General features: G+C 66.4%; 55 protein-coding genes, 1 tRNA gene and 1 pseudogene (1 of these 57 cut by a window edge). 24 read left to right on the top strand and 33 right to left on the bottom strand.

Going from position 1 to position 56,047, the window contains the following annotated elements:
• The 3 genes from ACE3TH_RS12110 to ACE3TH_RS12120 form a co-directional block, all read right to left on the bottom strand.
• A protein-coding gene (locus ACE3TH_RS12110) for a hemerythrin domain-containing protein (RefSeq protein ID WP_374599984.1) crosses the window boundary here: on the bottom strand, positions 1-236 show its 5' portion. The gene continues 205 nt to the left of window position 1, outside the view; the window shows 236 of its 441 coding nt (coding positions 1-236); it begins with the start codon at positions 234-236; the stop codon falls past the left edge of the window.
• A gap of 59 nt (positions 237-295) precedes the next feature.
• On the bottom strand, positions 296-910 hold the full coding sequence (locus ACE3TH_RS12115) for a glutathione S-transferase family protein (RefSeq protein WP_374599986.1): 615 nt from the start codon (positions 908-910) through the stop codon (positions 296-298).
• A 74-nt stretch (positions 911-984) separates the two neighbouring features.
• Positions 985-1,701 carry a TVP38/TMEM64 family protein gene (locus ACE3TH_RS12120; protein ID WP_374599988.1) on the bottom strand — a complete coding sequence of 239 codons (717 nt, stop codon included), beginning with the start codon at positions 1,699-1,701 and terminating at the stop codon, positions 985-987.
• Positions 1,702-1,809: 108 nt separating this feature from the next.
• On the opposite strand from ACE3TH_RS12120, the gene ACE3TH_RS12125 reads away from it, so the two are divergent.
• Positions 1,810-3,015, top strand: coding sequence for a pyridoxal phosphate-dependent aminotransferase (locus ACE3TH_RS12125; RefSeq protein ID WP_374599990.1), 1,206 nt, complete (start codon positions 1,810-1,812; stop codon positions 3,013-3,015).
• A gap of 3 nt (positions 3,016-3,018) precedes the next feature.
• Here ACE3TH_RS12125 and ACE3TH_RS12130 read toward each other — a convergent pair whose 3' ends face one another.
• Entirely contained in the window at positions 3,019-3,579 is a 561-nt protein-coding gene (locus ACE3TH_RS12130; RefSeq protein WP_374599992.1) for a GGDEF domain-containing protein, read from the bottom strand.
• Between the two features lie 125 nt (positions 3,580-3,704).
• Here ACE3TH_RS12130 and purE point away from each other — a divergent pair, with 125 nt between their 5' ends.
• Together purE and ACE3TH_RS12140 are read left to right on the top strand one after the other, a co-directional pair.
• Positions 3,705-4,196, top strand: coding sequence for a 5-(carboxyamino)imidazole ribonucleotide mutase (purE, locus tag ACE3TH_RS12135; protein ID WP_374599994.1), 492 nt, complete (start codon positions 3,705-3,707; stop codon positions 4,194-4,196).
• A 17-nt stretch (positions 4,197-4,213) separates the two neighbouring features.
• Entirely contained in the window at positions 4,214-5,296 is a 1,083-nt protein-coding gene (locus ACE3TH_RS12140; RefSeq protein WP_374600076.1) for a 5-(carboxyamino)imidazole ribonucleotide synthase, read from the top strand.
• Between the two features lie 491 nt (positions 5,297-5,787).
• Here the strand turns inward: ACE3TH_RS12140 and ACE3TH_RS12145 are convergent, their stop codons facing one another.
• Positions 5,788-6,462, bottom strand: a complete 675-nt coding sequence (locus ACE3TH_RS12145) for a COQ9 family protein (RefSeq protein ID WP_374599996.1) — start codon at positions 6,460-6,462, stop codon at positions 5,788-5,790.
• A gap of 188 nt (positions 6,463-6,650) precedes the next feature.
• On the opposite strand from ACE3TH_RS12145, the gene rpsU reads away from it, so the two are divergent.
• Positions 6,651-6,905 (top strand): 30S ribosomal protein S21, encoded by a 255-nt coding sequence (gene rpsU, locus ACE3TH_RS12150; protein WP_292172768.1) that lies wholly within the window; start codon positions 6,651-6,653, stop codon positions 6,903-6,905.
• 267 nt (positions 6,906-7,172) lie between these two features.
• Here the strand turns inward: rpsU and ACE3TH_RS12155 are convergent, their stop codons facing one another.
• Both ACE3TH_RS12155 and ACE3TH_RS12160 read right to left on the bottom strand, forming a co-directional pair.
• The gene (locus ACE3TH_RS12155; protein ID WP_374599998.1) at positions 7,173-8,561 is read right to left on the bottom strand and encodes an ABC transporter permease; all 1,389 of its coding nucleotides are present in this window, start codon (positions 8,559-8,561) and stop codon (positions 7,173-7,175) included.
• Entirely contained in the window at positions 8,558-9,520 is a 963-nt protein-coding gene (locus tag ACE3TH_RS12160; RefSeq protein ID WP_374600000.1) for an ABC transporter ATP-binding protein, read from the bottom strand. The genes ACE3TH_RS12155 and ACE3TH_RS12160 overlap by 4 nt, the downstream gene beginning before the upstream one ends.
• A 134-nt stretch (positions 9,521-9,654) precedes the next feature.
• On the opposite strand from ACE3TH_RS12160, the gene ACE3TH_RS12165 reads away from it, so the two are divergent.
• The 6 genes from ACE3TH_RS12165 to phoB all read left to right on the top strand — a co-directional run bounded on the left by ACE3TH_RS12165 (position 9,655) and on the right by phoB (position 16,268).
• Complete coding sequence (locus ACE3TH_RS12165; RefSeq protein ID WP_374600002.1) at positions 9,655-11,088, top strand: sensor histidine kinase; 1,434 nt, start codon at positions 9,655-9,657, stop codon at positions 11,086-11,088.
• 158 nt (positions 11,089-11,246) lie between these two features.
• Complete coding sequence (gene pstC, locus ACE3TH_RS12170) at positions 11,247-12,677, top strand: phosphate ABC transporter permease subunit PstC (protein WP_374600004.1); 1,431 nt, start codon at positions 11,247-11,249, stop codon at positions 12,675-12,677.
• Positions 12,670-13,965, top strand: coding sequence for a phosphate ABC transporter permease PstA (gene pstA / locus ACE3TH_RS12175; protein ID WP_374600006.1), 1,296 nt, complete (start codon positions 12,670-12,672; stop codon positions 13,963-13,965). The genes pstC and pstA overlap by 8 nt, the downstream gene beginning before the upstream one ends.
• A 70-nt stretch (positions 13,966-14,035) precedes the next feature.
• Positions 14,036-14,833, top strand: coding sequence for a phosphate ABC transporter ATP-binding protein PstB (pstB, locus tag ACE3TH_RS12180; RefSeq protein WP_374600078.1), 798 nt, complete (start codon positions 14,036-14,038; stop codon positions 14,831-14,833).
• A complete protein-coding gene (phoU, locus tag ACE3TH_RS12185; protein WP_374600008.1) occupies positions 14,833-15,549 on the top strand; it encodes a phosphate signaling complex protein PhoU in 717 nt (238 codons plus the stop codon). The genes pstB and phoU overlap by 1 nt, the downstream gene beginning before the upstream one ends.
• Before the next feature lie 29 nt (positions 15,550-15,578).
• A complete protein-coding gene (gene phoB, locus ACE3TH_RS12190; protein WP_296169296.1) occupies positions 15,579-16,268 on the top strand; it encodes a phosphate regulon transcriptional regulator PhoB in 690 nt (229 codons plus the stop codon).
• 6 nt (positions 16,269-16,274) lie between these two features.
• Here the strand turns inward: phoB and ACE3TH_RS12195 are convergent, their stop codons facing one another.
• Positions 16,275-17,684, bottom strand: a complete 1,410-nt coding sequence (locus ACE3TH_RS12195) for an SLC13 family permease (RefSeq protein ID WP_374600010.1) — start codon at positions 17,682-17,684, stop codon at positions 16,275-16,277.
• A gap of 88 nt (positions 17,685-17,772) precedes the next feature.
• Here ACE3TH_RS12195 and ACE3TH_RS12200 point away from each other — a divergent pair, with 88 nt between their 5' ends.
• A complete protein-coding gene (locus tag ACE3TH_RS12200; protein ID WP_374600012.1) occupies positions 17,773-18,612 on the top strand; it encodes a hypothetical protein in 840 nt (279 codons plus the stop codon).
• Between the two features lie 83 nt (positions 18,613-18,695).
• Positions 18,696-20,534: a gamma-glutamyltransferase family protein gene (locus ACE3TH_RS12205; RefSeq protein WP_374600014.1), complete on the top strand. Its 1,839-nt coding sequence runs from the start codon at positions 18,696-18,698 to the stop codon at positions 20,532-20,534.
• Here the strand turns inward: ACE3TH_RS12205 and ACE3TH_RS12210 are convergent.
• Positions 20,528-21,511 carry a hypothetical protein gene (locus tag ACE3TH_RS12210; protein WP_374600015.1) on the bottom strand — a complete coding sequence of 328 codons (984 nt, stop codon included), beginning with the start codon at positions 21,509-21,511 and terminating at the stop codon, positions 20,528-20,530. The two genes, ACE3TH_RS12205 and ACE3TH_RS12210, sit on opposite strands and share 7 nt — an antisense overlap.
• A gap of 208 nt (positions 21,512-21,719) precedes the next feature.
• Here ACE3TH_RS12210 and ACE3TH_RS12215 point away from each other — a divergent pair, with 208 nt between their 5' ends.
• Complete coding sequence (locus ACE3TH_RS12215) at positions 21,720-22,421, top strand: hypothetical protein (protein ID WP_374600017.1); 702 nt, start codon at positions 21,720-21,722, stop codon at positions 22,419-22,421.
• A 25-nt stretch (positions 22,422-22,446) separates the two neighbouring features.
• Here the strand turns inward: ACE3TH_RS12215 and ACE3TH_RS12220 are convergent, their stop codons facing one another.
• A complete protein-coding gene (locus ACE3TH_RS12220) occupies positions 22,447-23,373 on the bottom strand; it encodes an Hsp33 family molecular chaperone (RefSeq protein WP_374600018.1) in 927 nt (308 codons plus the stop codon).
• Positions 23,374-23,594: 221 nt separating this feature from the next.
• On the opposite strand from ACE3TH_RS12220, the gene ACE3TH_RS12225 reads away from it, so the two are divergent.
• The 6 genes and pseudogenes from ACE3TH_RS12225 to ACE3TH_RS12250 all read left to right on the top strand — a co-directional run bounded on the left by ACE3TH_RS12225 (position 23,595) and on the right by ACE3TH_RS12250 (position 31,128).
• Positions 23,595-24,101 carry a hypothetical protein gene (locus ACE3TH_RS12225; protein WP_374600020.1) on the top strand — a complete coding sequence of 169 codons (507 nt, stop codon included), beginning with the start codon at positions 23,595-23,597 and terminating at the stop codon, positions 24,099-24,101.
• Positions 24,102-24,156: 55 nt separating this feature from the next.
• Positions 24,157-24,684, top strand: a pseudogene (locus ACE3TH_RS12230) (HAD-IB family phosphatase); the annotation flags it as partial.
• A gap of 108 nt (positions 24,685-24,792) precedes the next feature.
• Positions 24,793-26,049 carry a phosphoglycerate dehydrogenase gene (gene serA, locus ACE3TH_RS12235; RefSeq protein WP_374600080.1) on the top strand — a complete coding sequence of 419 codons (1,257 nt, stop codon included), beginning with the start codon at positions 24,793-24,795 and terminating at the stop codon, positions 26,047-26,049.
• Positions 26,050-26,139: 90 nt separating this feature from the next.
• Positions 26,140-27,951, top strand: a complete 1,812-nt coding sequence (locus ACE3TH_RS12240) for an autotransporter domain-containing protein (protein WP_374600022.1) — start codon at positions 26,140-26,142, stop codon at positions 27,949-27,951.
• A gap of 218 nt (positions 27,952-28,169) precedes the next feature.
• Entirely contained in the window at positions 28,170-28,796 is a 627-nt protein-coding gene (locus ACE3TH_RS12245; RefSeq protein ID WP_374600024.1) for a M23 family metallopeptidase, read from the top strand.
• 52 nt (positions 28,797-28,848) lie between these two features.
• Positions 28,849-31,128: a response regulator gene (locus tag ACE3TH_RS12250; RefSeq protein ID WP_374600025.1), complete on the top strand. Its 2,280-nt coding sequence runs from the start codon at positions 28,849-28,851 to the stop codon at positions 31,126-31,128.
• Between the two features lie 28 nt (positions 31,129-31,156).
• Here ACE3TH_RS12250 and ACE3TH_RS12255 read toward each other — a convergent pair whose 3' ends face one another.
• The gene (locus ACE3TH_RS12255; RefSeq protein ID WP_374600027.1) at positions 31,157-31,366 is read right to left on the bottom strand and encodes a hypothetical protein; all 210 of its coding nucleotides are present in this window, start codon (positions 31,364-31,366) and stop codon (positions 31,157-31,159) included.
• 15 nt (positions 31,367-31,381) lie between these two features.
• A complete protein-coding gene (gene aceA / locus ACE3TH_RS12260) occupies positions 31,382-32,662 on the bottom strand; it encodes an isocitrate lyase (RefSeq protein WP_374600029.1) in 1,281 nt (426 codons plus the stop codon).
• A 159-nt stretch (positions 32,663-32,821) separates the two neighbouring features.
• On the opposite strand from aceA, the gene ACE3TH_RS12265 reads away from it, so the two are divergent.
• Positions 32,822-34,234: a short-chain fatty acyl-CoA regulator family protein gene (locus tag ACE3TH_RS12265; protein WP_374600030.1), complete on the top strand. Its 1,413-nt coding sequence runs from the start codon at positions 32,822-32,824 to the stop codon at positions 34,232-34,234.
• Here ACE3TH_RS12265 and ACE3TH_RS12270 read toward each other — a convergent pair.
• Positions 34,231-35,667 carry a hypothetical protein gene (locus ACE3TH_RS12270; protein ID WP_374600032.1) on the bottom strand — a complete coding sequence of 479 codons (1,437 nt, stop codon included), beginning with the start codon at positions 35,665-35,667 and terminating at the stop codon, positions 34,231-34,233. The genes ACE3TH_RS12265 and ACE3TH_RS12270 overlap by 4 nt on opposite strands.
• A gap of 68 nt (positions 35,668-35,735) precedes the next feature.
• The gene (locus tag ACE3TH_RS12275) at positions 35,736-36,725 is read right to left on the bottom strand and encodes a helix-turn-helix transcriptional regulator (protein WP_374600034.1); all 990 of its coding nucleotides are present in this window, start codon (positions 36,723-36,725) and stop codon (positions 35,736-35,738) included.
• Between the two features lie 87 nt (positions 36,726-36,812).
• Here ACE3TH_RS12275 and ACE3TH_RS12280 point away from each other — a divergent pair, with 87 nt between their 5' ends.
• Together ACE3TH_RS12280 and ACE3TH_RS12285 are read left to right on the top strand one after the other, a co-directional pair.
• Complete coding sequence (locus ACE3TH_RS12280; protein WP_292175443.1) at positions 36,813-37,052, top strand: hypothetical protein; 240 nt, start codon at positions 36,813-36,815, stop codon at positions 37,050-37,052.
• Positions 37,052-37,264, top strand: a complete 213-nt coding sequence (locus ACE3TH_RS12285; protein WP_374600036.1) for a hypothetical protein — start codon at positions 37,052-37,054, stop codon at positions 37,262-37,264. Before ACE3TH_RS12280 ends, ACE3TH_RS12285 begins: the two co-directional genes overlap by 1 nt.
• On the opposite strand, the gene ACE3TH_RS12290 is transcribed toward ACE3TH_RS12285, so the two are convergent.
• The 7 genes from ACE3TH_RS12290 to ACE3TH_RS12320 form a co-directional block, all read right to left on the bottom strand.
• Positions 37,253-38,365 carry an acyltransferase family protein gene (locus ACE3TH_RS12290; RefSeq protein ID WP_374600038.1) on the bottom strand — a complete coding sequence of 371 codons (1,113 nt, stop codon included), beginning with the start codon at positions 38,363-38,365 and terminating at the stop codon, positions 37,253-37,255. The genes ACE3TH_RS12285 and ACE3TH_RS12290 overlap by 12 nt on opposite strands.
• Before the next feature lie 96 nt (positions 38,366-38,461).
• Positions 38,462-38,833, bottom strand: a complete 372-nt coding sequence (locus ACE3TH_RS12295) for a hypothetical protein (RefSeq protein WP_374600040.1) — start codon at positions 38,831-38,833, stop codon at positions 38,462-38,464.
• Positions 38,834-38,864: 31 nt separating this feature from the next.
• Positions 38,865-39,299 (bottom strand): hypothetical protein, encoded by a 435-nt coding sequence (locus ACE3TH_RS12300; RefSeq protein ID WP_374600042.1) that lies wholly within the window; start codon positions 39,297-39,299, stop codon positions 38,865-38,867.
• Between the two features lie 10 nt (positions 39,300-39,309).
• Positions 39,310-40,725, bottom strand: coding sequence for an NAD(P)(+) transhydrogenase (Re/Si-specific) subunit beta (locus tag ACE3TH_RS12305; protein WP_374600043.1), 1,416 nt, complete (start codon positions 40,723-40,725; stop codon positions 39,310-39,312).
• A gap of 24 nt (positions 40,726-40,749) precedes the next feature.
• Positions 40,750-41,037, bottom strand: coding sequence for a hypothetical protein (locus tag ACE3TH_RS12310; protein ID WP_373255571.1), 288 nt, complete (start codon positions 41,035-41,037; stop codon positions 40,750-40,752).
• Positions 41,034-41,369: an NAD(P) transhydrogenase subunit alpha gene (locus ACE3TH_RS12315; RefSeq protein WP_374600045.1), complete on the bottom strand. Its 336-nt coding sequence runs from the start codon at positions 41,367-41,369 to the stop codon at positions 41,034-41,036. The genes ACE3TH_RS12310 and ACE3TH_RS12315 overlap by 4 nt, the downstream gene beginning before the upstream one ends.
• Positions 41,369-42,502, bottom strand: a complete 1,134-nt coding sequence (locus tag ACE3TH_RS12320) for a Re/Si-specific NAD(P)(+) transhydrogenase subunit alpha (protein WP_374600047.1) — start codon at positions 42,500-42,502, stop codon at positions 41,369-41,371. Before ACE3TH_RS12320 ends, ACE3TH_RS12315 begins: the two co-directional genes overlap by 1 nt.
• 108 nt (positions 42,503-42,610) lie before the next feature.
• Between ACE3TH_RS12320 and ACE3TH_RS12325 the strand changes: the two genes are divergently transcribed.
• Together ACE3TH_RS12325 and mdoH are read left to right on the top strand one after the other, a co-directional pair.
• Positions 42,611-44,398, top strand: coding sequence for an acyltransferase family protein (locus tag ACE3TH_RS12325; RefSeq protein WP_374600049.1), 1,788 nt, complete (start codon positions 42,611-42,613; stop codon positions 44,396-44,398).
• A gap of 143 nt (positions 44,399-44,541) precedes the next feature.
• On the top strand, positions 44,542-46,449 hold the full coding sequence (gene mdoH / locus ACE3TH_RS12330) for a glucans biosynthesis glucosyltransferase MdoH (RefSeq protein WP_374600051.1): 1,908 nt from the start codon (positions 44,542-44,544) through the stop codon (positions 46,447-46,449).
• A gap of 263 nt (positions 46,450-46,712) precedes the next feature.
• Here mdoH and ACE3TH_RS12335 read toward each other — a convergent pair whose 3' ends face one another.
• The 12 genes from ACE3TH_RS12335 to ACE3TH_RS12390 all read right to left on the bottom strand — a co-directional run bounded on the left by ACE3TH_RS12335 (position 46,713) and on the right by ACE3TH_RS12390 (position 55,922).
• Positions 46,713-46,976: an aa3-type cytochrome c oxidase subunit IV gene (locus tag ACE3TH_RS12335; protein WP_296167083.1), complete on the bottom strand. Its 264-nt coding sequence runs from the start codon at positions 46,974-46,976 to the stop codon at positions 46,713-46,715.
• Positions 46,977-47,036: 60 nt separating this feature from the next.
• Complete coding sequence (locus ACE3TH_RS12340) at positions 47,037-48,842, bottom strand: M3 family oligoendopeptidase (RefSeq protein ID WP_374600053.1); 1,806 nt, start codon at positions 48,840-48,842, stop codon at positions 47,037-47,039.
• A 62-nt stretch (positions 48,843-48,904) separates the two neighbouring features.
• Positions 48,905-49,510 (bottom strand): DUF2059 domain-containing protein, encoded by a 606-nt coding sequence (locus ACE3TH_RS12345; RefSeq protein WP_374600055.1) that lies wholly within the window; start codon positions 49,508-49,510, stop codon positions 48,905-48,907.
• A gap of 55 nt (positions 49,511-49,565) precedes the next feature.
• Complete coding sequence (locus tag ACE3TH_RS12350; protein WP_292172355.1) at positions 49,566-50,000, bottom strand: NUDIX hydrolase; 435 nt, start codon at positions 49,998-50,000, stop codon at positions 49,566-49,568.
• 57 nt (positions 50,001-50,057) lie between these two features.
• Positions 50,058-50,591 (bottom strand): DUF2059 domain-containing protein, encoded by a 534-nt coding sequence (locus tag ACE3TH_RS12355; protein ID WP_292172352.1) that lies wholly within the window; start codon positions 50,589-50,591, stop codon positions 50,058-50,060.
• 69 nt (positions 50,592-50,660) lie between these two features.
• A complete protein-coding gene (gene chrA, locus ACE3TH_RS12360; RefSeq protein WP_374600058.1) occupies positions 50,661-51,893 on the bottom strand; it encodes a chromate efflux transporter in 1,233 nt (410 codons plus the stop codon).
• A gap of 220 nt (positions 51,894-52,113) precedes the next feature.
• Positions 52,114-52,800, bottom strand: a complete 687-nt coding sequence (gene rplA, locus ACE3TH_RS12365; protein ID WP_374600060.1) for a 50S ribosomal protein L1 — start codon at positions 52,798-52,800, stop codon at positions 52,114-52,116.
• 4 nt (positions 52,801-52,804) lie between these two features.
• On the bottom strand, positions 52,805-53,236 hold the full coding sequence (gene rplK, locus ACE3TH_RS12370) for a 50S ribosomal protein L11 (RefSeq protein ID WP_292172344.1): 432 nt from the start codon (positions 53,234-53,236) through the stop codon (positions 52,805-52,807).
• Between the two features lie 198 nt (positions 53,237-53,434).
• On the bottom strand, positions 53,435-54,010 hold the full coding sequence (gene nusG, locus ACE3TH_RS12375; RefSeq protein ID WP_374600062.1) for a transcription termination/antitermination protein NusG: 576 nt from the start codon (positions 54,008-54,010) through the stop codon (positions 53,435-53,437).
• A gap of 12 nt (positions 54,011-54,022) precedes the next feature.
• Positions 54,023-54,322: a preprotein translocase subunit SecE gene (gene secE, locus ACE3TH_RS12380; protein WP_374600064.1), complete on the bottom strand. Its 300-nt coding sequence runs from the start codon at positions 54,320-54,322 to the stop codon at positions 54,023-54,025.
• Between the two features lie 70 nt (positions 54,323-54,392).
• Positions 54,393-54,468, bottom strand: a tRNA-Trp gene (locus tag ACE3TH_RS12385).
• Positions 54,469-54,587: 119 nt separating this feature from the next.
• Positions 54,588-55,922: a hemolysin family protein gene (locus ACE3TH_RS12390; protein WP_374600066.1), complete on the bottom strand. Its 1,335-nt coding sequence runs from the start codon at positions 55,920-55,922 to the stop codon at positions 54,588-54,590.
• Positions 55,923-56,047: the final 125 nt, after the last annotated feature.

Below are 56,047 nucleotides of genomic sequence, written 5' to 3' on the forward strand. Positions count from 1 at the left end.
GCGAACGCCTCACGGGCCATGTTGCGCAGCGACCAGTCGTCCGATGCCATCATCATAGGATACAGGTCGTTGTCCTCCTTGCTCAGATGATCGACCAGCAAGGCATTCATGCCATTGATGAGCTCCCTGACGCTGACGGCATCGGCCCGTGTCTGCAGCGTCGCCGCGAGACCGGCGAGACGACTGGCCGACCGCAACAAGACGGCGTGTTCCTGACGAAAGACCCCTGTGTCCATGGCCGCAACCTCCACATGAACCAGAGGTTGCGCGCCAATGGTTGCAAGACCCCTAAGGATCATATCACGTCGAGACCTTCTGCTTTCAAAACAGCCTGCACCGCAGGCCGCGCCTGAATGCGATCCAGATGGGCATTCAGGCGAGGGAAACGCGCCGGATCCAGCAAGCCAGCCTGACGCGCCCAGCGCTCAAACACCACCAGATAGCCGTCCGCCAGGCTGAAGCTGTCGCCCAGGACATAGTCGCCCTTCAGATAGTGGTCCTCGACCAACTGATATTTGGACAGCGCCATCTCGACGGCCTGATCCTTCGCTTGGCCCTCCAGTGGCGGGCGGCTGAACAGTACCTTGCCGATGGTCGGGTGCAGCGATGAAGCCAGAAAGCCATTGAAGGCGTTGAAGGCGGCCAGAGCATAGGGCTCGGTCGGCGCGAGGTCGCGGTCCGGATGGGTCTGGGCAACCAAGGCCAGAATGGCCGCATTCTGGGTGATCACGCCATGATCGGTTTCCAGCGCCGGGGTCACGCCCGCCGGATTGACCGCCAGATATTCCGGCGTCTTTTGCTGGCCGGTCTTCAGGTCGATGACCTGTGTTTGATAGTCGGCCCCCGCCTCTTCCAGAGCGATATGCGAAGCGGTGGCACAGGCACCGGGCGAGATATAGAGCTTGAGCATGGCGACCTCCTGAGGTGTGTCGATAGACAACGCAGATAGAGGCACGCCCTATCCGTAACAATAGCGGTGCCTGATTATTCTTGCGCCCTCGCCCGTTCCCGCCGGCGGACCAGCTCACGGACACCCAGCATCAAACCCAGCCAGACCACCGCCACGCCGGCTAGGATCAGGGACGTCCAGATGCCGTCCCCGCTGACGGCCGAGACCACCGCCCCGCCGAAGAAGGCGACCAGCACCGTCTTGGGCAGAACGCCGAGGGCGCAGCCGGTAAGAAAACTCCAGAAGTTCGCCCGCGTCGCCCCGAACGCCATGTTGACGACGATAAACGGCGCCGAGGGCACATTGCGGATCATGAAGCTGGCATAGAAGGCATTGTCGCCGACGAACCTTTTGAGGCGGTCGGTCGTGCGCCCCCCGAATCGCTCCAGCGCCCGCGCCGTCGGCCCGCGGCCCAACCAGTAGGTCGCGCCCGCCGAAACGACGGTGGCGATCCAGCTGTAGAGGAACCCGAACCACGGCCCGAAGGCGACCACGCAGGCGGCGATCAGCAGAAACTGCGGCACCCCCAGGAAGGCCGACAGAGTAAAGACCGCAATGGCGACGAACACACCCCAGGGCCCGGTGCGGAACCCGCTCATCCACGCCTCGAGCTGGTGCTCCGCCCCCAAGTCCAGCTGATGCTTGCCGAACAAGAACAGGCCGGTAACGGCCGCCAGCAGCACTGCGGTGGCCAGCAGGGCCCGCCAGCGCGCAGCTTCCATATTCAGAATGAAGTCGATCAGGCGGCGCATGCAGATCCAAGTCGTATCAAGCCTGGTGGCTTCACCATTTGCACCGGCCCGACCCTGCCCGTAAACAGGCGATGCCCTCCCCGGCTCCCGACATCTCCGAGATTCGCCATGTCCAGCCTGCAGTCGTCCGCCCTTGCCCGCGTCAAGCCGTCCGCCACCCTGGCGGTGACCGCCCAGGCACGCGCGCTGAAGGCGGAAGGACGCGACGTGATCGGCCTAGGGGCCGGAGAGCCGGACTTCGACACCCCGGAAAACATCAAGGCCGCCGCCATCGCCGCCATCCAGCGTGGCGAGACCAAATACACTGACGTCGACGGCATGCCGGAGATGAAGGCCGCCGTAGTGGCCAAGTTCGCGCGCGAGAACGGCCTGAGCTACACGCCCGCCCAGATCCATGTGGCACCGGGCGGCAAGGCGGTGCTGTACAACGCCCTGGTGGCCACCCTGTCGCCGGGCGATGAAGTGATCGTGCCTGCGCCCTACTGGGTCAGCTATCCCGACATGGTGCTGCTGGCCGGGGGTGAGCCGGTGACCGTGGTGGGTCATGAGGCCGACGGCTTCAAACTGAGGCCCGAGGCGCTGGAAGCGGCGATCACGCCGCGCACCAAGTGGCTGATCCTGAACAGTCCGTCCAACCCGACGGGCGCGGCCTACACGCGGGCCGAACTGGAGGCCCTGGCCGAGGTGCTGCGTCGTCACCCGCAGGTCTGGGTCATGACCGACGACATGTACGAACATCTGATCTATGGCGACTTCGACTACACCACGATCGCCCAGGTCGCGCCGGAGCTGTACGACCGGACCCTGACCATCAACGGCGTGTCCAAGGCCTATGCCATGACGGGCTGGCGCATCGGCTACGCGGGCGGGCCCAAGCCGCTGATCGACCTGATGCGCAAGGTGGCGGGGCAAACGACATCCAACCCCTCTTCCATCAGCCAGTGGGCGGCGGTCGAGGCGCTGAACGGGCCCCAGGACTTCATCACCGAGCGGGGCAAGGCTTTTCAGGGGCGGCGCGATCTGGTGGTGTCGATGCTGAACCAGGCGACGGGCATCCGCTGTCCCAATCCTGAAGGGGCCTTCTATGTCTATCCGTCGATCGAGGGGCTGATCGGCAAGACGACCGAGGCAGGCGTGGTCATCGACGGGGACGAGACCTTCACGACCGAACTGCTGAACGCCGAGGGCGTGGCGGTGGTGCAAGGCACGGCGTTCGGCCTGAGCCCCTATTTCCGTATCAGCTATGCGACGTCGGAGAGCGTGCTGGAGGAGGCCTGCGGGCGGATCCAGCGGTTCTGCGCCAGCCTGAAATAGGCACTAGCGCCCGCGTTTCCTGACCCACATGGCGGCGTCGGCCTCGGCCAGCCAGACCTCGGCGTCCTCATGATCGACCCAGGCGCGAACGCCGAAGGACCCGCCCATTGAGGCATGGGTACCGTTCCAGTCGAAGCCCTCGGCCAAGGCGGCGTTGAGTTTGGCGGCCTTGTCGCGGCCTTCGTCCAGACCGGCGTTCAGCATCAGCAGGGCGAACTCGTCGCCGCCCATCCGTCCGACGGCATCGGCGGCACGGCTATTGGCCAGCAGCAGGTTGGCGACATGAATGAGGGCGGCATCGCCGGCGGCATGGCCCAGGCTGTCGTTGACCCCCTTGAACCCGTCCAGATCCAGATACAGCAGCACCGCCGTCGCCTCATAGCGCTTGCAATAGGCCATGGTGCGCTCCAGCACGGCCACGAAGCCTCGCCGGTTCAGGGCGGGGGTCAGGACGTCGTGATCGGCGGCGGCTTCGGCCGCCTCGGCGCGCAGGCGCAGGGCCTCGACCTCGGCGCGCAGGCGCTCGATCTCGGCGTGGGGGTCGATGACGGCCGCGTCGGTCAAGGGTGAATTCCAGCTCCCCGGTCCGCGCGACTCACCCCGCCCGGCCCGCATGCAGCCTAACGCCGTCGGTTGCGGGCGCAACGTGTGTGCTGTATCGCGCCGCTTTCCGCGAAAGGTCCGACGGCATGGCGAACCAGATAGCTCCTGTGGCGATCATCATGGGCAGCCGCTCGGACTGGCCGACCATGAAACATGCCGCCGACATGCTGGACCGTCTGGGCGTCGCCTGGCAGGCCCGCGTCGTCAGCGCCCATCGCACGCCGCAGCGGCTCTATGATTTCGCGACGGGAGCGAAGGCAGCGGGCCACAAGGTCATCATCGCGGGCGCAGGCGGGGCAGCCCATCTGCCGGGCATGGCGGCGTCGATGACCGACCTGCCGGTGCTGGGCGTGCCGGTCGAATCCAAGGCGCTGAAGGGCATGGATAGCCTGTTGTCGATCGTCCAGATGCCCGGCGGCGTGCCGGTTGCCACCCTGGCCATCGGCGAGGCGGGGGCCAAGAATGCCGGCATTCTGGCGGCGCAGATCCTGGCGCTCTCGGACGAGGCCCTGGCCGGACGGCTGACGGCCTTCCGCGCGGCCCAGACCGAGAGCGTTCACGAGACGGTCGAGGACTGAGCTTGAGCGCCACGCCTGTGTCATCGAAACCCCTCCCGCCCGGATCGACCCTGGGCATCCTGGGCGGCGGCCAGCTGGGCCGGATGCTCAGCCAGGCGGCGTCGCGGCTGGGCTTCAACGTCGTCATTCTGGATCCGGAGGAGAATAGCCCGGCGGGCCGGGTGTCCCAGGGCCAGATCGTCGCCGCCTATGACGATCCCACGGCCCTGAGGGTGCTGGGCCAGACCAGTCAGGCCGTGACCTTCGAGTTCGAGAACGTCCCCGCCGCCTCGGTCGCGCAACTGGCTCAGGGCGGAGCCCTGGTCGCGCCCGGCCCGCGCGCCCTCGCCGTGGCCCAGGACCGGGTCGAGGAAAAGACCTTCCTGAACAGCGTTGGGGCGACCACCGTCGACTTCGCCGTGGTCGACAGCGTTGAGGACCTGATCGCCGGACTGGAGCGGCTTGGGACCCCTGCCCTGCTGAAGACGCGGCGCGAAGGTTATGACGGCAAGGGCCAGATCTGGGTCACCTCCGCCGCCATGGCCGCCGATGCCTGGCATTCGGTCGGCGAGCGACCATCGGTGCTGGAGGCGAAGGCGGCCTTCGTGCGCGAGCTGTCGGTCATCGCCGCGCGGGGCCGCGACGGTCAGATCGCCGTCTATCCTCTAGGCGAAAACATTCATTCAGGCGGGGTGCTGAAAACGACCCTGGCCCCGGCTGTGGTCGATGCGGCGACGCAAGGGCGGGCCGAAGCCATTGCGCGGGCGGTGCTGGAGGGGCTGGATTACGTCGGCGTGCTGGGCGTCGAGCTGTTCGATCTGGGCAACGGCGACCTGCGGGTCAACGAGATCGCGCCGCGTGTGCACAACACCGGCCACTGGACCCAGGACGGCTGTGTCTGCGACCAGTTCGAACAGCATATCCGCGCCATCGCCGGCTGGCCCCTGGGTCCGACGAAGGCCCATGCGCAGGTTGAGATGACCAATCTGCTGGGCGACGAGGTGGAGCAATGGCGGGCACTGGCCGGCGAGCCCGACGCCCGCCTACACCTCTACGGCAAGGCTGAGGCCCGGCCGGGCCGCAAGATGGCGCATGTGAACCGTGTGAAGGGGCTGGGCTGATCAGTTCCACGGACTCGTCGGATGACTTGTCCGGGTATCTTCGATGAAGCTTGCCACAGTTTTGGCTCCTCCCTCAAAATGTGCGCCATTGATGCTCAGCGGTTTGTCTCGACCGTACAAGAATACCCGCACGGCTTGATTAAAGCCTGACTTCGGACCGACTTCGACATGCGCAACGTCGCGGACGTGAAATCGCATCACCAACGGATCGAGGTACCAGATTTCACCTCGGTCCTCGGAGAGACAGACCCTCTTGCGACTGAACATGCAACGGAGCCAGGCCATCAACGCCCTACAGTAGCGTACGCCTGACCAAGAGGCTGCGACTGCAAGCAGTCCGAGAAGAACGAGCGTGGGCGAAGACGGGTTCGGCGTCACAATGCCCCGAGCAACGAGCAGCCACACACTGACCAAGATCGAAAAAACGACAATTCCAGGCAGAAGCCAGACAAGTGACGACCACCTCATTTTCAGAGCCCGACCCATTTGCCTTAGCCCTTAGCCCCATATCGCAACCGGCTGAGCACCTCGGTCACCTTCCGCAGCGGGGCGTCGAAGTCCTTGCCGGCCTTCCATTTTTCGAAAGCCATGACGTTGTCGATGCGGCGCGAGACGAAGGCGTCTGCGGCCTCGCGGCCGTCGAACCAGCGCATTGTCATGGCGGGGATCAGGATGCCGGACAGGATGGTCCGCTTGGAATAGTGGTTCCAGTCGGTGGCCGTGTCCCCGGCCCAGTGCCAGAGATGATCGGCGCTCTCCCACGCCAGTTTCAGCCCCAGGTCGGCATTCGTCGGCAGGGCCAGAAAGGCGGCGCAGCGGCGGGTGGCCTCAAGGTCCTGCGCGCCCGCCTCCAGCCGGGCGGAGACGGCGCGGGCGATTCGCTCGCGGATCTTCAGCGAGGCGACATCGAGTTCCGCCAGGGTCGCGAGCGCCCGGTCGTCGTGGCGGCGCGACAGCAGGGCCGCCAGATCACGCGCGCCATTGGGCAGCAGCAGTTCCTCGTCACCCAGCGACAGGCCATTGTCCTCACAGGCCGAACGGACCATGCGGCTGTTCCAGCCCATGACGGGCGCCCGCAGAATGGCGGCATCCAGTACGGCCTGCTCCATGCGGTCGCCCCAGTCCTGTTCCGGAGCCTCGTTCGAGAGGTGTGGCGCTTCGGTCATTCGGGCACCATAAGCCCGTAATCGGTGGGTTTCGAGCCTTCAGATATAGGCGCGACGATCTGGACAGGGCCGGTCGGCTCGTGTATCAGCCCGCCTTCACTCGCGAGCCCTCAGGTTCGGAGCGCGATTTTTATTTGTCTGCCCGTCTCCCTCACAGGACGCGGCGGGCGGCCAAAGGAGAGTTTCACCTGGTTCAGATTTTCGTCCGCGACAACAACGTCGATCAAGCGCTGAAGGCCCTCAAGAAGAAGATGCAGCGCGAAGGCAGCTTCCGTGAAATGAAGCGCCACGTGCATTTCGAGAAGCCCTCGGAAAAGCGCGCCCGCCAGAAGGCCGAAGCCGTTCGTCGCGCCCGCAAGCTGGCCCGCAAGCGCATGCAACGCGAAGGCCTGCTGCCCGCGCCCAAGCCCCGCGTGCCCGGCCAGGGTGCTCCGCGCGGTTAAGCTCTAATCGCGTAGAAAGATCTGAAAGGCCGCCTCGGGAAACCGAGGCGGCCTTTTTCTTTGTTCCTTCTCCCGATGGGAGAAGGTGGCGGGGCGAAGCCCCGTCGGACGAGGGTCGGCTGTATCCGTCAGCGCAAGCCGCTGCGCGGGTCCGTGATGCGGCTTACGCCGAAAGCCGACAATCGATCCTCACCCTTTCGCGCAAGGACGACGGCTGCGCCGCCGTGCGCTCAAGCCCTCTCCCATCGGGAGAGGGCAGCCTTTCCCCTACCGCCCCCCACCCCGGATCGCGCCGGCGAAACTCTTGAAGCTGAGTTTCACGTCGGACAGGGCACCGGCCCGGAAGGCACGACCGGCGACCCAGATCATCAGGGCGGCGAAGGCGAACATGCCGATCATGGTGCCGATGATCTCCAGCAGGGGCGGCTCGGACGGGGCCCGCGCGCTCATCAGGAAGGGCGTGAAGAACGGCACCCAAGACGCGATCTGCACGATGGGATTTTCGGGCGTGCGGATCGCCAGCTGCATGATCAGGATCGGCACGACCAGCACCATCATGATCGGCCCCATCAGCGTCTGGGCGTCGCGCGGCGTCTCGCAGAAGGCCCCGATGGCGGCGAACAGCACCGCATACATCAGGTAGCCGCCGACCATGTAGATCAGGAAGTAGAAGACCAGCCCTCCATCCATGAGGGCCGACCCCACGTCGGCCGCCAGCTGCGGATTGGCCACGACGAGACCCGTGCCGCCCAGAATGCCCCAGAAGGCCAGGACGGTCAGCGTCAGAAGCGCGACGCCCAGCACCTTGCCGGCCATGATTTCGGTCGCCGATGCGGACGACAGAAGCACCTCCAGGATCTTGTTCGACTTCTCCTCCATCACGCTGTTCAGCAGGATGGAGGCCCCCGTGATCACCAGCGACCACAGCAGGAACCCGGCAGCCAAGCCGATCAGAACGGGGATCCGGTCGCGCATCGAGACCTCACCACCGCTGGCGGATTTCGGCGAAAAGCTGGTGACCGTCGGCTGGAAATCGTCCGTCGCGGTAACGACCGAGGGGTCGATCCCGGCGGCGGCGAAGGCCTCGCGGCGATTGACGGATTTCAGTGCGTCCCCGATGGCTTCGGCTACGGTGTCGTTGGTGGCCGAAGCGCTCCAGACACGGGCCGTCGGCTTTCCGTCGTCGCGGGTCAGAAAAACAATCGCGTCCAGATGCGGAGACTTGTCCGACTCATCATCCAGATACTGACGCACTAGAGCCTCCTGGGCCGCGCCGGGGACGGCCCCGGCCAGATCTGCGGGAGTAGCGACCAGATCCAGGCTACTTCGGCTGACCGAGGCGACCGCATTCTCTGCGGCTCCGGGGGGCAAGGGCTGGCCCTTCGTGGCCTCGGCAATGGCGGCCTGGGCGCGGGCGGCGCTGCGTTCGGCGTCGCCGGCCAGCGCGTCACGCACGGCGGCGGCCAGTCCGGTCGCCTCGCGTCCGTCCTCGACAAGGGCAACGGATTGGGCGGGCGATTCCGACGCCGCGGTCAGATAGCCGACACCGCCGCCGATGACGCCAAACAGCGGCAGGGCCAGCAGGGACAGCCAGAAGCCGACGGTCTTGGCATAGGCGGCATATTCACGCCGCGCGATCAGAATGATGCGGTTCATCGGGCGGCCTCCACACCGGCGACTTTGACGGACTGGTCCTGATCCGGATGATCCCCGGTCAGGCCGATGAAGGCGTCATGCAGGCTGGGTTCCTTGAGCTCGAAGCGGCGGACGTCCAGCCCGCCCAGGAAGGCCGCCTTCAGCGCCTCCTGCCCCTGTGCATTGCTCCCCAGCGAGGCCTTCAGCACCCGCACCCCATCGGCCTCGGACACGACTTCGACACCGCTGACACCCGGCAGGGTCGCAGCCTGCGCCGCCTCGATTGCCCCTTCCAGTTCAAGGAAACGCGGTGAGGTCGCGCGGGCCTCGGCCACCGTGCCCTCGAAGGCCTTCTGACCGCGCGCCAGCAGCACGACCTTGTCGCACAGCCGCTCGGCATGCTGCATCACGTGGGTGGAGAACAGGACCGTCGCTCCATCCTCGGCCAGACCCCGGATGACCTGTTCCAACCCCTGTTGGTTGACCGGGTCCAGACCGCTGAACGGCTCGTCTAGGATCACGAACTCCGGGCGATGCACGACCGAGGCGATCAGCTGCACCTTCTGCGCCATCCCCTTGGACAGCTCCTTCATCTTCTTTCTGCTCGACGCGCCCAGACCCTGGGCCTCCAGCATCGTCTTCGCCCGCTTGCGGCCCTCGGCCAGGGGCACACCCTTCAGCGAGCCGAAGAAGGCGATGGCGTCGATGGGCGTCATCTTCTTGTAGAGGCCGCGCTCCTCCGGCAGGAAGCCGATCCGGTCGCGCACCTTGCGGCCGTCGTCGGCCCCCAGGATTTCGATGCGGCCCGCGCTGGACGACTGAAGCCCCAGGATCATGCGAATGGTCGAGGTCTTGCCCGCGCCGTTGGGCCCCAGAAAGCCGCAGATCGTGCCCTTGCCGACATGAAAGCTCAGGTCGCGCACCGCCTGGAAATCGCCGTAGCGCTTGCTCACGCCCTCCAGCGTCAATGCTGCCGTCATCATCCAACCCCATTCCTTGCGTCAGGACGATCATAGGGGGTGTAAAGGACAGTTTACAAGTCGATCCACTCTGTCCTGTCATGAATTCCATGTCATGTTCGGTGCATAAGACCGATCGATTGCCGGACGCCTGAATGCCCTACGACGCCGCCCCCTCTCCCGTTGTGCCGCAGACCGGATCGCGCCTATGGACCGTGGGAGCCAGCGCGGGGATTTCCGTCGCCGTCCTGCTGGGGCTGGCGGTCATGCAGCCGCAACTGACCGTCTGGTTGCTGGGCGCGGTTGCGGTGATCGCGCTGGCGACCTGGACCATCCATCGCCGCCCGCCAGTATCATCCGACAACCCTTCGCCGGCGCAACAGGTCGTCGAATCGCTCGACCTGGCCGACCCGACCCTGCTGGATGGGGTGTTCGAGGGACTGGGTGATCCGGTCATGGTGATCGCGGGCGGCGAAGCGGACGACATCGCCGGACGACGCATCGTGCTGGCCAATGCGGCGGCGCGCGAGTTGCTGCGCATTCCGCGCGAGGGGGCGCTGCTGGTCTCGGCCCTGCGCGACCCCGGCGTGCTGGAGGCCGTGGACGAGGCCCTGTTTGGCGGCGTGGCACGCACCACCGACTATGGCGGATCGGGCGCCCAGACCCGGCACTGGCGAGCCATGACCCGGCCCCTGCCCGCCGCCGAGGGCGCCTCGCTGGCCCTGCTGGTCCTTCGCGATGAAACGGACGTGCGTCGCATGGAGTTGATGCGCGTCGACTTCCTGGCCAATGCCAGCCACGAGCTGAAGACCCCCCTCGCCTCCCTGAGCGGCTTCATCGAGACTCTGAAGGGTCACGCCCGCGACGATCCCAAGGCGCGGGACAAGTTCTTGGATATCATGGCCACCCAGGCCGAGCGGATGAGCCGACTGGTCGCCGATCTGCTGTCGTTGAGCCGGATCGAGCTGAACGAGCACATCCCGCCTTCGGGGCGGGTCGATCTGGCCCGCGCGGCAGGTGACGTGGTCGATGCGGTCAGCATCTTGTCGGCCGAGCGGAAGGTGAAGATCCAGCTGGAGGCCGACGACATATCCGCCCCGGTCAGTGGCGACCGGGATGAAATCCTGCAGGTCGTCCAGAACCTGGTCGACAATGCCATCAAATATTCGGCCGAGGGCGACACGGTCCAGATCGTCATTCGCCCCGACATGACCCTGGATCAGGCGTCCGCGCCCTGGTCGGGCGGCAATCGCGGGGCGGGAGCGACACGCCTTCCCCTGGTGACGCCCGACCGGGAGACGGGCGTCCGCTATGCTGCCGTAACGGTGCAGGATCACGGGCCGGGCATGGCCCGCGAGCACCTGCCCCGGCTGACGGAGCGCTTCTATCGCGTTGAGGGTCAGAAGAGCGGCGAGCGGGCGGGCACAGGCCTGGGCCTGGCCATCGTCAAACACATCGTCAACCGCCACCGGGGCGGGCTGACGGTCGAGAGCGAACCGGGTCAGGGCGCGACCTTTACGGCCTATTTCCCGGTGGCGGACAAGCGCGTCGCTTCACCGCCGGACACCGCGCGCGACGCGGCCATCTGACACCGTCCACCGCCTTTGCGACGGACCCGTCACAGCCGAGCGGTACGGCGTAACAGAACTGTCACGCAGCCGTCTTAATCCGCTGACCATTCCGGGGCAGGTTCCGCCGCGGACGAACCGGCGGACCGGCGCGTTCCGATTCCCTGTTCCGGACGTCCATGACCTGGCTTTTCCTGCCCATTCTGATCGTCATCGCGGTCGCGGCCTATCTGGCGGCGCGGCGTCTGGCGCGTAGGCGCGGCGAAGGTCAGAACCCGCATTCCCGGCCCGGCCAGCACGGGGCCTATGCCCTGATCTGGACGGCTGTTCCGGCGCTGGTCGTGCTGCTGGGCGTCGCGGTCTTCTCGGCCCCTATGGAGCGGTCATTGACCTTGGCCGGTGCGCCCGAGGCGGTGCAGCAGCTGGAACCCCTTCGCCGCGAGGCCTTCTTTGCCGATGCCCGCAACGTCGGGGCCGGCCAGCCCACAGCTCAAATCTGGCCCGCGCCCTATGCCGAGCTGCTGCCTGTCGAGGGCCAGCGCGCCAAACGCATCGGCCAGACCATCGGCCTGGGCGGCGGTGTCGGTGCCCTGCTGGCGGCCCTGCTGGGCGGACTGTTCGTCTTCAGCCAGATCCGCCCGGCCATGCGCGCGCGCAACCGTGTGGAGGGCTGGATCATCGGGGCCCTGTTCGTCTGTTCGGCCGTCGCGGTGCTGACCACTATCGGCATCATCGGCTCGCTGCTTTACGATTCGGTGCGATTCTTCTCCGAAATCCCGATCGCCAACTTCCTGTTCGGCACCCAGTGGAGCCCGCAGACGGCCATTCGCGCCGACCAGGTCGGCTCGACCGGCGCGTTCGGGGCCCTGCCGCTGTTCGCCGGCACCTTCCTGATTATGCTGATCGCCATGGCCGTGGCCGCGCCCGTTGGCCTGTTCTCGGCCATATATCTGTCGGAATACGCCGGGCCCCGCTTCCGGGCGATGATCAAGCCGGTGCTGGAGATTCTGGCGGGCGTGCCGACCGTGGTCTACGGCTTCTTCGCCGCCCTGACGGTGGGTCCGGCCTTCCGCGCCTTTTTCAACGATCTGGGAGCCATGCTGGTCGGGGGGGCGCTGGACGGGCTGGGGCAGTATCTGATGCTGGTGCAAAACCAGATGGCGCTTGTCGCGGGCATGGTCATGGGCATCATGCTGATCCCCTTCGTCAGTTCCCTGTCCGACGACATCATCAACGCCGTGCCGCAAAGCCTGCGTGACGGTTCGTATGCGATGGGGGCGACCAAGTCCGAGACCGTCAAGCGCGTGCTTCTGCCCGCCGCCCTGCCGGGTGTTGCGGGTGCCATGCTGCTGGCCATGTCGCGTGCGATCGGCGAGACGATGATCGTGACCATGGCGGCGGGCCTGGCCGCCAATCTAACCCTCAATCCGCTGGATACGGTGACCACCGTGACCGTCCAGATCGTGACCCTGCTGACCGGCGACCAGGAGTTCAACAGCGCCAAGACCCTGTCCGCCTTCGGCCTGGGCCTGACCCTGTTCCTGGTGACCCTGACGCTGAACATCGTCGCCCAGCGCATCGTCCAGAAATACCGGCAGCAGTATGACTGACGCGACCCCCACTTCCGCCGATTCTAACGCCCGCACCGACCGTCTGCGCGCGGGCCTGAAGCGCCGCTATGCCCGCGAGGGTCGGTTCAAGCTTTATGGCCTGCTGGCCATCGCCGTGGCAGTCGGCTTCCTGCTGCTGCTGCTCGGCCGGATCATCGAGCAGGGGCATACCGCCTTCTACGCCCACACCCTGACGACGCCGGTCTATATGGACCCGGCCCGGGTCGACCGCGCTTATCCGCAAGGCACCAACTTCGAACTGCTGGTCGCAGAGCAGCAGCTGGCGCGGTTCGGCATCACCGACGATGCGGCCGGCACCAAGGCCCTGGCCATGCGCAGCCTGTTCTCGTCCGAGCTCAAATTCGTGGCCGCAGAGCGCGTGGCCAGCAATCCCAATGTCATCGGCCAGACCCTGCCCATCGCCGCGCCCCTGTCGGATGACGCGGACCTGTATTTCAAGGGCGAGATCAGCCGCGACACCCCGCAGGATCAGCGTCGCCTGACGAACGAACAGATCGACTGGCTGGACCGGATGCAGGCCTCGGGCAATGTCTCGTCGCACTTCAACACCGGCCTGTTCACCAAGGGCGATTCGACCGAACCGGAGCTGGCCGGGGTGCTGGGGGCCATCGTCGGTTCGGCCCTTATGCTGATGATCACGGCGGTCATCGCCATTCCTTTGGGCGTGGGAGCCGCCGTCTATCTGGAAGAGTTCGCGCCGCGCGGACGGCTGACGGACCTGATCGAGGTCAACATCAACAACTTGGCTGCGGTTCCGTCGATCATCTATGGCCTGCTGGGCCTGACGCTGTTCATCAACTGGATGCACCTGCCGCGCGCCAGTCCCCTGGTCGGCGGTCTGGTCCTGGCCCTGATGGCCCTGCCGACCATCATCATCGCCACCCGATCCTCGCTGAAGGCGGTGCCGCCGTCGATCCGCGAGGCGGCCCTGGCCATGGGCGCGTCCAAGACCCAGACGGTGTTCCAGCACACCCTGCCCCTGGCCATGCCCGGCGTCATGACCGGCTCGATCATCTCCATGGCGCATGCGCTGGGCGAGACGGCCCCCTTGCTGCTGATCGGCATGGTCAGCTTCATCCCGGGTATCCCGACCAGTATCGTCGAGCCGACCGGGGCCCTGCCCTCGCTGGTCTATATCTGGGAGAATGCGTCGGAACGCGCCTTCCACGAACGGACGGCTGCGGCCATCCTGGTCCTCCTCACCTTCATGATCATCATGAATGCCGCCGCAATCATCCTGCGTCGGCGCTTCGAACGCCGGTGGTAGTGCTATGAAGTTCAACATTTTTCGCGCAGCCGACGGCACGGAAAGCGCCTCTGCCGCTACCGCGCCCGCGATGAGCGTCCCGCCGGTCGTCCACGGCAGCGCGCCCGTAGGCCCGACCAAGATCGCCGCCCGCAACGTTTCGGTGTTCTATGGCGAGAAGCAGGCCCTTTACGACGTCTCTCTGGACATTCCGGACAAGACGGTCACGGCCCTGATCGGCCCGTCGGGCTGTGGCAAGTCGACCTTCCTGCGGACCATGAACCGCATGAACGACACCATACCGGGGGCCCGCGTCACCGGCCGTATCGAGATGGACGCCGAGGACATCAACGCCCGCGCCGTGGATCCCGTCCTGCTGCGCGCCCGCGTCGGCATGGTGTTCCAGAAGCCCAACCCCTTTCCCAAGACCATCTACGAGAACGTCGCCTACGGCCCGCGCATCCACGGCCTGGCCTCCACCAAGGGCGAGCTGGACGTCGTGGTCGAGGCCTCGCTGAAGCGTGCGGGACTGTGGGAAGAGGTCGCCGACCGCCTGCATTCACCCGGCACCGGCCTGTCGGGCGGTCAGCAGCAACGCCTGGTCATCGCCCGCGCCATCGCGGTCGAACCCGAAGTGATCCTGATGGACGAGCCCTGCTCGGCCCTGGACCCCATCGCCACGGCCAAGATCGAGGAACTGATCGACGAGCTGCGCGAGCGCTACTGCATCGTGATCGTCACTCACTCCATGGCCCAGGCCGCGCGTGTGTCGCAACGCACCGCCTTCTTCCACATGGGCCGCCTGGTCGAAACGGGCGATACCGAAGAGATCTTCACCAATCCGCGCGAACGGCGCACGCTGGACTACATCACGGGACGCTTCGGCTGATGAACCAGCATACCGTAAAAGCCTATGGCGACGAGCTGAACCAGCTGACCGCAGAAGTCGCCCGCATGGGAGGCCTGGCCGAGGCCCAGGTGGCCGATGCCGTCGACAGCGTAGCCCGCCGCGACATCGCCCTGGCCCGCGCCGTCGTGGAGCGCGACGCCAAGCTGGACGCCATGCACCGCGAGATCGAGAAAAAGGCCATCCGCCTGATCGCCCTGCGTCAGCCGGTGGCTTCGGACCTGCGTCGCGCCCTGTCCTCGATGAAGCTGGCCGTCGATCTGGAACGGACCGGCGACCTGGCCAAGAACATCTCCAAACGCGCCCTGATCCTGGCCGAGGGCGAGCCGATGCAGCCCCTGACCCGCTCCATCGAGCGGATGGGCAAGCTGGTGTCGATGCGTCTGCGTGACGTGCTGGACGCCTATGCCGCGGGCGAGGTGGATCGCGCCGTGGCCGTCTGGAACACCGACGACGAGGTCGACGAGCACTACAACAGCCTGTTCCGCGAACTGCTGACCTACATGATGGGCGATCCGCGCACGATCAGCGCCTGTACCCACCTGTTGTTCATGGCCAAGAACCTGGAACGCATCGGCGACCACGCCACCAACATCGCCGAGACCATCTATTACGAGATCACGGGCCAGGAGTTCACCGGGGAACGCCCCCGCTGGAATCCCGAGGACCAGCCGGGCGCCGACGTCGGCCCCAACTAGACGACCCCCGCTAATCCGGAGAAGACGCCGTGCAGCCTTACGTTCTGGTGATGGAAGACGAGGACGCGCTAGCGACCCTGCTGTCCTACAACCTCGAGAAAGAGGGCTATCACGTCGTGGTCGCCTCCGACGGCGAGGAAGGCATGCTGCAGATCGACGAGCGGCTGCCCGATCTGGTGCTGCTGGACTGGATGCTGCCCAAGCTGTCGGGCATCGAGGTCTGCCGCCGCATCCGGGGCAAGGCCGAGACCCGCAACCTGCCGATCATCATGCTGACCGCCCGGGGCGAGGAAAGCGACCGCATCCGCGGTCTGGACACCGGGGCCGACGACTATCTGACCAAGCCCTTCTCCATGACCGAACTGACGGCGCGCATCCGTGCCGTGCTGCGCCGCATCCGCCCCGGCCTGGCCGACGACCGGATCAACCACGGCGACATCGTCATCGACCGCGTGGCTCACCGCGTCCGCCGCGCGGGCAACGAAATCCATCTGGGCCCGACCGAATTCCGCCTGCTGGACCACTTCATGCAGCACCCGGGCCGGGTGTTTAGCCGCGAGCAACTGCTGGATTCGGTCTGGGGTTCTGACGTCTATGTCGAGGCCCGCACCGTCGACGTCCACGTCGGCCGCCTGCGCAAGGCGCTGAACGTCGAGGGCACGGTGAACCCGATCCGCACGGTCCGCTCGGCAGGCTACTCTTTAGATCTGGGCGGCTGACGCCTATCAGAACTGGAAGAAGATCGGGATCGCCACCATGGCCGCGGCCCAGGTGATCAGGTTCAGCGGCACGCCAATCTTGACGAAATCCATGTAGCTGTAGCCGCCCATGTTGAAGACCAACACATTGGTCTGATAGCCGAACGGCGTGGCGAAGGCCGCCGATGCCGCCATCATCACGCAGACCAGGAACGGCCTGGGATCGACGCCCAGGCTCTCGGCCAGGGCCACCGCGACCGGCGTGATCAACACCGCCACCGTGGCGTTGGACAGAAGTTCGGTCGCAAACAGCGTCACGCCGTAAAGCACGATCAAGGCCCCCAGCGGCCCCAGCGGCCGGATGACATCGATCAGCCGCTCGGCCCCCGCCGAGGCCAGCCCCGTCACCTCGATGGCCATGCCGACGACGACCATGCCCGCGATCAGCAGCAGGATTTCCGGCCGCAGGCCGGCATAGGCCTCTTCCGGCGTGATGACGCGCAACAGGATCAGAGCAACGGCTCCGGCAAAGGCCGCCGCCGCGATGGGGACCCAGCCCACGGCAGCGGAAAAAATGACAAGCACGAAGATCGCCATCGAGATTGCCGCAGGCCGCAACCGGAACGGCCGGTCCGCCGCGCCGTACAGGTCCACGTCGCCCAGGTGAGCGTCGCCGGAGCCATCGGCCTGATTGCGGGCCTCGCCCAGACGCGGAAAGCCGAAGGGGATGAGCCGTCGGCGCTTGCGTGCCGCCTCTTCAGCGGCCAGGCGACGAGCCTCCTCCATCTCGGCCTGACGGGCCTGCTCCGCCTCGTCGGCCGCCACCGACCGCCCCAGCTGCCTTGCACCCACGAAGTACAGCCACAGGCCGCCGACGGCCGCGATGCACAGACCCACGGGCGTGATCTCGAACAGGGTGAAGACCTGCTGTCCCGAATTCCGGGCCATGTCGTTGACCAGCAGATTGGTCGAGGTGCCGATCAGCGTCAGCAGGCCGCCCATGACCGTCACATGGCTGAGCGGCATCAGGAACCGCTTTGGCGACAGCTTCAGGGACGTGGCGACATCGCGGATGACCGGCGCGGCCAGCACGACCACAGGGGTGTTGTTCAGGAACCCGCCGACGGACCCGCACAGCGCGATGACCATCCAGATGCCCCGCGCGCCCACCCGCGACGCCAGGGCCGTGGCCTTGCGGATCAGCAGGCCCAGCAGACCGGACAGCTCGATCGCATAGGCGATGACGAACAGGCCGGCCAAGGCGATGACGGCCGGGCTGGCGAATGCCCCCTGAACCTCGACCGGCCGCACGACGCCCATGATGAGCAAGGCGGCCGCACCGGTCAGGGCGACAACATCGGCGCGAATTTTGCCGTATATCAGCGCGCCGACGACGGCGACGAGGACCACCAGGGCGGCAATCTGATCGAAATTCATGCGCTGTGCTGCCCCGGCAGACCCTCGGCGTCAACCATACCGCCGGTGCGGGTCCACACCAAAGCGTCCATCGTGCTAGGGTGGTTGCATGTTTAAGCCGACTGCACGTTATCGCTCCATCCTGCTTGCTCCCGCTTTCGTCAGCCTGACCTTGGGCCTGGCCGCCTGTAACCGTGAGGCTGAAGCCCCGGTCGAGCCTGCTGCTCCTGCGCCGACTCCCGCGCCCATCACGGTAGAGGCTGCGCCCATCGTACTGGATCGTGCCGGATTTCTGGCTGCCGTCGACGCCGCTGTCGCGGCCTATGCGAGCGGCGCCGCTTCTACAGGCCAGGATACCCTTGTGGGGCGCCGCTTCACGATCCGGCAAGCCTTCGGTTGCGGCGGTCCCCTGCCCTCGACGGCCACCGTCAGCGACGGCCTGGCCGGCTGGACAGCCAGCGAGGATGGACAGACGCAGCGCCTCACGTTGACCCCGGCCGACTGGACCCAGACCGCTCTCGTCGCCGGCGAGGAGCCGATCTGGGAAGCGGTTGAGGGGATGTGGCTGACCCGGCCCTGGCTGCGCGCGGAAGCCTGTCCGCAGGTGAATCCCGACCAGGCCCCGACCGGTCCGGCGGCCGTCAGCTCTCCCCAGACGGTCGGTCTGGCCGCCGTCTTCGAGCCGGAGGGATCGCGCCTGGATCGCCGCAATGGCCGGGCCTACAGCTTCACGATCCGCGGCGAGGATGATCAGCCGCCACCGCCGCACACCGGCGGCTATCGTCTGGTGCTGGAAGGTCGGTTCACAGCCTTCCCCGACGGCCGCGCCATTCGCTGCCGCGCAGCCAGCGTCGATCAGCGGCCCGTCTGTATCGCCGCCGTGCAGATGGACCGTGTCGCCTTCGAGGATACGGACGGCAGCGTATTGAGCGACTGGCGGACCGGCTGACGCAGGCGCAGGCGCAACCAAGGCGCTTCACAAGCTGCGCGAACCCTATACGGTCCGAACCCTGATTTCAGGGAGCCTGTAGTATGCGCCGTCGGACCTTTCTCTCGACCTTGCCCGCCGGGGCTTTTCTTGCCGGGGCCAGCGTGGGCCACACGCAGACGCCGGCCCCCGCTCCCGCAGCGCCCCAAGCCCCCGCACCCCGCGCCCGGCCCGCTGACCCCTATGCCGGCATCGGCATCGGCGATCGCAACAGCGGGGTGAATTTCGTCGGGCGCTCGACCGTCTGGGGCGCAAACGGCGCGGCGGCGACGGCGCATCCGACCGCCACCCTGATCGGCATCGAGACCCTGAAGCGCGGCGGCTCGGCCATCGATGCGGCCATCGCCATCAATGCGGCCCTGGGCTTTCTTGAGCCCGTCGCCAACGGCATCGGCGGCGACGCCTTCTGCATGCTGTGGGACCCGGCCCAGCGCAAGGTCGTGGGCTTCAATGGCTCGGGAAACAGCCCGCAGGGGCTGTCGCTGGCGACGGCGCGGTCCAAGGCCGTCGACGGCTATCTGCCGGCCGTCGGCGCGGTAACCGTCAATGTGCCCGGCACGGTCGACGCCTGGTGGAGCGCGCACCAACGCTACGGCAAGCTGCCGTGGAAGGATGTCCTGCTGCCGGTCGCCGAGCTGTGCGAACAGGGCGTGCCGATGCCTCAGTTGATCGCCTGGTATCTGGAGCGGGGCATGGCCGGCTTCGACCGCCGCGCCGCCCTGATCGAGGAAAACGACAACAGGAAGCGGGTCTATGCGCCGGGCGGCCGCACGCCGAAAGTCGGCGAGGTCTTTGCCAATCCAGACCTGGGCCGCACCTATCGCCTCATCGCCGAGGGCGGGCGCGACGCCTTCTATGACGGGCCGCTGGCCGATCAGATGCAGGCCTATTTTCGGCGCATCGGCGGCTGGATGACCCGCGCAGATCTGGCCGCGCACCGCACCGAATGGGTCGAGCCAATCCGCACCACCTATCGCGGCGTCGAGGTCTATGGCCTTGGGCCGAATACCCAAGGGCTGTCGACCAACCAGATCCTGAACATCTGCGAGCAGTTTGACCTTAAGGGTATGGGCTTCCAGTCCGCCGCCAGCATCCACCATCAGGCCGAGGCCAAACGCCTGGCCTTCGAGGATCGGGCCAAATGGTTCGCCGATGCGCGCTTCAGCGAGACGCCGGTCGAATGGCTGAACTCCAAGGACTACGCCATCCAGCGCGCCCGCCTGATCCGGCCCGATCGGGTCATGGACCGCGTCTTCCCCGGCGATGCCCCCACGCAGGGCGACACCACCTATTTCAGCGTGGCCGACAAGGACGGGATGATGGTCAGCTGGATCCAGTCCAACTATCGCGGCATGGGCTCCGGCCTGGTGCCCGACGGCGTGGACGGCCAGACCCTGGGCTTCATGTTCCAGGACCGGGGCGAGCTGTTCTCCCTGACCGACGGCCATCCCAATGTCTATGCGCCGGGCAAGCGGCCGTTCCACACCATCATCCCCGGCTTTGCCTGCAAGGACGGCGAGCCATGGATGGCCATGGGCGTCATGGGCGGCGGCATGCAGCCCCAGGGCCAGGCCCAGATCATCATCAACATGGTCGATTACGGCCTGGACCCGCAGGAGGCCGGGGACAGCCCGCGCTGGCAGCATTATGGCTCGTCCGAGCCGACTGGCCAGCCTGCGGAAGGCGTCGGTCGACTTCATCTGGAAAGCGGCGTGCCCGAGGCGACTAAGCGGGCGCTGGAGCAGATGGGCTGGGTGCTGGGCCCGCCCGACGGCGGCTTCGGCGGCTATCAGAACGTGGTGCGCCAGATCAATGAGCGTGGCCCCTGGACCTATGGCGCGGCGACCGAGATGCGCAAGGACGGGATCGCGATCGCCTACTGACGCTCCAGCGCCCGCGCGATCATCTGATCCGCCGTCACACCGCGCGGCGCAAAGGCGATCGCGGGCCAGTCGGGCGAGACGCGGTCCAGGGCCAGCATGATGCCCAGGCCGTGATCCTGGCTCCACTGTGTCTGCCCACCCCGGATGAAGCTCGTGGCGTCGCCAGGCGACAACCGCCCGCCGCGCGGGTCGGTCAGCCAGGTCCAGGCGGCCCAGTTGCCGGTGCCCTCCAGCGTCAGGAAGACATCATCAGCCTCCGCATAGACGGTGTCCGCGCCGGTGAACCAGCGTGCCCGGCGTTCGGCCATCCGCTTCGCAGCCTGCGCCAAGCCCACCCGCGCTGCATCATCGCCCGAAGCCGTCGCCGCGCGGTAGAACAGATCACGCTCGGCCTCATAAGCGGAGGCATAGCCGGGTCGCGCGCCGAACCGGTCCTGAACGATGTCGTCATCGGCATCCTGGGGCAGGCCGCGCGTCAGCAGGTTGTCGACCCTCCGCCCCAGACCGACCCCCTGCTGGGTATGAGCGAACTCGTGCATGAAGACGACCATGGACAACAGCCGCCAGTCCCGCGGCTCCGAGCCGTTGGCCTGCCACAGAGACGGCAGGGCCATGATGAAGAACATGCCCCCATCCGACGTCGGCGAAGCGAATGCCAGCCGAGATGCGGGCACAGACGAGCCGTCGGGCAGGGCCACCTGTCCCGCATGGGCGCTGGCTCTAGCGCTGTAGCGGCGCAGGCCGACCCGGAAATCGCCCCGCGCGCTCGGCGTCAGCGTATAGGCACACCGCGCATCGAAAAGGGTGATGACGGGCGTCACCGGCTGGGCGATGCGCAGCCGCTCGCGATCAAGCCGATCCCAGGCCCCCAGCGCCTGCGCGGTCCAGCTGCGCACCTCGCCCGCGAACCGGCACGGCGGTAAAGGCTCCGCCATCGGAGCGGCGGACAGGGTCAGGGCGGACAACAGGCTCAGCATCATGGCCCGCCTTAATGTGCGATGACCCCGGTCGGTTCAAATGAACTCGCGGTCACGCGTCGGCCACAATCTCACCCATCGATAGGGATGAGCAGCGCTGGCTGAAGGATGGAGGACAACCATGATTGCACTGCTTGCTGCGGCCTTGCTGTCGACTCCGACGACGTGTGCGCCTCCTGAAGGCTCGGATGCCCTTTGGCGAGACGATGTGCGTTTCGTGGCTGTTGGCGAGATGCACGGCACCAACCAAGCTCCATCGGCCTTCGCGGAATTGGTTTGTGAAGCCGCGAAGCGAGGGCCTGTAGCAGTGGCGCTGGAGTTTCCTGTCCAGATGCAGCCCGTGTTCGATGCCTTCATGGCCGAGCCCGACGCGAACAAGGCGCGCGACCGTGTCCTTGCCTACGAATATGGGCCGTTCCGTTTTCATGATGGCCGGGGCAGCGAGGCGATGCTGGCCATGCTTCAGCGATTGCGCGTTCTCCAGCAGACCGGTGCTGACTTGCGCGTGCTGGCCACTGTTCCAGACAGTCCTCGCGTGCCCGGCTTTACCCAGTCTCATGCCGAACTGGATCGTGCGCACCTATGGTCGGTCGCAGCTCGCGCCGCGCCCGACCGTCGGATGATGATTCTTGTGGGCAGCGTCCATGCAGAAAAGGCACGACGCGTCGGCTCGCCGCTGGGCCTGCCCGCCGCGGCTCACTTTCGCCCGGAGGAAGTGCTGTCGCTTTTCGTGGCCCAACAAGGTGGGGAGGCGTGGACTTGCGTCGATGACTGCGGCGTCCATCCGGTAGCCGCCGCCGAGCCCGCTCGACAGCGCGGAATCGTCATGGCGGCGGAAGCAGACGGCACGTTCGACGGCTATCTCGCCCTGGGCCCGACAACCGCATCGCCGCCGGTGTCCCGACCCTGACTGCGCTAGCGGCAGTTCAGCCGCTTCAGCCCGCCACCACCTCTGCCGGCTCCAGCTCATAGACCGTCGCGCAGTATTCGCAGGTCACCCGGATCTTGCCGTCGGGCTCGACCATGTCGGCGCGTTCCTCCGGCGTGAAGGACGTCAGCACACTGGCGATGCGGTCTTTCGAGCAGCGGCATTCGGCCACCAGGGCCCGCGCATCCTCCAGCCGTACGCCGTCCTCGTGGAACAGGCGAAACAGCAGGGTTTCGGGGGTGATGGTCGGGTCCAGCAGTTCGTCGTCGGCCAGGGTATGGAACAGGGCCCGGCTGCGATCCCACGCTTCCTCGGTGGACCCGCGCGCCTCGTCGCCCGCGATCAGCTGGATCAAGGCCCCGCCCGCGCGCCAACTGCGACCCGCCTCGGTCGAGACCTCGCCCACGGCCAGACGCACCTTGGTCGGAATCTGTTCGGACTGCTGGAAATAGTGTTCGGCGGCCAGCGACAGGCTCTCGCCCTCGATAGGGGTGATGCCCTGGGTCCGCTCGAAGTCGGGACCGCGATCCAGGGTCATGACAAATACCCCCTGCCCCAGCAGCGCCCGCGCGCCGGGACGCACAAAGCCTTGCGAGGCCGCCGCCACCTCGTCGGCGTCGAACCGGCAATACCCGCGCATCCGGCCGTCGGTGTCATAGTCGGCCACGACATAGCGCACCGGCCCGTCGCCCTGGGCTTGAACGATCAGACGGCCCTCGAACTTCAGGCTGGACCCCACCAGCGCGGCCAGCGCACAGGCCTCGCCCAGCAGGGCCGCGACAGGCTCGGGATAGTCATGGGCGGCAAGTATGGTGTCGATGGTATCGCCCAGTCGAACCAGACGGCCGCGCACGGGCCAGCCCTCGATCTGAAAGGCGGCGGCCAGGTCGTCGCGGACGGGCGAAACGGCGGTGTGGGGCGCGTGATCGGTCACGACGGCTCCTTTGGTCGAGAACGGCAAATGTCGGAAGGACGCCAAGATAGGAAGACCCGGCGGCAAACGTAAGGCCTGCCGCATCGCAACGGTTTTCATGCCGAAAACCTTGACCATATCGGGGAACCTCTTTCCGCGTGGTTCGCTCTTGCTGCAACGCGGAACGGGCGTTTCGCGAGTTTCGACGTCCCAGGCGTCGCCCACGAAAAGGCAGACATTTCATGGACCAGCAGTTTTCCCCCCTCGACGAAATCCGCAAACATCCGGGCATCACCGGCGGCGTGGTCGCCGTGCTGGCCGGGATCGGCATCGCCGCCATCCTGCTGAACCAGCGCTCGGGCCCGACGCGCTACGAGCGTCTGCGCGAGCGGTTCGATCCGCGCGGCTGGATCGACACCGACGGCCTGCGCGGGCGCTTCGGCGGCCTCGCCGACACCGTGCGCAGCACCCTGTCCGACGCCGGCGAACGCGCTCACGAATTCACGGACGAGGCGCGTCACCGCTCCAGCCGCTGGTTCGACGATACGCGCCGCAGCTCGCGCAAGGCCCTGAAAAAGCACGGCAAGATGGCCCGCCGCTATGCCAGCGACGCCGGTCACTATGCTCGCGATCACGCCAAGGAGGGTGGGGCCATTCTGGCATTGATCACCGTAGCCGCCGCCATCGCCGCTGCCGCCTATGACACCCGGCAGCCCGACAGCAAGATCCGCAAGCTGGGCCGTTTCTAGAGCCACGGCGACCTGAGCGGTTGCTGCACTTGCGAAGGTGAGACAAGGTCGCGGGATGGCCGATCCCGCGACCCTTATTTTTGACTTCGATTCGACCCTCGTCCGCATCGAGACTGTCGAAGCCCTGGCCGACATCGCCCTGGCCAATCATCCCGAGGCTGATGCGATCCGCGCCGAAGTCGCGCGTCTGACCGACCAGGCCATGAGCGGCCACATCGGGTTCGGCGACGCGCTCCAGGAGCGGCTGGCTTTGCTCCCTCTCACCCGCGACCACGTTCAGATGCTGGCCGACCGTATCCTTGACGAGGGCACGCCGTCGGTGAGGCGGAACCTTCGCTTCTTCCGCGAGAATGCGCACCGGATCGTCGTGCTGTCCGGCGGCTTTCGGGAGGTCATCGCCCCTATCGCCGAACGGTTGGGGATCGCGCCGGAACGGGTCCTCTGCAACGACCTGAAATATGACGCCACGGGCCGGGTCACCGGCGTGGACGAGGCCAACCCCCTGGCGCACGCCGACGGCAAGCCCAAGGTCATTGCCGCCCAGAATTTCCCCCGCCCCATCATCATGGTCGGCGACGGTTGGAACGATGCCGAGGTCAAGCTGGCCGGGGCCGCCGACCGCTTCTATGCCTATACCGAGATCGTCCGGCGCGAACGTGTGGTCGAGGTGGCGGATGCCCAGGCCCCATCGATGGACGAACTGCTGCATGCCGAGGGTCTGGCAGGACGCTGGTCCTATCCGCGCAGTCGCATCCGCATGCTGCTGCTGGAGAACATCCACCCCGCCGCCGTCGATCGGTTGGAGGAGGCCGGCTATTCGGTGGAGACCCGCAAGGGCGCGCTGGACGAGGACGACCTGATCGCAGCGCTGAAGGGCGTGCACGTCCTCGGCATCCGCTCCAAGACCACGGTCAGCGCGCGGGTCCTTGAACAGGCGGACCGGCTGATGGCCGTCGCCGCCTTCTGCATCGGCACCAACCAGATCGATCTAGAAGCCGCCTCGGCGCGCGGGGTCGCCGTCTTCAACGCCCCCTATTCCAACACGCGCAGCGTGGTCGAACTGGCCATCGGCCTGACCATCGCCCTGATGCGAGACGTGGCCGACAAGTCCGCCGCCATGCATCGGGGCCAGTGGAACAAGTCTGCCGACGGCGCGCGCGAGTTGCGCGGCAAGACCCTGGGCATCGTCGGCTATGGGGCCATCGGTTCGCAGCTGTCTGTCCTGGCCGAGGCGCTGGGCATGCGGGTGATCTTCCATGATCTGTCGGAGCGACTGGCGCTAGGCAATGCGCGGCGCATGCGCTCTCTGGAGACTTTGTTGGCCGAGGCTGACGTCGTGTCGTTGCACGTCGATGGCCGGGCCGGGAACACCCACCTGATCGGCGCGGCCCAGTTTCAGGCCATGAAGCCCGGTGCCCTGTTCCTGAACCTGTCGCGTGGGCATGTGGTCGACATCGGAGCCCTGGCCCAGGCGATCGGCGCGGGCCGGATCGGCGGGGCGGCGCTGGATGTTTTTCCCGAAGAACCCCGCACAAATGCCGATCCGTTCGACAGCCCGCTGATGGGTCTGAAGAACGTCATCCTGACCCCCCACATCGGCGGCTCGACAGAGGAGGCGCAGGAGGCCATCGCCGAATTCGCGGCCGAACGACTGCTGGGCTATTTGAACCGCGGCGACACCACCTTCTGTGTCAACCTGCCCAACGTCCAGCTGGCCGAGGTGTCGGGCGCGCACCGCATCCTGCACATCCACACCAATCAGCCGGGCGTTCTGGCCGAGCTGAACCGCGAGCTGACCGCCGCCGGTCTGAACATCCTCGGTCAGCATCTGAAGACGGACGAACGCACCGGCTATGTCATCACCGACGTGGACCGCGACTACGATCCCGAAGCGCTCCGTGCCCTGAAGAGTGTTGCCGGAACGCTGCGCTTTCGCATGTTGCACTGAAAGCTGACGCAGCGGCATCTTGCGTCCTGCGCGAACGGGCGCACAGTCCACCTGAACGGTCGCATGATGACGGCCGATGGGAGGATCAACATGTCTCGTTTTCTGCGCACCGCCTGCGCGGCCGCACTGGCCGTCGCCGCTCTTGGGGCCGCCGCCGGCTCTGCCCAGGCCCAGACCTACAACCGCCTGGTCGTGTTCGGCGACAGCCTGAGCGACAACGGCAATCTGTTCGCCCTGACGGGCCAGCCGCCGGCCCCCTATTTCCAGGGCCGATTCTCAAACGGGCCGGTCTTTACCGAACTTTTGGGCTTCAACGCCGGGCGCTTCACGGCGGGAGCGCCTGTCACGGGCAGCGTCAACTACGCCTTTGGCGGGGCACGCACCGACTTCGCCGCCTCGCCTCCCGGCATGCGCGCCCAGCTTGCGGCCTACACCGGCGCAGGCGGCACCTTCGGGGCCAACGACCTGGTCAGCGTGCTGGGCGGAGCCAACAACATCTTCCAGGCCTTCCCGGCCGCTGCCGCCAACCCGGCGACGGCCCAGAGCACCATGCAGAGCGTGGCCCTTTCCGCAGCCAGCGACATCAATTTGATCGTCAGCAGCATCGCTCAGGCCGGGGCCGGCACAATACTGGTCAGCAATCTGCCCCGGCTGGGCATAACACCCCAGTTTGCTTCGACAGGGGCGAGCGGCGCAGCCTTGGCCGACTTCTCTGGCACGACGTTCAACAGCGCCCTGCTGAACAATCTGTTCACCACGGCGGCGGCCCGACCGAACAGCAACATCATTCTGATGGATCTCTACAAGATCAGTGATCCGCTGCGCGCCAACCCAGGTCGCTTTGGCCTGACCAATGCGACGGATGCGTGTTTCAACGGCGCGACTGTCTGCTCCAACCCTGACGGCTATCTCTATTGGGACGGCGTGCACCCGACCGCCGCCGGTCACCGCCTGCTGGCGCGGCTGGCCAACGACTACCTTTACTATGGCGACATCGGTGCCCAATCGACGGTCCAGGCCGAGACCGGCTTCCGCCAGCGCGAGGACCTGCTGGACCTGACCGGAGAGATGGTGTCCGGCCATGCGGCCTGGGAGCCCGGCACGGCCATGACTTTCGCCGTCATCGCCGACAGCGTCGAGACGGATGCGCGTGGCAGCGTGGCCTCCGCCGATGCCACGGGCTGGGGTGGACGGGTCGGCCTGGACTATGTCGCATCGCCCACCGCCCGCTACGGCTTTACGGCCACCCTGCGTGAGACCGAAGTCGAGGCGGGAGCCATGCAGTTCGACGTCCGCTCCTACGGCTTTGACGCCTACGCCGGCTGGCGCATGAACGACATGTTCCTCAACGCTACCGCAGGCGGCTCGATCGACCAGTATGACGACATCTCGCGGGTGACCTCGCTGGCTCCGGTCGTCCATCTGGGCGAGACCGACGGCGGCAGTGTCGGGGCTAGGGTCCAGGCGGGTCTGTGGTTCGACATGGGCGGTATTGCGATCTCGCCGCGCGCCGCCCTGTCGTACGTCTCCACCGACGTGAACGGCTACAATGAAGTCGGTTCCGCCGCTGAATACGCTTATCAGAATCGCACTGTCGCTGCGGCGAGCGGCGAGGTTTCCCTGCGCGCAGAGGGCGGCGGTGAGGACGTCAACTTCTATGTCGAGGGCGGTTATCGCGACACCTTCGGCGAAGACAGGGACGATGTGCGCGTCGGCATCGTCGGCAACCCGGCCCAGATCCTGGCCCGCTCGTTCGACGATCCGTTCGGCGGTTCGCTGGTCGCCTCGGCAGGTGTCGAGGCCGACGTCGGGCCGTTCCGGATGTCGGCGGGCTATCGCGGTCGCTTTGGCGACAGCGCCGACAGTCATGTCGGGGCCGTCACGCTGAAATTGCCGCTTTAACTTCGGTTCCAATACTTAGTTCAGGGCGCGCGGTCTTCGGATCGCGCGCCCTTCTTCGTTCCGCGCCTGCGACGACCTGCCACCCCGTGGGGCCCAAAAGTCGCCCCACCAAGCCTTAGAACGACGCCATTCCCGGTCGCCGACCGAGAGCGTCGCCTGACTTGTGCGGCCCGTCGGCACCCCCACCGCTCTTAGAGCCAGACGGAGCCGACGCCGCCATGCGACGCCTGATGCTGACCGCCCGGTCTTTCCTGATCCACTCCAGCCAACTGGCCGTGCTGGCCGGTGTGGCCGTTTTCGCCGCCGCCGCAGGCCCCATGAATACGGATGTCGCGGCGGACCTCGACATCGGCCCGGCCCCCGAGGTCACCGCCACCACTGCGGTTGTTCAGGCCCCGGGCCCGGTGACGCGACTGATCACCTTTTCCGAGCCCGTGCGCGGTTATGCCATCAACTCGCCCTTCGGCCTGCGCCGCCTCGCCGACGAGGCCGCTGCGCGCCACCACGACGGCGTCGACATCGCCGCCCCGATGGGCACCAGCGTCTATGTGGCCAGCGAGGGCGTCGTCCTGCGCACCGGCTACGATCCCGACGGCTATGGCCGGTTCATCGAGGTGCGCCATCCCAACGGCATGACCACGCTGTACGGTCACCTGAGCCGCGTCGATGTGGCGTCCGGCACAGCCGTCAGCGACGGCGAACGCATCGGCCTGGTCGGCTCGACCGGCCGCTCGACCGGCCCGCACCTGCATTTCGAGGTACGTCGCAACGATCGCCAGATTAATCCTGTGCGGGTCCTTGGCCGCTCCCTGCCCGCCGTGGTGGCACAGCCCACGGTGGCCTGACCGCACGGTTTTTTCACCTTCTCCTGTCACGCTTGTCGGGACAGGGGGTTGAGTGCTGACGTTTTTCGAGCATCTGACTGCGCATTACGACTGGCGCTGGGCCGGCATGGCCGCGCTGATCTGTGCCGTCGGCGTGCCCATCGCCTTTAAGCTGCTGGCCGATGCCCGCGAGGGCGCGCATCGCGGACGGCGGACCAAGGCACTGGGCTCGGTCGTCGTCGGCTGCCTGACGCTGTGGACCACGCACTTCGTGGCCATGAACGGCTATGACTTCGGCGGGGAGCTGCATTTCGATCCGCTGTTGACGGTCGGGTCCTATCTGATGGCCCTGGTGTCGGTCGGCACGACCTATGTGATATCGACACGCGGCAGAACGCCCGCCTGGCGCGCCGTCGCGGGCGCTGCTGGAGCCATCTTGTTCGTCGCCATGGCGGTCGTCAGCCTTTGGGGCACACACGTCACGGGCCGCGCCATTCAGCTGGACTGGAGCATCATCGCCCTGGCGGCGACAGCCAGCGCCGCCGTCACCGCCGTGGGAGCATGGCAGAACAACAACAGGAACACCCGTCAGGTCCTGATCGCCGGCTGGCTGGCCGCCGCGGGCGTTCTGCTGTCACATCTGATCACCCTGGCGGCGATCACCGTCGTGCCCGACCCCGGAGCCATGCTCCCTCCAAATCTGGTCAGCGAGGGCGTCGTGCGTGGCTGGGTGCAAGGGTCAGTCTCACTCGGCATCGGCATCGCAGGCTTCCTCGGTGGGCTGGTCTACTGGTCACGCCACAGCGCCATCGCCCAGGTTCGCGAGGCCATCCAGGCCATGCCCGACGGCATGGGCTTCTATGACGCCAAGGATCGGCTGATCCTCTGGAACGCCCGCTACGCCGAGCTAAATCCCCAGGTCGCGCCCAAGCTGGTCGCTGGCATAACCTTCCGCGACATCCTGAAGGCCGATCTGGCCGCAGGCATCCATCCTGAAAGCCGTGGCCGCGAGGAGGCATGGATCGAGGAGCGGATGAAGGCGCGCGCCAGCCTATCCGAAACGGTCGAGCAGCAGTTGTCCGACGGCCGCTGGCTGCGCGTGCAGGACCGTGCGACCGCTGAGGGCGGCATCGTCACCCTGGTCAACGATATCACCGACCTGAAGCGCGACGCCCAAGCCCTGGCCGAGGCCCGCGACGCGGCCCAGGCCGCCAACACCGCCAAGAGCCAGTTCCTGGCCAATATGAGCCATGAAATCCGCACACCCCTGAACGGCGTCATCGGCGTGGCTCAGGCTCTGGCCCGGACCGATCTGTCCGACCAGCAGAAGGAGATGCTGCAGCTGATCCAGTCATCTGGCCAGACGCTGCAGGTCCTGCTCAGCGATATCCTGGACTTGGCGCGGGTCGAATCCGGGCGGCTGGAGCTGACACCCGAGCCCTTTGATCTGGGACGCGCCGTGCGCGAGGCGGCTCAGTTGTTCGAGGCCATGGCGCGGGAGAAGGGCCTGCGCCTGATCGTCGAGATCGCGCCGGATGTGGACGGCTGGGTCGTGGGTGATGTGGTGCGGATCAAGCAGATCCTGACCAATCTGGTCTCGAATGCGGTCAAGTTCACCGCGCGGGGCATGGTCACCCTGACCGCCCTGCCCGTGTCCGACGGCGAAGGTCGCCCGATGATCCGCTTCACGGTCGAGGATACCGGCATCGGCTTTGACGCCGAAACACGCAGCCGCCTGTTCAGCCGCTTCGAACAGGCCGACGGGGCCATCACGCGTCGGTTCGGTGGCTCCGGGCTGGGCCTTGCCATTTCGCATCAGTTGGCCGGCATGATGGGCGGCACTCTGGATTGCGAGAGTGAGCCGGGCGGCGGCTCGGCCTTCATACTGACCGTTCCGCTGATCCGCGCCCAAAGTCCTGCTACGGCCGCTCCTATGATCCAGGCGGCGACCAGCGATCGTCGTCTCCGCGTCCTTCTGGCCGACGACCACCCGGTCAACCGTAAGGTCGTTCAGATGATCCTGGGCCAGATCGATGCCGAACTGGTCGAGACGGAAAACGGCGCCGAGGCGGTCGAGGCCTTCCGCCAGTCGGACTTCGATGTCGTCCTGATGGACATGCAGATGCCCGTGATGGACGGCCTTTTGGCCACGCGCGAAATCCGTCAATGGGAGGCTGTGGCGGGCCTGAAGCCGACGCCCATCGTCATGCTGACCGCCAATGCCCTGACCGAGCATGTCCAGGCCGCTGCCGCGGCGGGCGCGGACCGGCATCTGGCCAAGCCGTTCGACGCGGCGGAGTTGATCCAGCTGGTCAGCACCCTGCCCCACCGCACGGCCGCCCTCGCCGCCTGACCAAGGCCAGGCGGCGGGACGAACCGTCCTACTCGTAGCCGTGGGCCGCCTCGTTGATGACCTGCGAGGGCATGCGAGAGAAATCGACTGCGACGGGCCCAGGTGCCTTGGCCTGGAAGGTCTTGATCACATGCTCCAGACGGCGGCGGACCTCGGTGGCGGCCTCGTTCGAGGGATCGAGGTCCAGCGGGGCCAGGCAGAAATCGATGATGGCCTGGGGGCGTTGCAGTGGTTCCATGAGACTGTCTCCTGACTATTCGGCGGCTTGGAACTGGGCGGTTTCGGTCGATTCCTTCATGGCGGTTGTCGAGGACTGGCCGTTGGAGATGACCGTGGCGACCTGGTCGAAATAGCCGGTGCCGACCTCGCGCTGGTGGCGGGTGGCGGTGTAGCCGATGGCCTCGTTGGCGAACTCGCGCTGCTGCAGCTCGGAATAGGCCGCCATGCCGCGGTCGCGGTAGCCGTCGGCCAGCTCGAACATACCGTTGTTCAAGCTGTGGAAGCCGGCCAGGGTCACGAACTGGAACTTGTAGCCCATGGCCCCCAGCTCGCGCTGGAACTTGGCGATGGTGGCGTCGTCCAGCTTGGCCTTCCAGTTGAAGGACGGCGAGCAGTTGTAGGCCATCAGCTTGCCGGGATGTTCCTTCTGGATCGCCTCGGCAAAGCGTTTTGCGTCGTCCAGATCGGGGTGGCTGGTTTCCCACCACAGCAGGTCGGCGATATTGGCATAGGACAGGCCTCGCGCGATGCAGTGGTCCAAGCCTGTACCTTCCTTCAGGCGGAAGAAACCCTCGGGCGTGCGATTGTCGCGGTCGATGAAGGGCTGGTCGCGCTCGTCGATGTCGGAGGTGATCAGCTGGGCGCTTTCGGCGTCGGTGCGGGCGACTGTAATCGTGGGCGTGCCCATGACGTCGGCGGCCAGGCGGGCGGCGACCAGATTGCGCTCATGCGCCTGGGTCGGGATCAGGACCTTGCCGCCCAGGTGGCCGCACTTCTTTTCCGACGCCAGCTGATCCTCGAAGTGGACGCCCGCGGCACCCGCCTCGATGAAGGCCTTCATGATCTCGAAGCTGTTCAGCGGCCCGCCGAAGCCGGCCTCCGCATCAGCCACGATGGGGGCGAACCAGTCGCGCCTGGCCCCGCCTTCGGCATGTTCGATCTGGTCGGCGCGTTGCAGGGTGCGGTTGATCCGGCGGCACAGCTCGGGCGCGGCGTTGGCCGGGTAAAGCGACTGATCCGGATACATGGCCCCGGCGGTGTTGGCATCGGCGGCGACCTGCCATCCCGACAGATAGATGGCCTTCAGCCCGGCGCGGACCATCTGCATGGCCTGGTTGCCGGTGACGGCACCCAAGGCGTTGATGTAGGGCTCGGAGTGCAGCAACTCCCACAGGCGGTTGGCGCCGCGCTCAGCCAGGGTGTGGGTGACGGGCACGGAGCCACGCAGGCGCAGGACATCCTCAGGCGTGTAGGGGCGCTCGATGCCGTCGAAACGGCCGGCGGGCGAAGGAACCAGGTCGGCGAAGGTGGTCATGGTCTGGGTCTCTGCTCAGGGTGTCCGGCCGGATGTGCCGGGTGTCGAGCCAACAGAACACGCTAGAGTCATGAATGACACAGCATAAGCCGCGAGATTGCAGTCATACAGTCACACTATGACACTTGCCGTTAAGTCATGATGTGACATCATGCCGGTATGGACACGGCGGATCGCAAACTGTTTCTGGGCGGGCGGCTGAAACGGCTGCGGCGCGATCTGTCGCTGACGCAAACGGCCATGGCCGCCGATCTGGGCGTTTCGCCCAGCTATCTGAACCACATAGAGCGGAACCAGCGGCCCGTGTCGGCTCAGCTTCTGCTGCGTCTGGCCGACACCTATGACGTGGATCTGCGCACCCTGGGCCAGTCGGGGGGCACGGCGTCGGAGGCTGAACTGGCCGAGGCCTTTGCCGATCCCTTGTTTCAGGGGCTGAGCGTCCCGCGCCACGAAATCGTGCAGATGGCCGAGGATCAGCCTGCTGCGGCGGATGCCCTGCTGCGGCTTTACCGCGCCTTCGCCGACCGTCGCACGCGGGATCGGGACGAAACTGGCGTTGACGACGACAGCCCCGCCGACTGGGTCCGCGACTACATCCAGGCCCGCGCCAATCATTTTCCCGAACTGGACATCCTGGGCGAGACGCTCGCGACTGCACTGGACGCCGCCGCGCCGGGCGAACCGTTCGAGACGCGGGCCCGCGCCCGCCTGCAGTCGACCCATGGCCTCAGCGTGCGCACCCTGCCCGCCGAAGTCATGGTGGAGTGGACGCGGCGGTTCGATTTTCACCGGCGTCGCCTGTTGCTGTCCGAGACCCTGGGGCCATCGTCGCGCGCCTTCGCGGTCGCTTTCCAGCTGGCGCTGTCCGAGCACGAGGCCGAACTGACGGCGACGGCCGAGGCCGCCGCCGCGCCCGACGAGGCCACACGCCGCCTGCTGAAGGTGGCCCTGACCAATACGCTAGCCGCCGCCATCCTGATGCCCTACGGCGCATTCCAGCGGACGGCGGAGGAAATGGGCTACGACCTGGCCCAGCTTCAGGCGCGGTTTGGGGTATCCTGGGAACAGGCGGCGCATCGCCTGACGACCCTGTCGCGGCCGACAGCGCGGGGCGTGCCCTTCTTCCTGATGCGGGTTGATCAGGCGGGCAATGTGTCCAAACGCTATGCCTCGGGCAGCTTTCCTTTCTCGCGGTTCGGCGGGGCCTGTCCGCGCTGGCGGCTGCACAGCGCCTTTCGCACGCCGGGCCGGACCGTTACCCAGATCATCGAGACACCCGATGGAGGCCGCTGGTTTACCCTGGCCCGCACGGTCGACCGCCAGGGCAGTGACGCCTTCACCGAGGGCCACGACCTGGCCATCGGCCTGGGGTGTGAGCTGAAGCATGCGCACCGCCTGACCTATGCTAGAGGGCTCGATCTGGCCGCGCCGGAGGTGACGCCCATCGGCCCCGCCTGCCGCCTGTGCCACCGCCACCCCTGTGCCGAGCGCGCGGCACCGCCCGTGGATCGCCCGTTGACCGTGGACGACTGGTCCAAATCGGTCAGTCCCTATCCGTTCTCGGCGACCTAGATCAGCTCGATCTTTCCGTCCGTCATCCGATAGGCGACGCCCGAGCGTTCGAACAGCGTGACGATGGCCGGCGTCGGATCGGCCATGCCGGTGTCCAGCAGGACCTCGATCTGGGCCCTCAGTTCGGGATCGGCCGACACCGCCGTCAGATGCGCCAGCCATTCCTCGCGCGTCAGGACGCCGTCCTCGCGGCTGTCGTCGATCAGGGGCTTCAGAAAGTCGAACCAGTCGCCGCCGGTCGCCCGTTTCTGCGCCGCCTCCGCCGCCAGGGCGAACACGGCTCCGCAGGCATAGAAGGCGCGGTGTTCGCCGCGCCGTCCGGCCTCGCTGACGGGTTTGACGCCCAGCTTGACGCAGTCATCGACCTCACGCTGAAGTTCGAACTGTGCGTCATAGGTCGGATCCAGTGTCTTCAGCGCACGGATAGCCATCAGATCGGCCCCACCTTCGGTGATCCATGAATCCCGCGCGCGTTCGTAGCGCACTGTCTGACCTAGCCAGAAATGCGCACTTTCATGGCCGATGAACCAACGGTTCAGGGCCAGGATTTCGGCGGACTCGCTCAGCAGTTCCTGCCCCTCGAAACTCGCTGTGATCAGTCCAGGCAGAACGCTGCCGCTCAAACTGGTGTGGGTGGGGTTGGGGCCGTACCAGCTGGCCATGATGGTCGGTCGTCGCGTCTCTCCCGGTCCCAGCCTGTGACCGTAGTAGTCGATCATCCGCGGCGCGAAATCCTCGATGTTGGCGACCAACCAGGCGGGCAGTTCCGGATCGACCACCGTGACCAACCGGTCCATCTCCTTCATCTGGGCCTGGCCAAACAGGACATAGGCATTGGCGTCCTGGGCCGTCGCCTGGGTCAGCCGCTCGCCCTTCAGCAAGACCGGCCCGGCACGGTCGGTCCAGGTGATCCGCACCGCGCCCCACTCGCGCTCTGTGCCACGCTCCATCGTTTCGGGAATGGCCTCCAGCGACGGCAGCGGGAAGACGTCGAAGGCCCCGCTGTACATGGCCACGGAACCGTCCGTGAACTTCAGGATCGAATAGTCGGCCTCCAGATCGTCGCTGCTGGGCGTCAGCCGCAGGCTGACCAGGCGCGGCACCGGACGACCGTCAAGGCTGCGCAGCACGTCCAGATCGCCGACCCGCTCCAGCACGACGCCGGGCGTCGTCACCTGCCAGTCACGCGGTCGCCAGGGTTCGCGCGTGCCATCGATCACGGTAGACCGTTCGAAGCCCCAGACGGGCGCATCGTCGGCCAGGACATAGTCGGCGGTCCAGACGTCACCGTCACGCGTCACCGCGACTTCGGCAGCGGGCTGAGCCTTGCCGGGGGTCTGGGCGATGACCGGCGGCGACGCAGTCGCACAGGCCGCCAGACTGGACGCCATCAGCATGGCCGCTGTGCAAAGGGCCAGTCGTCGTCCGCTCATGCATCATCCCCCGGTTTCGAGTCTCGACGTTAGCGAGATCGCGCGCGCGTCGTCGCCTTAAATCCGGTTCACGTCTGCGACTGATCGAGGGCAGCCTGAGCCGCCACCAGTTCGTCGGCCATCACCGTCTTCAGCCGCTCCGGGGCCAAGATGCGGACCTGCTGGCCCCAGCTGAACAGGTGCCAGGCTAGTTCGCGCATGCCCGATGCGCGGAACCGGACGATGACACCACCGTCCGGCTGGTCCTCCAGCGACTGGGTCGGATGCCAACGCCAGACGCGCGCCTCGGCGGCCCCTTCGGGCGTGATCTTCAGCACTACATCCTCGATCGCGTCCTGATAGATGCCGAACGACTGGCCCGCAAAGACCTGAAGGTCGAAATCGGCGGGCGGGACCGCGACGCCCGGCTCGGCCTTGACCGCGCTCATCCGGTCCAGGCGAAAGGTCTTGATCGTGCCGCTGTCCGGCTCGGCGGCGACAAGATAATTCGCCCGCCCGAACATCAGGCCACAGGGGGTCATGACGCGGCGGCGTGCCTCGGCCCCCGGGCGGCTGTAGATGAAGCCCAGCGGCTGGCCCGCCAGCACCGCCTGACGCACCTCGGCCAGCACGGCCTCGTCGGCCGAGGCGCGTGGCCCCGCCTGCACCGCCAGGGTCTCGGCCCGAACCAGCGCCTCCAGATCGGGAGCCAGACGGTTCAGGGTGGTGGAGCGGATGGCCGACTTCAGCTTGCGCTCCAGACTTTCCAGCGCCTGGGCCCGTCCCGGCTCTCCCGTGGCGCGCAGGCCCTGCGCCGCCCGCGTCAGTTCGACCAGCTCCTCGGCCGTCGGGGCCTGTTCGAAGGCTGACAGCCCGCCGCGGATGCGCCAGCGTTTGTGCGGCCAGTCCGACACCTCTTCCGTCTGAGGGTACAGGTCCAGTATGGCGTCGCGCATTCTCTCGGCGGTACGGCGCCCGACGCCCATCTCGCGCACGATGTCATCGAGGGTCAGCCCCTCCGCACTGGCGGCCATGCGGCGCGCCAGGTCGATCATCATGCCGGCCTTCTCGTGTCTCATGATTTTTTTCTGACATACGACCGTTTCTGACGCAACACTGTCTCATGGTCAGTCTCAACGCAGTCCCGCGTCCCCGGAGTTGACCTCATGACCCGCATTGCCAGCCGCTTCGCCCCCGCCTCCGCAGTCTCGTCGTCCCGCTATCTGATCGTGCCCTGCGAAGGGGACGGTCTGGGCGCACTGGCCGTCGTCTGGGACCGTCTGGAAGAGCAGGTGATCGACGTCATCGATGCCCGTCTGTCGGCCCGCTATGCAGACGAGGACGCCCTCTGGGACGAGGCCCGCCCCGCCTTCGACCCGTCCGAAGACTTCCGCATGGCGGCGTAATGGCCTTTGCGCTCTGGGCCGTTGGCGGATTCATCTTCGTCGTCTACTTCGGCACGCTGGCATTGCAGGCCGCGATCATCCTGCTGCAATTGGCCATCGTGGTCGTCACATGGTCGTTGAGGGTTCTGGCCGGTCTGGCCGCCATGATCTGGCTGGCAGTGTTTGATCGCAGGGCGCTAGGGAGCGCGTGGCGGCAAGGTCTAGCGGGCTGACGACGGCTTGGTCCTGCGGTCGATCCAGCGCTGGGCCGGGATTTCGACGAACCGGTGCGCCAGCAATGCCAGTCCGACGATACCGACGAACAGGCCCACGGCGAAAAAGTCGTTCAGCCAGACCGAACCGAAGTCGATGCGCCGTCCATTCGGCATCCAGTCCAGCTTTCGCGCCACGATCAACACGACGGTGATCACGAACATGTGGACCATGTAGATCGAGAAGGACCACCGCCCCAGAGTCACCAAGGGCCGGGTGTCCAGCAGACGCGACACCGCCCCCTTTTCCCCCGCAAAGACCCAGACACCAACGACGAACATCAGGGTCACCGCCACGGTCACCGGCCCGGTCGCCCAGGCGATGAACAGGCCGATCAGCAGCAGGACCGCGATCTCCAGCACGGTCGCCACGCTACCCCTCAAGCGTGGAATACGCAGCCACATCCCCTGCAGCATGCAGCCCAGAAAGAAGCCGTAGACCGCGCGCGGAAAGGCCAGATCATAGGTGGTGTTCATCCAGCGCCGCGCGAACAGTAGCACCATCACGGCCCCGATCACCGCCAGCACTACCCCGATCCACCGCCAGCGACGCGGGGCAACCAGTAGCAGGGCGGCAAACACGACATAGCAACCCACCTCCACACTCAGCGTCCACGACGGCCCGTTCCAGGTCAGATAGGGGTGGATATTGAACGCCTGGATCAGCAGCAGATTGGTGAAGATCGCCTCCACCGACCGATCGCGCGTGAAGGGCGTGACGCCGTCGATGTCGAACCACAGCCGTGCCAGTTCCAGTCCCACGAAGGCCGCTAGCATCAGCACATGCAGCGGCCAGACCCGCCCCAGACGGCGCACCATAAACCGCCCGGCGTCGCGCGGCGTCCTCAGCCGCTCGGCATAGGCATGGGCAATGACGAAGCCCGACAGGACGAAGAAATAGTCGACGAACAGATAGCCATGCTGGACCAGCCCCCAGTCCCGCCAGTGACTGGCCACCGGCATGTGGAACATCACCACCAGGATTGCACAGACCCCGCGCAGGGAGTCCAGCGCCTCGAAACGGCGATGCTGGGTGACGGATATGGCGGCGGCAGTGTTCACGGGCGCGTGATAGCGCCGCGCATGCATGCGCGATAGGGCCTTCAGCCTTCGGACGGATATCGCTCACGCAAGGCCCTGACGGACCAGACCGCCATCTCACGCAGGACGTCCAGATCGATGTCCGACAGGCGATTGACGTAGACGCACGACTGACCGGACTTGTGCTTGCCCAACCGGTTCAGAAAGTCCCCCCGCGCCGTCATAGGCGGCCATGTAGAAGACGGTGTTGGCCTTGCGCGGCGAGAACCCGACCAGCGGCGCATCGCCCTCCCGGCCGGATTCGTACCGGTAATGATAGCGGCCGAAGCCGATGATCGACGGCCCCCACATCACAGGCGGCTCGCCGGTGACCTCGCTCAGCAGCGCGAGCGCTGCACGTGCATCCTCGCGGCGCCCCGGATGGTCTACGGCTTCGATGAACGCGTCGACGGCGGCATCGGTGGGCTTGGTCTTGGCTTCGGTGGTCATGGACGCCTCGCAGGCCATAAACGCGTGGAACTCAGTTGGACACAGACCGCCAGGCCCCGTCGCGGTAACGGACCCGGTCGGCACCTATCCACGGTACGCGAGGCATCCATCCGCCGGTCCAGCCATGTCCGCTGATCTCATAGACGGTGTCCGCCCGCAGCGGCTGAGGAGGCGTATCCACGACAAAGCCCTCAGGCGTCTGGCCGTAGGTGATGGACCCCAAGATGACGCATCGATCACTCGCAGAACGAACCCGCCAGACGGCACCGTCCAGGCCATTGCCACGTCCAGGCTCGAAAACCGTCAGATAATCGACGCAGACGCGCACCGGGCGGTCCGAATTCGCTGACTCGCTCATGATGACCGACGGCTGTTCCAGTCCACCGACCACCGTGATGTGCTGATAGGCCGAACAGGCCGCAGGCGTCAGCCCCAGCGCGACAACAGCGCAGACCTTCTGACGCATCCGTTTCACCTCACAGCCCCTTCACGATCCCCTCGACCATCTTCTTGGCGTCGGCGAACAGCATCATGGTGTTGTCGCGGAAGAAGAGTTCGTTCTCGACGCCCGCATAGCCACTGCCCATGCCGCGCTTGATGAACAGGACGGTGCCGGCCTTTTCGACGTCCAGGATGGGCATGCCGTAGATGGCGCTGGTGGGGTCGGTCTTGGCGGCCGGGTTGGTGACGTCGTTGGCGCCGATGACGAAGGCGACGTCTGCAGTGGCAAACTCGGCGTTGATGTCCTCCAGCTCGAACACCTCGTCATAGGGGACGTTGGCCTCGGCCAGCAGGACGTTCATATGGCCGGGCATGCGGCCGGCGACGGGGTGGATGGCGTATTTCACCTCGACCCCCTCCTCCTTCAGCTTGTCGGCCATTTCGCGCAGCGCATGCTGGGCCTGGGCCACGGCCATGCCGTAGCCGGGGACGATGATGACCTTGGAAGCGTTCTTCATGATGAAGGCGGCGTCCTCGGCGCTGCCCTGTTTGACGGGACGGGTTTCGACCGCGCCGCCGCCCGCTCCCGCCGTCTCGCCGCCGAAGCCGCCCAGGATGACGCTGATGAAGCTGCGGTTCATGCCCTTGCACATGATGTAGCTCAGGATCGCGCCTGACGAACCGACCAGGGCCCCGGTGATGATCAGGGCGATGTTCTCAAGCGTGAAGCCCAGGGCCGCCGCCGCCCAGCCGGAATAGGAGTTGAGCATGGACACCACCACCGGCATGTCCGCCCCGCCGATGGGGATGATCAGGGTCGCGCCCAGGATCAGGGCGATCAGGAACACGCCCCAGAAGGCCCACACCGCCGTCCCGCCCGTGCCAATCAGGATGCCGATCAGGAAGACCAGCGCCAGCGCCAGGCCGATGTTGATCAGGTGCCGCGCCGGCAGGATGATCGGTGCCCCGCTCATCCGTCCGTCCAGCTTGGCGAAGGCGATGACCGAGCCGGTGAAGGTGATGGCCCCGATGGCGACGCCCAGTGACAGTTCGATGATCGACAGGGTCTTGATGCCCCCCGCCTCGGTCGCGATGCCAAAGCTTTCGGGCGCATAGACGGCCCCGACCGCGACCAGACAGGCGGCCAGACCGACCAGGCTGTGGAAGGCGGCCACCAGTTGCGGCATGTCGGTCATCTTGACCTTGGCGGCGATGAAGGCCCCTGCCCCGCCGCCCACGATGACCCCGCCCGCGATCAGGGCCAGCGTCAGCGGATCCAGCGTATGCGTCCACCACAGGGTCAGAAGGGTCACGCCGACGGCCAGGGCCATGCCCACCATGCCGAAGGTATTGCCCTGACGGCTGGTCTCGGGACTGGACAGCCCGCGCAAGGACAGGATGAACAGGACCCCGGCGACCAGATAGGCCAGTGCGGCCAGCGATGCGTTCATGCGCTCAGTTTCCCCTCACGTCTCTCAACGACCCGGCGGCGGACAGGCCGTCCGACCCAGTCGCCACAGCCCCGCCGCGATGAACAGCGGCCCCAGCAGCACCATCGCCCAGTCGAACACCCCCATCGGCTTGTCCTGCGCCACGATGCGCAGCAGGACCGACGAGAACAGCAGCACCATGCCGCAGTCCAGGAACCGGACCTTGGCGATGGCGTCGCGCGCGCCGAACCAGCTCCACAGCCACAAAGCCACCCCGATCGCCGATGCGACCCAGGACGCGCCGACCGCGAAGGGGACGATGTCGGTCGTCACGCGGACTTCACCTCGACCTTGGGCTTTTCCTTCTTGCGGTACATGGCCAGCATCCGTCGCGTGACCATGAAGCCGCCGAAGATGTTGACACTGGCCAGGGTCACCGCCGCGACGCCGGCCGCCTTGGCGATCCAGCCGTTGGGGCCCGCGTCACCACTCAGCGCCGCCGCTGCGATCAGGCCGCCGACAACGATCACACTGGAAATGGCATTAGTCACGGCCATCAGCGGCGTATGCAGCGCCGGCGTCACCGACCAGACGACATAGTAGCCGACGAAGATCGCCAGCACGAAGATGGCCAGGCGGAAGATGGTGGGATCGACGTGTTCCATTAGCCCCTCACTCCTTCATGCACCACGGCCCCGCCATGGGTGACGACCGCCGCCTTTAGGATCTCATCCTCCAGATCCAACGCCAGGACCCCGTCCCTGATCAGCAGGCCGACAAAGGCCGACAGGTTGCGGGCATAGAGGGCGGAGGCGTCGGCCGCGATACGGCCCGGCAGGTTGGCATGGCCGACGATCTGGACGCCGTTCGGGGTGGTGACGACCTCGTTCAGCCGGCCACCCTCGACATTGCCGCCGTTCTCGATGGCCAGGTCGACGATGACCGAGCCCGGCTTCATCGTCGCCACCTGATCGGCGGTGATCAGCACGGGCGCGGCGCGGCCTGGGATCAGGGCCGTGGTGATGACGATGTCCTGCTTTCTGATGTGTTCGCCGGTCAGGACCGCCTGTTTGGCCTGATATTCCGGCGACATGGGCTTGGCATAGCCGCCGGCGGTCTGGGCGTTCTTGAACTCGTCGTCCTCGACAGCGAGGAATTTGGCACCCAGGCTCTCGACCTGTTCCTTGGTGGCGGGGCGCACATCCGTGGCGCTGACGACCGCGCCCAGCCGGCGGGCGGTCGCGATGGCCTGCAAGCCCGCAACCCCCACGCCCATGACAAAGACCTTGGCAGGCGCCACGGTGCCCGCCGCCGTCATCATCATGGGGAAGCCCTTGCCATAGGCAGCGGCCGCCTCGATCACGGCGCGATAGCCCGCCAGATTGGCCTGGGACGACAGCACGTCCATGACCTGGGCGCGAGTGATGCGGGGCACGAACTCCATGGCGAAGGCGGTGACATTGGCACCAGACAGCGCCTGGACCGTTTCCTTTTCGCGATAGGCATCCAGCATGGCCAAGACGATCGCGCCGGGTTTCAGGGCGCTGGTCTCCTGAGCCGTCGGGCCGCGCACCTTCAGGACGATGTCCGCCCCCTCCAGCGTGCTGCGCGTGTCGGCGGCGACGGTCGCGCCCGCGGCGGCATAGTCGGCGTCCGGGATGTAGGAGCCTGCCCCCGTCCCCGCCTCGACCGTCACGACCGCGCCCAGCTTGATCAGGGCCTTGACCGTGTCAGGGGTGACGGCACAGCGCGTTTCGCCTTCGCGGCGCTCGCGGGTCACGGCGATGGTCAGGCCCACGCGAATCCCTCCGTCCAGTCTTGTTGAACCGACGTTAGGCCGTTCCGGCGCGGCGCGTCAAAGCGTTGTCGCATGGACAGAAACCACCCGCTCGACCATAGACGCCGCGTGAGCCAGACCCCCGCCCTCAGCACGCGTCGAAACGACCTGGACTGGATCCGGGTGGCGGCGTTCGGCCTGCTCATCCTGTATCATGTCACACTGGTCTATGCGCCCTACGACTGGCACGTCCACAGCGCCCATACCTTCGACTGGCTGCACGAGGCGGTGTTGATCACCAACCCCTGGCGGCTGACGCTGCTGTTCCTCGTCTCCGGCGCGGCGCTCAGGCTGATGGCGACGCGACGCACGCCGGGCCGCACGCTGAGGGACCGGGCCGAGCGGCTGCTCCCGCCGCTGATCTTCGGCACCCTGTTGCTGGTGCCCATCCAGTCGTGGATCGAGGCCATCGACAAGGGTGGCTTTGACGGCACCTTCATCGACTGGCTGGTGCATGAGTTCGGGCCGACGGGCCTGTCGAACGGTGTGCCGGTCAACCACCTGTGGTTCATCGTCTATATCGCGGTCTACAGCCTGGTGGCCGTCGCCCTGCTGACGAGCCCGGCGCTGATGGAGCGGCTGGAAGGCTGGTTGGTCCTCGCCACCGCGGGGTGGCGCGTGCTGATGGTGCCGATGGCCTATCTGATCGTCATCCGGATCGTCCTGTTTCCGCTGTTCGGCATCACCAACCGGCTGAGCTGGGACGGCTACAATCATTTCCTGTCGCTGGGGGCCTTTCTGTTCGGCTTCCTGATGGTAAAGCACGAAAAGCTATGGGCCGGGCTGGAGCGGCATCGCAGGACGGCCGCCCTCATCGCCCTGATCGCCTTGCCGGTCATGATGGTGCAGGCGGCCCATCCCGGTGGCGCGACCTGGTTCGGCATTCCGCGCGCCATCGTCTTCGGCATCGACCAGTGGGCCGTGATCGCGGCCATCCTGGGCTATGGCAGCCGTTATCTGCGACAAGCCTCGGGACCGGTCCTGCGGTATCTGGTCGACGCCACCTTCACGCTTTACCTCGCGCATCAGACCGTGCTGGTCGTGGCCGTCTGGTTCATCCGGCCCGCCAACCTGCACGCCCCGCTGGAGGCGACGGCCTTGGTCGGGATTACCTTCGGCGTCAGCCTGCTGATCTATGAGATCGTCAAGCGCGTCCCCCTGATCCGACCGCTGTGGGGGTTGAAGCCCCTGCCCGACACGGTCGTGCGGCCCCGCTATGCCCGTCGTCGCAGCCTGCTGATCGTCGGCATGGCCGCCCCCCTGCTGGCGCTGACCGCGGTACTGATCGGCGTGGCGACCTATCCCGGCTTCGATCACGCGCGCCAGTATCTCAGCGAATTGGGCGGGGCTTCGGCCCCCCTGCCCCTGATCTTCAATGGCGGGGTCTTCATCGCGGGCCTGATGTGCATGGCGGCCGGCGTCGGCTTCGGCCTGGCCATCCACGGCCTGACCGAGCGCTGGATCGTCGCGTCGCTGACGGGGCTGGTCTTCATCCTGGCGGGCATCGGGCTGGCGGTGTCGAGCCTCTACCCGTGGCCCGATCCGCGACATATGGCGATCAATCTCGGCCTTGGCATCCAGATCGCGCCCCTGCTGCTGCTGTGGGGCCTGTGGAGCCATGTCGATCTGCGGCGACTGAAGGTGTTTCTGTTCGTGACCTTCGTGGCCATGGCCATCCTGACGGTCTTCACCCACCACATGATCCTGCCCGGCACGGTCAATCCGGCCAATGTCGGCTTGTGGGAGCGCGCCTATGCGATCATCCTGGTCGGCTGGGTTGGCATCGCCGCCTTCGTGCTGGAGCGACGGCTAAAGGTGCAAGCGGATCGCCACAGTCCGGACGATCTCGCACCCTAAAGCGGTCTGGTTCCATAATTTTTGGGAATATCACCATTCCGTGATTGAAAATCGCGTGAAAGTGATCGACATTGCCGGCGTGCTGCAATGCAGCAATCCCGCCCGGTTTCCGGACCGGTTTCAGGATCAAAGGCCCGCACCGAATGACTTTGCTTGCGACACGGATCGACGCCGCCAATGCCCCGCTGGACACCGAGTCCACGCGGCCGGCCTGGACGTGGCTGCCCGAAGAGGCCCCGATGGCCATGCCGCGCCAGTCGCTGGACAGCCGCGATGCCTTCGTCAAACGCGCTGCGCCCGCCACCTCGCCCGTCTCGATCGGTCGTCGTCGCCTGATCCTGACGGCTTTGACCGTCATCGTCACCGCCCTGGCCGCCATCGCGCCCGTGGCCCTGTACGCCCGTCACGGCTTCGATGCGCTTGAGATCGCGGCCCTGGGCCTGTTCCTGGTGCTGATCACCGCCATCGCCTGCTGGTTCTCCAGCGCCGCCATCGGCTTCTGGGTGCTGCTGACCGGCCGCGAGCAGGAAGACCTGAAGTTCCGCCCCCATCCGCCGGAGCCGACGCAGCGCACGGCGCTGCTGATGCCGCTGTATAACGAAGACGCCCGCGCCGCCTTCGCGCGTCTGGCCGTCATCGACAACTCCCTGGCCCGTCTCGGCGTGTCCGAGGCCTTCGACATTTTCGTTCTGAGCGATTCGACCAAGGCCGAAGCCGCCGATCAGGAGCATCAGGCCTATCTGGGCTTCCGGGCCCACGCCCATTCTCGCGTCTTCTATCGCCGTCGCGAAAAGAACATCGAGCGCAAATGCGGCAACATCGCTGAATGGACGCACCGTTTCGGCGGGGCCTATCCCTTCATGCTGGTGCTCGACGCCGACAGCACCATGGCGGGCGAGACCATCCTGCGCATGGTCGACTGCATGGAGCGCAATCCGGGCATTGGCCTGCTGCAGACCACGCCGACCATTATCAAGGGCCAGACCCTGTTCGCGCGCGTGTCGCAGTTCAGCGTACGGCTGTACGGCCGCGTCGCCGCCGCCGGCCTGGCCTGGTGGGCGGGCGCCGAGGCCAGCTACTGGGGCCACAACGCCATCCTGCGCACCGAAGCCTTTGCGTCCTGCGCCCACCTGCCCGTCCTGCCGGGCCGCGAGCCGTTCGGCGGCGCGATCCTGAGCCATGATACGGTCGAGGCTGCCCTGCTGCGTCGTGGCGGCTGGGCCGTGCACGTCACCGCCGCCCTGGACGGAAGCTGCGAGGAAACGCCCTCGACCATGCTGGACTTCATCCGCCGCGATCACCGCTGGTGCCAGGGCAATATGCAGCACCTGGGCCTGCTGAAGACCCGCAGCCTCAGCCTGATGAGCCGCACCCAGATGGTCATGGGCTTCATGGCCTATTTCTCGTCGCCCCTGTGGCTGGCGTCGCTGGTCGCCGGAATGATCATCCAGATGCAGTATCCGATCGACTGGGCGTCCTTCGGTTACATGCTGAACCCGCAGTTCACGCCCTTCATGCTGGCGACCCTGCTGTCCGGCGTCCTGCTGATCGGGCCCAAGGTCATGGGGGCCCTGCTGGTCCTCAGCCGCCCGCGCGAACGCCGCGCCTTCGGCGGGGCCCGCCAGATCGTCAAGGGCATGGCGCTGGAAATCCTGCTGTCCGCCCTGATCGCCCCGGTCATGATGGTCGCCTCGACCAAGGCCATCATCCAGATCGCGCTGGGCCACGACGCCGGCTGGCAGACCCAGGACCGCGACACCGACGGCGTCAGCTGGTCCGCCGCCTTCAAGTCCATGCGCTGGCAGATGGCGACCGGCCTGATGTTCTGCGCCGGCCTGGTGGTGCGTCCCGACATGATCGTCTGGTTCGCCCCGGTGGTCCTGCCCCTGCTGTTTGCCGCTCCCCTGGTGGTCCTCACCTCGCGCCGTCGCCTGGGCGATGCCGCGGCCAAGGCCGGCTATCTGGCCATTCCGGACGAAGCGGGCGTCAGCGTCAGCACCATTCCCAGCGTCCCGCACCTTGTGCCGGTCCGCACGGCCGCCGTCGCCTGAGCGCATCCGTACCGAAGCATTGACGCAACACGGGTCGATATTATGCTGCGTCGCAGCATAAGTTGTGCGCTTGCGTCTGGCGCAGGCCCAGCCCGCTGATACGTTGATCCGGCTTTCAGAAGGCGGGACGCGGCCCGGCCTTCACGGTGCGCGGTGTCTCCGGACATCGATCACCGGTCGGGCCGCAGACCCTCAAGGCTTCAGGCGCGAAAAAGCCGGACTGCCTGAACAGCCCGGCGCATCTACAAATCGGGGGCTAGGCGCTAGTGCGCCGCTGATTTGGGCGAGCGCAGGAAAAAGCCGCCGCCGACCAGCAGGACGACGAACACGATCGCGCCGGCCATGAAGCTGCCGCCCGGCATGAACCAGACGGTCAGGAAGGCCAGGATGGCGGCGACCGCCAGCGAGCCCCACTTGGTCAGCCCCTGGAACAGATTGAACGTCGCAACCTGCTCGCTGATTTCCTGGGTGCCGCGCGCATAGGCGTCGTGGCTGTCGTGGGCGTCGGCGGTGTGCGGGTCGGCCATAGGGATATCCAGAGGACTCATTCGGATTATGGGTGCCTTATAGCGGCCCCGCGCTCAGGCTCAAGCCAGACGTTCGAACTGATCGATCAGGCCTTCCAGCCGACGGGTTCCGATGGTCCAGAACGCGGGGTCGCGCGGGTTCAGGCCAAAGGGTTTCAGTGCCTCGACATAGCCCTTGGTCCCGCCCCCGGCCAGCAGCTCGCGATACAGGGGCGTGAACGCTCCCGGGTCCTTGGCCCGCGTCTCCATCAACGCCGCCACCAGCAGGTCTCCGAACGCATAGGCATAGACGTAGAAGGGCGAGTGGACGAAGTGGCTGACATAGCTCCACCAGTGCTCATAGCCGGGGTTCAACGTCACGGAGGGGCCCAGCGACGCCCCCATCTCCTCCAGCCAGATTTCACCGATCCGCTCGACCGACACCTCGCCGCCGGCCCGCTCGTCATGGAACCGCGTCTCGAAACGGTGAAAGGCGATCTGGCGCACCACGGTATTCAGCCCGTCCTCGATCCGCCCGGCCAGCAGGCCGCGCTGCTCGGCCTTGGGCGCGGTCGCCAGCAGCCGGTCGAAGGTCAGCCCCTCGGCGAAGATCGATGCGGTCTCGGCCAGCGTCAGAGGGGTGTCGGCCAGCAGGGACCCCTGCCCCGCCGCCAGCGTCTGATGCACCCCATGCCCCAGCTCATGCGCCAGGGTCAGCACGTCACGCCGCTCGCCCATCCAGTTCAGAAACACATAGGGGTGCCGGTCCGCCGTCACCGGGTGGGCATAGGCCCCCGACTGCTTGCCCGGCCGCGCCCGCCCGTCGATCCAAGGCTTGTCGAAGAAGGTCTGGACCCGATCCGCGAAATCCCCGCCCAGATCGGCAAAGCTCTCCAGCACCAGATCGCGCCCCTGGCTCCACCCGTATCGGCGCGGCGTGACCTTCTCCTCCAGCGGCGCATTGCGGTCCCACTGGTCCAGTGTCGCCCGCCCCATCGCGCGGGCCTTCAGCGCATAGTAGCGGTGCGACAGACGCGGATAGGCGGCGGCCACGGCCTCGGCCATGGCATCCACAGCCTCGCCGTCCACCTCATTGGCCAGGTGGCGGCTGTCGGCCGGGCGTTTGAACCCGCGCCAGCGGTCCTCCAGCGCCTTGTCCGCCGCCACGGTATTCAGCACCAGGGCCATTGTCTGGGTGCGCGCGCCCAGCGCCTCGCTCAGCCCCTCGGCCGCCGCCTTGCGCCGCGCCGCCTTGGCATCGGACAGCTGGTTCAGGGCCTCGGCCAGCGTGAGCGATTCCTTGCCGGCCCGGACCCGGATCGCCGCCAGGGTCTCATCGAACAGGCGCGGCCACTGGGCGCTGATCGGCCCGCGCTCGGCCAGGAAGGTCTCCAGCTCCTGCGACAGCTCATGCGGCTTCATCGCCCGCACGCGACGTAGCCAGGGCGTCCAGCGAGCGGCGGTCGGATGCGCGGTCAGCGCCGCCTCGATCTCGTCCTCCTCCAGCTGATTGATCTCCAGCGTGACCCAGACGGTGGGTGTCACGATGCCGGTGATCTTCTCCCTCAGCGTGCCCTCGAACCCCTGCGCCGCCGCATCGCCGCGATCGGTCGAGGCCGACAGAAAGGCATAGGCCCCCAGCGCGCCCAGCAGGTCCGACGCCTGTTCGTACAGGGTGATCGCCTGATCCAGACGTTCTCCCAACACCGCCGCATCGCCGCGCGCCGCGATGAGCTGGCCCTCGAACCCGTTCAGCCGGCCCACGACCTCCGACGCGCGATCCAGATCGGCCTGGACCGAGGCGTCCTCGCGCGAGGGATAGAGGTCGGAGAGATCCCACAGCGGGGCATCGGCATGGGCGGTCGGGGGCGGGACATGTGCGTTCATGTCCCTCGTTGTGGGGATGCCGACGCCACGGCGCAACCGTGGCGACCGCCCTCGGCAGCGTCCTACTTGCGGCGGGGTGCCGCGGCTACGCTCTCACCGGAACCCGTTTCGAACCCTTCGCGCATTCCGCGCCGCATCTCCTCCAGTTCCTCCGGCGTGCACTGGTAATGCTGACACATCCGCAGGGCCATCTTCTCCAGCATCTGCGGAACCACCGACATGATGGCGCGGTTGGCCTCGGGCATGACGATGATGGACTTGTCCGCGATCGACCGTCCCAGCGGATTGTCGTAGAAGGCGATCAGGGCCATCAGCTCTTCTTCCGTGAACACGGCGGCATAGACGGGCACCATCTCCTGCACCATCAGGGGCACCATATCGGTCGTCATTTCGGCCGTCAGATCCAGGATGAAGCGACGATCCTCGGCAGGCAGGGCCGGTGCCGAGGTGTCGTTCGCCATCTCGTCGCCGACCATCTCGCGGATCGCGCCCTCCAGCTGGTCCGTCATCAGCAGATTTATGTACTGCCGGGTCAGTTCCAGCTGCCGGGCCGATGGCTGACTGGAAGACGCCTGCTGGACCACGGCCCCAACCCTGGCCTGCACCATCGTAGGCATCAGCACCGATCCAGCCAGCGCCACGCCGGCAATCACAAACATCAAACGCATGGTCATCCCCCTGTTTGCATTCAGTCTCTCGCGATGACGACGTTCGCACAAGTCGTCAGCCGGCGAAGGCTAGGATGAGCGCTGCCAGATCGGCTTCGTTGACACGGCTGGCCGCCTGCTCGGCCGACATCCACTGACGCGTGCGCTCATGCTGCTCCTGCCAGGTGGCATGCTCGACGGTGACTTCCAGGGGAAACAGCGACACCACGCACCAGCGCCCTTCGCCGCGCCTCAGCCATTTCAGATAGCGGAAGGTGCCGATCGGGTGATCGGCGATCCTGCCCTCGACCCCCGCCTCCTCCAGCGCCTCGACGGCGGCGGCCCGGGCGTCCGTCAGCCCCGGCATGCGGCCACCTTTGGGCGTGACCCAGCGCCGGGTCTCGCGCGACGTGACCAGCAGTATCTCCAGCCCCTGTTCTCCACGCCGCCAGCACAGGGCCGCGACCTGGCGGCGCTCGGCGCGTTCGGTGCGGATGGGGGGGTCGATCATGCGGCTGTCGTCCCCCGCGCATGCCCGCGCGTCAAGTCATCCGTATACGGATAACCCCTAGCGGCCCGCACCACTCTGCTTGGCCGCCGCCGCCCCCATCGCCTCGCAGTCGAAGCGCAGGCAGTATTTCTCGAATACATCGGTCATTCCGGTCAGGAGGTGAGGCATCATGGCCTCCTGCATCAACATGCCGGCCTGCATGTTCTTGCGGGCCAGCGACGGGCCAAGCGGGCTTTCATACAACGCCACCAGAGCTTCCAGTTCCGGCTGGGTATAAAGTTCCGCGACATCACCGCGCATGTCCAGCATCGCCTTGTCGATGACGGTCTCATAAAGAGCGGTCATCTGCTCGGTCATCCAGACGCGCTGTTCCTCTGTCGCCTCGCTGCCGGCAAAACCCTCCTCCATCTGCTCGCGCATCATCTTGTCGACATCCAGATCGACAGTCAGGGCCAGATAGCGGTCGGCCAGGGCCAGGCGCGGATCGGGGGCGGCGACGACGACAAGCTGATCCTGTGAGGATGCTTCCTGGGCCAAGGCCGCAGGCCCGGTAAGGCACAGGGCCGCGACGGCGATAATCAGACTGCGCATGGTGACGGCTCCCCAGAGGTACCCCTTCACCTTTCGATGTTCGCCCGGCCAATGCAACCGCCAATTGACCTAGCGCCCCAGCATCGCGGCACCGATCAGACCCGCCAGGCCGATCAGTACCGGCACGGCCCAGCCGCTTTTCCACCGATAGGCTACGACCAGACCCAGCACGGCGACGCCCGCCAGAACCGCGATCCGAGCCGGAGCGGCGGCCTCGGCCATCAGTCCGGCCGCCAGTTGCAGACTGGTCGCCGCGATCAGGCCGACGACCCCGGCCGTCACCCCGTCCAGCAGCGCCCGGATCGCCTTGACATCCAGCAGGCTCTCCAGCCGCTCGTAGAAGATCAGCGAAAAGGCGAAGGCCGGCAGGAAGACGCCCGCCGTCATGGCCATGGCCCCTCCGAACCCGCCCGCCACATAGCCGACGAAGGTCGCGAAGATGATCAGGGGCGCGGGCAAGACACCGGCCAGCGCCACCCCGTCCAGGAACTGCCCGTCGCTGATCCAGCCCCGGCCCGCCATGTCCTGACGCATGAAAGGGATGGCCGTATAGGCACCACCGAAGGTCAGCAGCCCGGCCTTCAGGCCCGACAGGAAGATCAGCCATCCCGAGGCATTCCCTGGCCCGGCCACGTCCGTTCCGGCCTGCGTCAGGTCGGGCATGGACGGCGCGGTGCCTGTGACCGTCAGAACTATGGCCAGCAGCGTCGCGCCCGCTGCGAACAGGGCGGCCAGCCATGGCTTGCCAAGTGCTCGCAGTGCATGGATGGCTCCAGCGGCAGACAGCGCGATCCAGAAGCTCACCCCCGCCAGCGTCGCCACGCCCGCCCCAATGGCCACCAACCAAAGCCCGCGATCTTCCAAGACATGTGCACCGATGCGATGCACGGCCCTTAGGATCAGCCCGATCACGACCGCCTGAATGGCCAACATCGCACCCGCAATCCAGGGTCGCTCGAAGTCGATCAGGAAATAGGCCCAGGCCAGGCCAAGCATCAGCACCAGTCCCGGCAGCATGAATCCCAGCCCGGCCAGTACGCCCCCGATCCGCCCCCGCGCCCGCATGCCCATGTGCACGCACAGCTCGTGCGCCTCCGGCCCCGGCAGGGCCTGCATGACGGCCAGCAAACGATTGAACCGATCGCCGGACATCCAGCCCTCGCGCTCGACCAGATCGCGCCGGATCATCCCGATCTGCGCCACCGGGCCGCCGAAGGCCAGAAAGCCGAACCGCAGGAACTTCAGAAACAGCGCGCCGTAGGACAACACGGGCGGACGCGGCTCCGCCTCGCTATTCGCCACTGAAGTATCCGGCCCCGACATGCGGGCATGCTTGCATGACCACCAGAAGCCCGGAAGCCGCGACGATCTGGCCAGCATGAAAAAGGGCGGCGATCCTGCGACCGCCGCCCTCCGTTTCTGTTGGCCTAACGCTCGCCACGCGGTGGCTTGCTGCTTGAGGCCGGTTTCAGGCCGCGTCGGGTCGGGGAGGTCCCGAAAGGCCGACGAGCGCGGCCCAGTATTATGCCAGCGAGGCCGGATCGACCTTGAAGCCCGGTCCCATCGTGGACGACAGGGTGATGCGCTTCACATAGGTGCCCTTGGCACCGGCCGGCTTGGCGCGGTTCAGGGCCTCGACATAGGCCTTGACGTTGGCTTCCAGGGCTTCCTGGGTGAAGGAGGCCTTGCCGATGCCGCCGTGGGCGATACCGGCCTTTTCGACGCGGAACTCGACCGCACCGCCCTTGGCGTCCTTGACGGCCTGGGCGACGTTCGGGGTCACGGTGCCGACCTTGGGGTTGGGCATCAGGCCGCGAGGACCCAGCACCTTACCCAGACGACCCACCAGGGCCATCATGTCGGGGCTGGCGATGACGCGGTCGAAATCCATCAGGCCGCCGTTGATCTGCTCGTACAGATCCTCGGCACCGACGTATTCAGCGCCGGCAGCGCGGGCTTCGTCAGCCTTGGCGTCCTTGGCGAAGACGGCGACGCGAACGTCACGGCCCGTGCCCGACGGCAGGTTGACCACGCCGCGGACCTGCTGGTCGGCGTGACGGGGATCGACGCCCAGGTTGACGGCGATCTCGATCGACTCGTCGAACTTGGCCTTGGCGTTGTCCTTTACCAGCTTGATCGCGTCATTGAACGGCAGGAGCTCCTGCGTCAGACCGGTGCGGGCCTTTTGAGCCTTGGTTTGCTTGGCCATGTGCTCAGCCCTCCACGACGTTGAGGCCCATGGCGCGCGCCGAGCCTTCGATGATCTTGGTCGCGGCGTCCAGGTCGTTCGCGTTCAGATCCTTCATCTTCTTTTCGGCGATCTCACGCAGCTGGCTGCGCTTGATCTTGCCGGCCACTTCGCGGCCCGGCAGCTTCGACGCCGAAGTGATGCCGGCGGCCTGCTTGATGTAGTGGGTCGCGGGCGGGGTCTTGGTGACGAAGGTGAAGCTCTTGTCCTGATAGACCGTGATCACGGTCGGCAGGGGCGTGCCCTTCACTTCCTTTTCGGTGCGCGCGTTGAACTCCTTGACGAAGCCCATGATGTTGACGCCGCGCTGGCCCAGTGCCGGGCCGATCGGGGGCGACGGCGTGGCGTTGCCGGCCGGCACCTGCAGCTTGATATAGCCGAGGATCTTCTTGGCCATTGGTCTCTCCTGTAATGGCCCAGAACTCAATCAGGACCGGTGAGCCGTGGTCTGGCATGGCTGCCTCCCACGGATTTGTGCGAGCGAACCCGCACCGCCCTGTTCAGAGCGAGGCGCGCCTATAGCGGATGGACGGCCCAAACGCAAACGGCGACCCGAGGGTCGCCGCCGCTATATTCGCAAATGGAGGGCGCGCGATCAGGCCGCGACCTTCTCCACCTGGCTGTACTCCAGATCGACCGGCGTCGGACGACCAAAGATCGACACGGCGACGCGCAGGCGGGCCGCATCCTCGTCGACGCTCTCAACCTGGCCGTCGAAGCTGGCGAACGGGCCGTCGATGACCTTGACGGTCTCGCCGATGTCGAAGTGAATGGTGGGCTTGGGACGCTCGACGCCCTCTTCCACGGCCCCGATGATGTTCTGAACCTCACGCTCCGAGACCGGCAGCGGTTTGGTGCCGCCTGCGGCACCCAGAAAGCCCGTGACCTTGGGCGTGTTCTTGACCAGGTGGTAGGCCTCGTCCGTCAACTCCATCCGCACCAGCACATATCCGGGGAAGAACTTGCGCTCGGAGTTCACCTTGCGGCCGCGACGGATCTCGACGACGTCCTCGGTCGGCACCAGGATTTCGGAGAAGTTGTCTTCCAGACCCTGCTGCTTGGCCTGATCGGTCAGGTGCTGGGCGACCTTCTTTTCGAAGTTCGAATAGGCCTGGACAATATACCACTTGTGGCGGGGATTGGTGGCGGGTTTGGGCGCTGCATCCGTCATGGGCGCGTCTCCTTATTGGCCGATGGACAGGACGAAAAGCGAGATCTTGGCCAGACCCCAGTCGACGATCCAGAAGAAAACGGCCGCGATCAGGACCATGATGAAGACCATCACCGAGGTGATCCAGGTCTCCTTTCGCGATGGCCAGACGATCTTGCGACCCTCGGCGCGGACCTGGCTGAAGAACTGCGGGATGGAGGTCCGCTTCTTCGGCGTCGGCGCGTCGGTACCCACGGCCTGACCGGCCAGCACGGGCTGGCTGACCTGGACATTGGGGGTGCGGCGACCCTTGGGGGTCTTGGCCTTGGCCATCTGACGTCTCTTCAACTCTTGATCCTGCCCACCAGATGGGAAGTCCCACCCGGTGGCGACAGGGGTAAAATGGCAGGAGTGGAGGGACTCGAACCCACGACCCTCGGTTTTGGAGACCGATGCTCTACCAGCTGAGCTACACTCCTTCAGGTTCCGGACAAAACACAACGCGCCGTGGGTTTCCCCGACGGCGCGTGTCGATCGCCAGACCGGGGCGTATGCCCGACCGGCACGGGGTTTTCAAGGGCTATCGGTGTCCCCGCCCCTATTCGTCCAGGTGTTCGGCGACCGCGCGCGCCTCGTCCTCGGCCTTGACCAGTTGGCGGAAGATCAGCTTGTCGATCCGGCGGTCGTCCATGTCGATGATCTCGACCTCAAAGCGTCCGACCTGCAGCACCTCGCCCTCGTCTGGCACGCGCGACAGCTGGTGCAGGATCAGGCCCGCGACGGTGTGGAAGCTTTCGTTCTCGCCGAAGTCTTCACCCAGTGTGTCCGCCAGTTCGTCCAGGTCGGTGCGGCCATCAACCAGCCAGCTGCCGTCCTCACGCTGGCGCACATAGGCGTGCAGTTCGTCGTGGCCCTCGTTGAAGTCGCCCGCGATCATTTCCAGCAGGTCGGTCGCCGTCACCACGCCTTCGAAGGCGCCGTATTCGTCGACGACAAACACCATGTGGACCTTGGAGCCCTTCATGATCTCCAGCGCCTTCAGAACCGAGGACGACTGCGGAATGAAGGCCGGAACCTGGACGTATTTCTCGATATTGAACTCGCCGTTGTCCAGCAGGCTGTCCAGCAGGTCCTTCTTGTGAACGACACCCAGCGGATTATCGACGTCACTCTCGCGCGCGACCACGATTCGCGAATAGGGGCAGGTCCGCACCTCCTCGCGCAGTACCTCGTCCGAATCGTCCAGCGCGACCCAGAACACCTCGTGACGCGGCGTCATGGCGACCTTCACCGGTCGGTCGCCCAGGCGCAGGATCTCCTCGATCATCTCCTGCTCTTCAGGCTCGATCAGACCGGCGGACGTGCCCTCCGCGATCATGGTCTCGACCTCTTCCTGGGTGACATCGGACCCGTCGCGGTCCTTGACGCCCATGACCTTGAGAATGCCTGAGGTCGAGGCCGTCAGCAGCATCACGAACGGATGCAGGACGATGGCCAGGGTCGAAATCGGGGCCGCCATCTTGGCCGCGATCGATTCGGGAAAGATCAGTGCCAGCCGCTTGGGCACCAGTTCGCCGACGATCAGCGACACATAGGTGATGCAGATGACCACCAGGGCCGTGGAAAAGATCTGGGTATAGGCATCCAGCGCCGGAAAGGCGGCCGTCAGGATGCGGTCCAGCTCACCCGCTATGGTCGCCTGACCATAGGCACCGGCCAGAATGCCGATAGCGGTGATGCCGACCTGGACGGCGGACAGAAAATGCGTCGGATTCTCCGACAGCTTCAGGGCCGCCCTTGCCCCTTTGTCGCCTCGCTCGGCCCGGCTCTGCAGTCTGGATTTGCGCGAGGAGACGACCGCAAGCTCGGTCATGGCGAACAGGCCGTTCAGCACCACGAGCAGCAGTACGACGACGATGGCGATGGCTAACATCTAGTGGGGCAGAACCGGCGCGGCGCAACAGTCGGCGGTCCGCATCTGTCATGATAGTGGCAAATCACCGCCCGCGCCACGGTTTACTGCCAAACGCCAGGCTTGTGCCCTCAGGACCTGCTCCG

It is taken from the genome of Brevundimonas sp. (assembly GCF_041919755.1).
GTDB lineage: Bacteria > Pseudomonadota > Alphaproteobacteria > Caulobacterales > Caulobacteraceae > Brevundimonas.

Coding starts and splice junctions, on each gene's coding strand:
- ACE3TH_RS12115 (WP_374599986.1), bottom strand. CDS start 910: ATGCTCAAGCTCTATATCTCGCCCGGTGCCTGTGCCACCGCTTCGCAT.
- ACE3TH_RS12120 (WP_374599988.1), bottom strand. CDS start 1,701: ATGCGCCGCCTGATCGACTTCATTCTGAATATGGAAGCTGCGCGCTGG.
- ACE3TH_RS12125 (WP_374599990.1), top strand. CDS start 1,810: ATGTCCAGCCTGCAGTCGTCCGCCCTTGCCCGCGTCAAGCCGTCCGCC.
- purE (WP_374599994.1), top strand. CDS start 3,705: ATGGCGAACCAGATAGCTCCTGTGGCGATCATCATGGGCAGCCGCTCG.
- ACE3TH_RS12145 (WP_374599996.1), bottom strand. CDS start 6,462: ATGACCGAAGCGCCACACCTCTCGAACGAGGCTCCGGAACAGGACTGG.
- ACE3TH_RS12155 (WP_374599998.1), bottom strand. CDS start 8,561: ATGAACCGCATCATTCTGATCGCGCGGCGTGAATATGCCGCCTATGCC.
- ACE3TH_RS12160 (WP_374600000.1), bottom strand. CDS start 9,520: ATGACGGCAGCATTGACGCTGGAGGGCGTGAGCAAGCGCTACGGCGAT.
- ACE3TH_RS12165 (WP_374600002.1), top strand. CDS start 9,655: ATGCCCTACGACGCCGCCCCCTCTCCCGTTGTGCCGCAGACCGGATCG.
- pstC (WP_374600004.1), top strand. CDS start 11,247: ATGACCTGGCTTTTCCTGCCCATTCTGATCGTCATCGCGGTCGCGGCC.
- pstA (WP_374600006.1), top strand. CDS start 12,670: ATGACTGACGCGACCCCCACTTCCGCCGATTCTAACGCCCGCACCGAC.
- pstB (WP_374600078.1), top strand. CDS start 14,036: ATGAGCGTCCCGCCGGTCGTCCACGGCAGCGCGCCCGTAGGCCCGACC.
- phoU (WP_374600008.1), top strand. CDS start 14,833: ATGAACCAGCATACCGTAAAAGCCTATGGCGACGAGCTGAACCAGCTG.
- ACE3TH_RS12195 (WP_374600010.1), bottom strand. CDS start 17,684: ATGAATTTCGATCAGATTGCCGCCCTGGTGGTCCTCGTCGCCGTCGTC.
- ACE3TH_RS12200 (WP_374600012.1), top strand. CDS start 17,773: ATGTTTAAGCCGACTGCACGTTATCGCTCCATCCTGCTTGCTCCCGCT.
- ACE3TH_RS12205 (WP_374600014.1), top strand. CDS start 18,696: ATGCGCCGTCGGACCTTTCTCTCGACCTTGCCCGCCGGGGCTTTTCTT.
- ACE3TH_RS12210 (WP_374600015.1), bottom strand. CDS start 21,511: ATGCTGAGCCTGTTGTCCGCCCTGACCCTGTCCGCCGCTCCGATGGCG.
- ACE3TH_RS12225 (WP_374600020.1), top strand. CDS start 23,595: ATGGACCAGCAGTTTTCCCCCCTCGACGAAATCCGCAAACATCCGGGC.
- serA (WP_374600080.1), top strand. CDS start 24,793: ATGGACGAACTGCTGCATGCCGAGGGTCTGGCAGGACGCTGGTCCTAT.
- ACE3TH_RS12240 (WP_374600022.1), top strand. CDS start 26,140: ATGTCTCGTTTTCTGCGCACCGCCTGCGCGGCCGCACTGGCCGTCGCC.
- ACE3TH_RS12245 (WP_374600024.1), top strand. CDS start 28,170: ATGCGACGCCTGATGCTGACCGCCCGGTCTTTCCTGATCCACTCCAGC.
- ACE3TH_RS12255 (WP_374600027.1), bottom strand. CDS start 31,366: ATGGAACCACTGCAACGCCCCCAGGCCATCATCGATTTCTGCCTGGCC.
- aceA (WP_374600029.1), bottom strand. CDS start 32,662: ATGACCACCTTCGCCGACCTGGTTCCTTCGCCCGCCGGCCGTTTCGAC.
- ACE3TH_RS12265 (WP_374600030.1), top strand. CDS start 32,822: ATGGACACGGCGGATCGCAAACTGTTTCTGGGCGGGCGGCTGAAACGG.
- ACE3TH_RS12270 (WP_374600032.1), bottom strand. CDS start 35,667: ATGAGCGGACGACGACTGGCCCTTTGCACAGCGGCCATGCTGATGGCG.
- ACE3TH_RS12275 (WP_374600034.1), bottom strand. CDS start 36,725: ATGAGACACGAGAAGGCCGGCATGATGATCGACCTGGCGCGCCGCATG.
- ACE3TH_RS12280 (WP_292175443.1), top strand. CDS start 36,813: ATGACCCGCATTGCCAGCCGCTTCGCCCCCGCCTCCGCAGTCTCGTCG.
- ACE3TH_RS12285 (WP_374600036.1), top strand. CDS start 37,052: ATGGCCTTTGCGCTCTGGGCCGTTGGCGGATTCATCTTCGTCGTCTAC.
- ACE3TH_RS12295 (WP_374600040.1), bottom strand. CDS start 38,833: ATGACCACCGAAGCCAAGACCAAGCCCACCGATGCCGCCGTCGACGCG.
- ACE3TH_RS12300 (WP_374600042.1), bottom strand. CDS start 39,299: ATGCGTCAGAAGGTCTGCGCTGTTGTCGCGCTGGGGCTGACGCCTGCG.
- ACE3TH_RS12305 (WP_374600043.1), bottom strand. CDS start 40,725: ATGAACGCATCGCTGGCCGCACTGGCCTATCTGGTCGCCGGGGTCCTG.
- ACE3TH_RS12315 (WP_374600045.1), bottom strand. CDS start 41,369: ATGGAACACGTCGATCCCACCATCTTCCGCCTGGCCATCTTCGTGCTG.
- mdoH (WP_374600051.1), top strand. CDS start 44,542: ATGACTTTGCTTGCGACACGGATCGACGCCGCCAATGCCCCGCTGGAC.
- ACE3TH_RS12335 (WP_296167083.1), bottom strand. CDS start 46,976: ATGGCCGACCCGCACACCGCCGACGCCCACGACAGCCACGACGCCTAT.
- ACE3TH_RS12340 (WP_374600053.1), bottom strand. CDS start 48,842: ATGAACGCACATGTCCCGCCCCCGACCGCCCATGCCGATGCCCCGCTG.
- ACE3TH_RS12345 (WP_374600055.1), bottom strand. CDS start 49,510: ATGCGTTTGATGTTTGTGATTGCCGGCGTGGCGCTGGCTGGATCGGTG.
- ACE3TH_RS12350 (WP_292172355.1), bottom strand. CDS start 50,000: ATGATCGACCCCCCCATCCGCACCGAACGCGCCGAGCGCCGCCAGGTC.
- ACE3TH_RS12355 (WP_292172352.1), bottom strand. CDS start 50,591: ATGCGCAGTCTGATTATCGCCGTCGCGGCCCTGTGCCTTACCGGGCCT.
- rplA (WP_374600060.1), bottom strand. CDS start 52,800: ATGGCCAAGCAAACCAAGGCTCAAAAGGCCCGCACCGGTCTGACGCAG.
- rplK (WP_292172344.1), bottom strand. CDS start 53,236: ATGGCCAAGAAGATCCTCGGCTATATCAAGCTGCAGGTGCCGGCCGGC.
- nusG (WP_374600062.1), bottom strand. CDS start 54,010: ATGACGGATGCAGCGCCCAAACCCGCCACCAATCCCCGCCACAAGTGG.
- secE (WP_374600064.1), bottom strand. CDS start 54,322: ATGGCCAAGGCCAAGACCCCCAAGGGTCGCCGCACCCCCAATGTCCAG.
- ACE3TH_RS12390 (WP_374600066.1), bottom strand. CDS start 55,922: ATGTTAGCCATCGCCATCGTCGTCGTACTGCTGCTCGTGGTGCTGAAC.